At 72.5% G+C, this 57671-nt stretch carries 43 protein-coding genes, 1 tRNA gene, 2 pseudogenes and 1 riboswitch (2 of these 47 only partly in view); of the genes and pseudogenes, 28 read left to right on the top strand and 18 right to left on the bottom strand.

Going from position 1 to position 57671, the window contains the following annotated elements:
* The 8 genes from hpnE to ABD954_RS04195 all read left to right on the top strand — a co-directional run.
* Positions 1-554 carry the 3' end of a hydroxysqualene dehydroxylase HpnE gene (gene hpnE / locus ABD954_RS04230; protein WP_345484393.1) on the top strand. Its footprint begins 925 nt before the window's first position, so the window shows 554 of its 1479 coding nt (coding positions 926-1479); its start codon lies beyond the left edge, outside the window; the stop codon is at positions 552-554.
* Entirely contained in the window at positions 551-1651 is a 1101-nt protein-coding gene (locus ABD954_RS04225) for a polyprenyl synthetase family protein (RefSeq protein ID WP_345484392.1), read from the top strand. Before hpnE ends, ABD954_RS04225 begins: the two co-directional genes overlap by 4 nt.
* Positions 1652-1770: 119 nt before the next feature.
* The gene (shc, locus tag ABD954_RS04220) at positions 1771-3897 is read left to right on the top strand and encodes a squalene--hopene cyclase (RefSeq protein WP_345484391.1); all 2127 of its coding nucleotides are present in this window, start codon (positions 1771-1773) and stop codon (positions 3895-3897) included.
* Positions 3897-4562 (top strand): phosphorylase family protein, encoded by a 666-nt coding sequence (locus ABD954_RS04215; RefSeq protein WP_345484390.1) that lies wholly within the window; start codon positions 3897-3899, stop codon positions 4560-4562. The genes shc and ABD954_RS04215 overlap by 1 nt, the downstream gene beginning before the upstream one ends.
* A gap of 7 nt (positions 4563-4569) precedes the next feature.
* Positions 4570-5589, top strand: coding sequence for an adenosyl-hopene transferase HpnH (gene hpnH, locus ABD954_RS04210; protein ID WP_345484389.1), 1020 nt, complete (start codon positions 4570-4572; stop codon positions 5587-5589).
* A gap of 7 nt (positions 5590-5596) precedes the next feature.
* Entirely contained in the window at positions 5597-6982 is a 1386-nt protein-coding gene (locus tag ABD954_RS04205) for an aspartate aminotransferase family protein (protein WP_345484388.1), read from the top strand.
* 88 nt (positions 6983-7070) lie between these two features.
* The gene (locus tag ABD954_RS04200) at positions 7071-7706 is read left to right on the top strand and encodes a helix-turn-helix domain-containing protein (RefSeq protein ID WP_345484387.1); all 636 of its coding nucleotides are present in this window, start codon (positions 7071-7073) and stop codon (positions 7704-7706) included.
* A gap of 19 nt (positions 7707-7725) precedes the next feature.
* Positions 7726-7881 carry a DUF6126 family protein gene (locus ABD954_RS04195; RefSeq protein WP_345484386.1) on the top strand — a complete coding sequence of 52 codons (156 nt, stop codon included), beginning with the start codon at positions 7726-7728 and terminating at the stop codon, positions 7879-7881.
* Between the two features lie 16 nt (positions 7882-7897).
* Here ABD954_RS04195 and ABD954_RS04190 read toward each other — a convergent pair whose 3' ends face one another.
* A complete protein-coding gene (locus tag ABD954_RS04190) occupies positions 7898-8695 on the bottom strand; it encodes a tyrosine-protein phosphatase (RefSeq protein WP_345484385.1) in 798 nt (265 codons plus the stop codon).
* Positions 8696-9067: 372 nt separating this feature from the next.
* Positions 9068-9222: riboswitch (cyclic di-AMP (ydaO/yuaA leader) on the top strand.
* A gap of 4 nt (positions 9223-9226) precedes the next feature.
* Here ABD954_RS04190 and ABD954_RS04185 point away from each other — a divergent pair.
* From ABD954_RS04185 to ABD954_RS04175, 3 genes are all read left to right on the top strand, one after another.
* Complete coding sequence (locus tag ABD954_RS04185) at positions 9227-10213, top strand: M23 family metallopeptidase (protein WP_345484383.1); 987 nt, start codon at positions 9227-9229, stop codon at positions 10211-10213.
* 188 nt (positions 10214-10401) lie between these two features.
* Positions 10402-11166, top strand: a complete 765-nt coding sequence (locus tag ABD954_RS04180; protein ID WP_345484382.1) for an SGNH/GDSL hydrolase family protein — start codon at positions 10402-10404, stop codon at positions 11164-11166.
* 184 nt (positions 11167-11350) lie between these two features.
* Positions 11351-12127 carry an SIMPL domain-containing protein gene (locus tag ABD954_RS04175; protein WP_345484381.1) on the top strand — a complete coding sequence of 259 codons (777 nt, stop codon included), beginning with the start codon at positions 11351-11353 and terminating at the stop codon, positions 12125-12127.
* Positions 12128-12323: 196 nt separating this feature from the next.
* Here the strand turns inward: ABD954_RS04175 and ABD954_RS04170 are convergent, their stop codons facing one another.
* The gene (locus tag ABD954_RS04170) at positions 12324-12965 is read right to left on the bottom strand and encodes a TetR/AcrR family transcriptional regulator (protein ID WP_345484380.1); all 642 of its coding nucleotides are present in this window, start codon (positions 12963-12965) and stop codon (positions 12324-12326) included.
* Positions 12966-13082: 117 nt separating this feature from the next.
* On the opposite strand from ABD954_RS04170, the gene ABD954_RS04165 reads away from it, so the two are divergent.
* Positions 13083-14282 (top strand): MBL fold metallo-hydrolase, encoded by a 1200-nt coding sequence (locus ABD954_RS04165; RefSeq protein WP_345484379.1) that lies wholly within the window; start codon positions 13083-13085, stop codon positions 14280-14282.
* Between the two features lie 69 nt (positions 14283-14351).
* Here the strand turns inward: ABD954_RS04165 and ABD954_RS04160 are convergent, their stop codons facing one another.
* The gene (locus tag ABD954_RS04160) at positions 14352-17630 is read right to left on the bottom strand and encodes an NACHT domain-containing protein (protein ID WP_345484378.1); all 3279 of its coding nucleotides are present in this window, start codon (positions 17628-17630) and stop codon (positions 14352-14354) included.
* An 83-nt stretch (positions 17631-17713) separates the two neighbouring features.
* Here ABD954_RS04160 and ABD954_RS04155 point away from each other — a divergent pair, with 83 nt between their 5' ends.
* The 6 genes from ABD954_RS04155 (at position 17714) to ABD954_RS04130 (ending at position 22472) form a co-directional block, all read left to right on the top strand.
* The gene (locus ABD954_RS04155; protein WP_345484377.1) at positions 17714-18091 is read left to right on the top strand and encodes a hypothetical protein; all 378 of its coding nucleotides are present in this window, start codon (positions 17714-17716) and stop codon (positions 18089-18091) included.
* 514 nt (positions 18092-18605) lie between these two features.
* Entirely contained in the window at positions 18606-20477 is a 1872-nt protein-coding gene (locus tag ABD954_RS04150; protein ID WP_345484376.1) for a sensor histidine kinase, read from the top strand.
* A 7-nt stretch (positions 20478-20484) separates the two neighbouring features.
* The gene (locus tag ABD954_RS04145) at positions 20485-20919 is read left to right on the top strand and encodes a roadblock/LC7 domain-containing protein (RefSeq protein WP_345484375.1); all 435 of its coding nucleotides are present in this window, start codon (positions 20485-20487) and stop codon (positions 20917-20919) included.
* A 2-nt stretch (positions 20920-20921) separates the two neighbouring features.
* Entirely contained in the window at positions 20922-21293 is a 372-nt protein-coding gene (locus tag ABD954_RS04140) for a DUF742 domain-containing protein (RefSeq protein WP_345484374.1), read from the top strand.
* Positions 21271-21906, top strand: coding sequence for a GTP-binding protein (locus ABD954_RS04135; RefSeq protein WP_345484373.1), 636 nt, complete (start codon positions 21271-21273; stop codon positions 21904-21906). Before ABD954_RS04140 ends, ABD954_RS04135 begins: the two co-directional genes overlap by 23 nt.
* Positions 21903-22472 (top strand): GAF domain-containing protein, encoded by a 570-nt coding sequence (locus tag ABD954_RS04130; RefSeq protein WP_345484372.1) that lies wholly within the window; start codon positions 21903-21905, stop codon positions 22470-22472. Before ABD954_RS04135 ends, ABD954_RS04130 begins: the two co-directional genes overlap by 4 nt.
* Before the next feature lie 96 nt (positions 22473-22568).
* Here ABD954_RS04130 and ABD954_RS04125 read toward each other — a convergent pair whose 3' ends face one another.
* The 3 genes from ABD954_RS04125 to ABD954_RS04115 all read right to left on the bottom strand — a co-directional run bounded on the left by ABD954_RS04125 (position 22569) and on the right by ABD954_RS04115 (position 25930).
* On the bottom strand, positions 22569-23768 hold the full coding sequence (locus tag ABD954_RS04125; protein ID WP_345484371.1) for an acyl-CoA dehydrogenase family protein: 1200 nt from the start codon (positions 23766-23768) through the stop codon (positions 22569-22571).
* A gap of 518 nt (positions 23769-24286) precedes the next feature.
* Positions 24287-25180, bottom strand: a complete 894-nt coding sequence (locus tag ABD954_RS04120; protein ID WP_345484370.1) for a transketolase family protein — start codon at positions 25178-25180, stop codon at positions 24287-24289.
* A gap of 51 nt (positions 25181-25231) precedes the next feature.
* A complete protein-coding gene (locus ABD954_RS04115; RefSeq protein ID WP_345484369.1) occupies positions 25232-25930 on the bottom strand; it encodes a transketolase in 699 nt (232 codons plus the stop codon).
* A gap of 124 nt (positions 25931-26054) precedes the next feature.
* Here ABD954_RS04115 and ABD954_RS04110 point away from each other — a divergent pair.
* Positions 26055-26128, top strand: a tRNA-Pro gene (locus tag ABD954_RS04110).
* A 300-nt stretch (positions 26129-26428) separates the two neighbouring features.
* Here the strand turns inward: ABD954_RS04110 and ABD954_RS04105 are convergent.
* From ABD954_RS04105 to ABD954_RS04065, 9 genes and pseudogenes are all read right to left on the bottom strand, one after another.
* Positions 26429-27658 (bottom strand): IS701 family transposase, encoded by a 1230-nt coding sequence (locus ABD954_RS04105; protein WP_345484368.1) that lies wholly within the window; start codon positions 27656-27658, stop codon positions 26429-26431.
* Between the two features lie 219 nt (positions 27659-27877).
* Positions 27878-28591: pseudogene (locus ABD954_RS04100) on the bottom strand (IS701 family transposase); the annotation flags it as partial.
* Positions 28592-29459: 868 nt separating this feature from the next.
* Positions 29460-29837 (bottom strand): effector-associated constant component EACC1, encoded by a 378-nt coding sequence (locus ABD954_RS04095; RefSeq protein ID WP_345484367.1) that lies wholly within the window; start codon positions 29835-29837, stop codon positions 29460-29462.
* A complete protein-coding gene (locus ABD954_RS04090) occupies positions 29834-30532 on the bottom strand; it encodes a caspase family protein (RefSeq protein WP_345491952.1) in 699 nt (232 codons plus the stop codon). Before ABD954_RS04090 ends, ABD954_RS04095 begins: the two co-directional genes overlap by 4 nt.
* Positions 30533-30676: 144 nt before the next feature.
* A pseudogene (locus ABD954_RS33550) lies at positions 30677-30928 on the bottom strand (helix-turn-helix transcriptional regulator); the annotation flags it as partial.
* A gap of 1154 nt (positions 30929-32082) precedes the next feature.
* A complete protein-coding gene (locus ABD954_RS04080; protein ID WP_345484366.1) occupies positions 32083-33327 on the bottom strand; it encodes a hypothetical protein in 1245 nt (414 codons plus the stop codon).
* A gap of 680 nt (positions 33328-34007) precedes the next feature.
* A complete protein-coding gene (locus ABD954_RS04075) occupies positions 34008-35042 on the bottom strand; it encodes an MASE1 domain-containing protein (RefSeq protein WP_382746007.1) in 1035 nt (344 codons plus the stop codon).
* Between the two features lie 193 nt (positions 35043-35235).
* Complete coding sequence (locus tag ABD954_RS04070; protein WP_345484364.1) at positions 35236-36078, bottom strand: PP2C family protein-serine/threonine phosphatase; 843 nt, start codon at positions 36076-36078, stop codon at positions 35236-35238.
* 384 nt (positions 36079-36462) lie between these two features.
* Positions 36463-37380 carry a LysR family transcriptional regulator gene (locus ABD954_RS04065; RefSeq protein WP_345484363.1) on the bottom strand — a complete coding sequence of 306 codons (918 nt, stop codon included), beginning with the start codon at positions 37378-37380 and terminating at the stop codon, positions 36463-36465.
* 98 nt (positions 37381-37478) lie between these two features.
* On the opposite strand from ABD954_RS04065, the gene ABD954_RS04060 reads away from it, so the two are divergent.
* On the top strand, positions 37479-38690 hold the full coding sequence (locus ABD954_RS04060; RefSeq protein WP_345484361.1) for an MFS transporter: 1212 nt from the start codon (positions 37479-37481) through the stop codon (positions 38688-38690).
* A gap of 260 nt (positions 38691-38950) precedes the next feature.
* Here the strand turns inward: ABD954_RS04060 and ABD954_RS04055 are convergent, their stop codons facing one another.
* Positions 38951-39742, bottom strand: a complete 792-nt coding sequence (locus ABD954_RS04055; RefSeq protein WP_345484360.1) for an alpha/beta fold hydrolase — start codon at positions 39740-39742, stop codon at positions 38951-38953.
* A gap of 217 nt (positions 39743-39959) precedes the next feature.
* On the opposite strand from ABD954_RS04055, the gene ABD954_RS04050 reads away from it, so the two are divergent.
* From ABD954_RS04050 to ABD954_RS04040, 3 genes are read left to right on the top strand one after another with little or no spacing between them, the layout of a single operon-like run.
* Entirely contained in the window at positions 39960-47309 is a 7350-nt protein-coding gene (locus ABD954_RS04050) for an amino acid adenylation domain-containing protein (RefSeq protein WP_345484359.1), read from the top strand.
* Between the two features lie 11 nt (positions 47310-47320).
* Positions 47321-48547: an FAD-dependent monooxygenase gene (locus tag ABD954_RS04045; protein WP_345484358.1), complete on the top strand. Its 1227-nt coding sequence runs from the start codon at positions 47321-47323 to the stop codon at positions 48545-48547.
* Positions 48544-49437, top strand: a complete 894-nt coding sequence (locus tag ABD954_RS04040) for an SDR family NAD(P)-dependent oxidoreductase (protein WP_345484357.1) — start codon at positions 48544-48546, stop codon at positions 49435-49437. The genes ABD954_RS04045 and ABD954_RS04040 overlap by 4 nt, the downstream gene beginning before the upstream one ends.
* Here the strand turns inward: ABD954_RS04040 and ABD954_RS04035 are convergent.
* Positions 49427-49726, bottom strand: coding sequence for a hypothetical protein (locus ABD954_RS04035; RefSeq protein ID WP_345484356.1), 300 nt, complete (start codon positions 49724-49726; stop codon positions 49427-49429). The genes ABD954_RS04040 and ABD954_RS04035 overlap by 11 nt on opposite strands.
* A 243-nt stretch (positions 49727-49969) precedes the next feature.
* On the opposite strand from ABD954_RS04035, the gene paaN reads away from it, so the two are divergent.
* From paaN to ABD954_RS04020, 3 genes are all read left to right on the top strand, one after another.
* Complete coding sequence (gene paaN / locus ABD954_RS04030; RefSeq protein ID WP_345484355.1) at positions 49970-51715, top strand: phenylacetic acid degradation protein PaaN; 1746 nt, start codon at positions 49970-49972, stop codon at positions 51713-51715.
* Positions 51712-52965, top strand: a complete 1254-nt coding sequence (locus ABD954_RS04025) for a helix-turn-helix transcriptional regulator (protein WP_345484354.1) — start codon at positions 51712-51714, stop codon at positions 52963-52965. Before paaN ends, ABD954_RS04025 begins: the two co-directional genes overlap by 4 nt.
* Positions 52966-53028: 63 nt before the next feature.
* Positions 53029-54474, top strand: coding sequence for an NAD(P)/FAD-dependent oxidoreductase (locus ABD954_RS04020; RefSeq protein WP_345484353.1), 1446 nt, complete (start codon positions 53029-53031; stop codon positions 54472-54474).
* A gap of 103 nt (positions 54475-54577) precedes the next feature.
* Here ABD954_RS04020 and ABD954_RS04015 read toward each other — a convergent pair whose 3' ends face one another.
* Entirely contained in the window at positions 54578-55843 is a 1266-nt protein-coding gene (locus ABD954_RS04015; RefSeq protein ID WP_345484352.1) for a hypothetical protein, read from the bottom strand.
* A 307-nt stretch (positions 55844-56150) separates the two neighbouring features.
* On the opposite strand from ABD954_RS04015, the gene ABD954_RS04010 reads away from it, so the two are divergent.
* Together ABD954_RS04010 and ABD954_RS04005 are read left to right on the top strand one after the other, a co-directional pair.
* Positions 56151-57089 (top strand): ABC transporter substrate-binding protein, encoded by a 939-nt coding sequence (locus ABD954_RS04010; RefSeq protein ID WP_345484351.1) that lies wholly within the window; start codon positions 56151-56153, stop codon positions 57087-57089.
* Positions 57090-57091: 2 nt separating this feature from the next.
* Positions 57092-57671: the 5' portion of an amino acid ABC transporter permease gene (locus ABD954_RS04005; RefSeq protein WP_345484350.1), read on the top strand. Its footprint extends 386 nt past the window's final position; only the first 580 of its 966 coding nucleotides appear in the window; its start codon is at positions 57092-57094; its stop codon lies beyond the right edge, outside the window.

The following is a 57671-nucleotide window of genomic DNA, read 5'->3' as shown; positions in this document are numbered from 1 at the left end:
AGACCCGCGAGCTGCTGCCCGACGGCGCCCTCGACGACCCCGACCGGCTCCTTGACATCGGCACCGCCCCCATCCTCAACCTGCACGTCGTCTACGACCGCAAGGTGCTGCGGCAGCCCTTCTTCACCGCGCTCGGCTCCCCGGTCCAGTGGGTCTTCGACCGCACCGAGTCCTCGGGCCTGACCGGAGGCGGCCAGTACCTCGCCGTCTCCCAGTCCGCCGCCCACGACGACATCGACGAGCCCGTCGCCGTCCTGCGCGAGCGCTACCTCCCGGAGCTGGAGCGACTGCTGCCCGCCGCCCGCGGCGCCGGCATCCGGGACTTCTTCGTCACCCGCGAGCGGACCGCCACGTTCGCCCCGACCCCAGGCGTCGGCCGGCTCCGCCCCGGCGCCCGCACCCACGCCCCCGGCCTCCACCTGGCCGGCGCGTGGACCGCCACCGGCTGGCCCGCGACCATGGAGGGTGCCGTCCGCAGCGGCTTCAGCGCCGCCGGCGCGGCGCTCTTCGCCCTCGGCCGCCATTACGACCATCCGCTGCAGGAGGCGGCATGAGTGTGAGTACCGGAACAAGAGGAGAGACCGTGCCGACTGCGCCCCCGGGAAATCCGGCCGTCGACACCGCGGACGTCGCCGCACTGCTGGAACGGGGCCGAGCCCTGTCCACGCCCGTCCTGCGGGCGGCCGTCGACCGCCTCGCGCCGCCCATGAACACCGTGGCCGCCTACCACTTCGGCTGGATCGACGCCCACGGCAGGCCCGCCGACGGCGACGGCGGAAAGGCCGTTCGCCCCGCGCTCGCGCTCATCTCCGCCGAGGCGGCCGGCGCCGCCCCCGAGGTCGGCGTCCCCGGCGCCGTCGCCGTGGAGCTGGTCCACAACTTCTCGCTGCTGCACGACGACCTGATGGACGGCGACGAGCAGCGCCGCCACCGCGACACGGTGTGGAAGGTGCACGGCCCCGCCCAGGCGATCCTGGTCGGCGACGCCCTCTTCGCCCTCGCCAACGAGCTGCTGCTGGAGATCGGCACCGTCGAGGCCGGCCGCGCCACCCGCCGCCTGACCACCGCCACCCGCAAGCTCATCGACGGGCAGGCCCAGGACATCTCCTACGAGCACCGGGAGCGGGTCACCGTCGAGGAGTGCCTGGAGATGGAGGGCAACAAGACCGGCGCCCTCCTCGCCTGCGCCGTCTCCATCGGCGCCGTCCTCGGCGGCGCGGACGACCGCACCGCCGACAAGCTGGAGGAGTACGGCTACCACCTGGGCCTCGCCTTCCAGGCGATCGACGACCTCCTCGGCATCTGGGGCGACCCGGTCGCCACCGGCAAGCAGACCTGGTCCGACCTGCGCCAGCGCAAGAAGTCGCTGCCGGTCGTCGCCGCCCTCGCGGCCGGCGGCCCGGCCTCCGAGCGGCTCGGCGAACTGCTCGCCGCCGACGCCAAGAGCATCGACTTCGACTCGTTCTCCGAGGAGGAGTTCGCCACCCGCGCCGCCCTCATCGAGGAGGCCGGCGGCCGCGAGTGGACCTCCCAGGAGGCCCGCCGCCAGCACGCCGTCGCCATCGAGGCGCTGCACGAGGTGGACCTGCCGGCCCGCGTCCGCGCCCAGCTCACGGCACTGGCCGATTTCGTCGTCGTACGGAAGAGATGATCACCATCACCCTGATATGAGTTCGCAGTCGCCGGCCGGTGCCCTGCGGCACCGGCCGACGGCAGACCCGAAGAAGCAGAACGTACGCGGAAGTACACCGACTGCACGAAGGGGAAGCCATGACAGCGACGACCGACGGAAGCGCCGGGCCCATGGGACCCCGGGCAGCCGCGGCAAGCGAAACGACCACCGACGCCGCCCCGGAGACGGGTGTCCTCGACACGCCCCCGAAGGTCGCGGTCCGCCCGGACGCTCCGGAGGCGACGATCCTCGCGGACCCTCTGAAGGCGACGATCCTCGCGGACCGTCCGGCGACGGGCGTCCTCGAACCCCCCGCGGCGGGCGACCTCGACGAGGCCGCCGCCAGGGCGGCGGAACGCTCCGTCGAACACCTCCTCGGCCGGCAGGACGCCGAGGGCTGGTGGAAGGGCGACCTGGAGACCAACGTCACCATGGACGCCGAGGACCTGCTGCTCCGCCAGTTCCTCGGGATCCTCGACCCGGACACCACCCGCGCCGCCGCCCTCCACATCCGCGGCGAACAGCGCGAGGACGGCACCTGGGCCACCTTCTACGGCGGGCCTGGCGAACTGTCCGCCACCATCGAGGCGTACGTCGCCCTGCGACTGGCCGGCGACCCGCCGGACGCCCCGCACATGGCCCGCGCCTCCGCCTGGATCCGCGCGCGGGGCGGCATGGCCGAGGCCCGGGTCTTCACCCGGATCTGGCTCGCCCTCTTCGGCTGGTGGCGCTGGGAGGACCTGCCCGAGCTGCCGCCCGAGCTGATCTTCCTGCCGAGCTGGTTCCCGCTCAACCTCTACGACTTCGGCTGCTGGGCACGGCAGACGATCGTGCCGCTCACCGTCGTCTCCGCCAAGCGGCCCGTGCGGCCCGCGCCCTTCCCGCTGGACGAGCTGCACACCGACCCGGCCCGCCCGAACCCGCGCAAGCCCCTGGCGGCCGTGGCGAGCTGGGACGGCTTCTTCCAGCGCGTCGACAAGGGCCTGCACCTCTACCGCCGGATCGCCCCGCGCCGACTGCGCAAGATCGCCATGGACGTGGCCGCCCGCTGGATCGTCGAGCGGCAGGAGAACGACGGCTGCTGGGGCGGCATCCAGCCGCCGGCCGTCTACTCCGTGATCGCCCTCCACCTCCTCGGCTACGACCTCCGGCACCCCGTGATGCGCGCGGGCCTGGAGTCCCTCGACCGGTTCGCGGTGTGGCGCGAGGACGGCGCCCGCATGATCGAGGCCTGTCAGTCCCCGGTCTGGGACACCTGCCTGGCCACCATCGCCCTCGCCGACGCCGGCGTCCGCCCCGACCACCCCGCGCTGGTCAAGGCGGCCGACTGGATGCTCGGCGAGGAGGTCGTCCGCAAGGGCGACTGGGCGGTCCGCCGGCCCGGACTGCCGCCGGGCGGCTGGGCGTTCGAGTTCCACAACGACAACTACCCGGACATCGACGACACCGCCGAGGTCGTCCTGGCGCTGCGCCGGGTCCGGCACCCCGACCCGGAGCGGCTGAACGCGGCCGTCGCCCGCGGCACCCGCTGGACCCTCGGCATGCAGTCGAGGAACGGCGCCTGGGGCGCCTTCGACGCCGACAACACCAGCGGCCTCCCCAACAGGCTGCCGTTCTGCGACTTCGGCGAGGTCATCGACCCGCCCTCGGCCGACGTCACCGCCCACGTGGTCGAGATGCTCGCCTACGAGGGCAAGACCGAGGACCCCCGCACCCGCCGCGGCCTGGCCTGGCTGCTCGCCCAACAGGAGCCCTGCGGCGCCTGGTTCGGCCGCTGGGGCGTCAACTACGTCTACGGTACGGGCTCGGTCGTCCCGGCCCTGACCGCCGCCGGCCTGCCCACCGGCCACCCGGCGATCCGGCGGGCCGTCGCCTGGCTGGAGTCGGTGCAGAACGAGGACGGCGGCTGGGGCGAGGACCTGCGCTCGTACCGCGAGGAGCGGTGGATCGGACGGGGCGCCTCCACCGCCTCCCAGACCGCGTGGGCGCTGATCGCCCTGCTCGCGGCCGGCGAGCGGGAGTCCGCCGCGGTCCGGCGGGGCGTCGCCTGGCTGGTCGAGACGCAGAGGGAGGACGGCTCCTGGGACGAGCCGTACTTCACCGGCACCGGCTTCCCCTGGGACTTCTCCATCAACTACCACCTGTACCGGCAGGTCTTCCCGCTCACCGCGCTCGGCCGCTATGTGAACGGCGAGCCCGTGCTGCACGGCCCGGAGGGCGGCTGATGGCCGGGGAGCCGGCCGGGAACCCGGGCGCACCGGCCGCCGTGCCCCCGCTGGTCATCGCCTGCGCCCTCGGCATCGAGAAGCTCGCCCTGCGCAGCGGTGACCGGGGCGGAGCCCCCGCACCCGTCACCGTGGTGCGGAGCGGAATGGGCCCGGAGCACGCGCGCCGGGCCGTCACCCGCGCCCTGGAACGGGAGGCGTGGCGCGACGCGGCCGTCATCGCCTCCGGCTTCTGCGCGGGGCTCGCACCGGGCATGCACCCCGGCGACCTGATCGTCGCCGAGGAGACCCGCGACGTCGACGGCACCACTGTCTGCGCGGGCACCGAGCTCCTGGTGAAGGCGCTCACCCGCGCCGTGCCGGGGCGGACCGTCCACACCGGCCCCCTGACCGGCTCCGACCACGTGGTGCGCGGCCCCGAGCGGGCCGCGCTGCGGGCCGGCGGAGCGATCGCCGTCGACATGGAGTCGGCCGCCACGCTGCGCACCGCGACGGCGGCCGGACCGCGCCCGGTGGCGGCCGTACGGGTGGTCGTGGACGCCCCGGAGCACGAACTGGTCCGGATCGGCACGGTCCGCGGGGGAATATCGGCCTTCCGCGTCCTTCGTGCCGTCCTTCCCGCATTCTTCGAATGGCACCGTTCTTTGCTGCTCCCCAGGAGGTGAGCGAGTTATGGCCATGCCGCTCCGTCAGTCCATCCGGGTCGGGACCTACCTCTTCGAACAGAAGCTCCGCAAGCGGGACAAGTTCCCGCTGATCGTCGAGCTCGAGCCGCTGTACGCGTGCAACCTCAAGTGCGAGGGCTGCGGGAAGATCCAGCATCCCGCGGGCGTCCTCAAGCAGCGCATGCCGGTGGCCCAGGCGGTCGGTGCCGTCCTGGAGTCCGGCGCGCCGATGGTCTCCATCGCCGGTGGAGAACCGTTGATGCACCCGCAGATCGACGAGATCGTGCGCCAGTTGGTGGCCAAGCGGAAATACGTCTTCCTGTGCACCAACGCGATGCTGCTGCGCAAGAAGCTCGACGACTTCGCCCCTTCCCGGTACTTCGCCTTCGCCGTGCACATCGACGGACTGCGCGAACGCCACGACGAGTCCGTCGCCAAGGAAGGCGTCTTCGACGAGGCGGTCGCCGCCATCAAGGAGGCCAAGCGGCGCGGCTTCCGGGTCACCACCAATTCCACGTTCTTCAACACCGACACCCCGCAGACGATCATCGAGGTGCTCAACTTCCTCAACGACGACCTGAAGGTCGACGAAATGATGATCTCGCCCGCCTACGCCTATGAAAAGGCCCCCGACCAGGAGCACTTCCTCGGTGTCGAACAGACCAGGGAGCTCTTCAGGAAGGCCTTCGCGGGCGGAAACCGGCGCCGCTGGCGGCTCAACCACTCGCCGCTCTTCCTCGACTTCCTCGAAGGGAAGGCCGACTTCCCCTGCACCGCGTGGGCGATCCCCAACTACTCCCTCTTCGGGTGGCAGCGCCCCTGCTATCTGATGAGCGACGGCTACGTCCCCACGTACCGCGAGCTCATCGAGGAGACGGACTGGGACAAGTACGGCCGCGGCAAGGACCCGCGCTGCGCCAACTGCATGGCGCACTGCGGCTACGAGCCCACCGCCGTCCTCGCCACCATGGGCTCGCTCAAGGAGTCGCTGCGGGCGATGCGCGAGACCGTCTCCGGGAACGGGTGACCGCGCCATGACGGGCGCTTTCGACCTGAGGGCGCTGCTCGCCGAGCGCGGCGGCGAGCGCTACGAGCTGCACGCCCGGCACCTCAACCACCAGCTGCCGCGCATGCTCCACACCATCGGCTTCGACAAGGTGTACGAGCGGGCCGAGGGCGCGCACTTCTGGGACGCCGACGGCGCCGACTACCTCGACATGCTGGCCGGCTTCGGCGTCATGGGGCTCGGCCGGCACCATCCCGTGGTGCGCAAGGCGCTGCACGACGTCCTCGACGCCCAGCTCGCCGACCTCACCCGCTTCGACTGCCAGCCGCTGCCCGGGCTGCTCGCCGAGAAGCTGCTCGCCCACAGCCCGCACCTCGACCGGGTGTTCTTCGGCAACAGCGGCACCGAGGCCGTGGAGACCGCCCTGAAGTTCGCCCGGTACGCCACCGGCCGCACCAGGATCGTCTACTGCTCCCACGCCTTCCACGGTCTGACGACGGGCTCGCTCTCCGTCAACGGGGAGAAGGGCTTCCGGGAGGGCTTCGCCCCGCTGCTGCCCGACACGGCGATCGGGCTCGGCGACCTCGACGCCCTGGAGCGGGAGCTGCGGCGGGGCGACGTGGCCGCCTTCGTCGTCGAACCCGTCCAGGGCAAGGGCGTCCACGAGGCCCCGCCCGGCTTCCTGCGCGCCGCCCAGGAACTCCTCCACCGGCACGGCGCCCTGCTGATCGCCGACGAGGTGCAGACCGGCCTCGGCCGGACCGGCGACTTCTACGCGTACCAACACGAGGAGGGCGTCGAGCCGGACCTGGTCTGCGTCGCCAAGGCCCTCTCCGGCGGCTACGTGCCGGTCGGCGCCACCCTCGGCAAGGACTGGATCTTCAAGAAGGTCTACTCGTCCATGGACCGGGTGCTCGTCCACTCGGCCAGCTTCGGGTCGAACGCGCAGGCCATGGCGGCGGGCCTGGCCGTGCTCTCGGTGATGGAGACCGAGGGCACGGTGGCGCACGTCCGCCGGATCGGCGACCTGCTCGCCGGCCGGCTGCGCGAGCTCGTGCCGCGCTACGAGCTGCTGCACGAGATCCGCGGTCGCGGCCTGATGATCGGTATCGAGTTCGGCCGTCCGTCCTCGCTGGCGCTGCGCAGCCGCTGGACGATGCTCCAGGCGGCCCGCAAGGGACTCTTCGCCCAGATGGTCGTGGTGCCGCTGCTCCAGCGCCACCGCATCCTGACCCAGGTCTCGGGCGACCACCTGGAGGTCATCAAGCTGATCCCGCCGCTGATCATCGACGCGGCGGACGTGGACCGCTTCGTGACGGCCTTCACGGCGGTGATGGACGACGCCCACGGGGGCGGCGGCCTGATGTGGGACTTCGGGAAGACGCTGGTCAAGCAGGCGGTCGCGCAGCGCTAGCGTCCCGGCCGCCCGGCCGGGGACGTGCAGGGCTTGTCTCTGAGGCAAGAAAGTTGCCTCAGAGGCAGGATCCTGGCGCAATGGACGCATGGACCACGTCCCCGGGGACAGTGCCCCCCACGTCGCCCGTCCCGCTCCCGACGCGCTGCCCGACGTCGCCCCGCGGCTGCGGGAGCTGCGCCGGCGCCGGGGGCTGACCCTGGAGGCCGCCGCCCGGCGGGCCGGCCTCTCGCCCGCCCACCTGTCCCGGCTCGAGACGGGCCACCGCCAGCCCTCGCTGCCGATGCTGCTCGCCCTGGCCCGCATCTACGGTACGACGGTGTCCGAGCTCCTCGGCGAGGTGCCGCCCGAGCGCGATCCCGTCGTCCGCGGCGGGCGCTCGGAACCGGTCGAGGCCGACGGCTGGATCTACCGCCAGGCGGGCGGAGCCGGGCGCGCGCTGCAGTGCCTGCGGGTGCACGTGCCGTACGCCACGCGCGAGGACATCGTGCGGGTCCATCCCGGCGAGGAGTGGATCCACGTCCTGGAGGGCCGGGTGCGGCTCGCGCTCGGCGAGGCGGTCCACGTCCTCGACCCCGGGGACAGCGCGCACTTCGACTCGCTCACCCCGCACCGGATCGGCGCCGCCACCCGCGCGGGGGCGGAGCTGCTGTTCGTCCACACCCTGATGCAGAGCCCCGCCGCCGAGCTGTGCCTCGGTGACGGGACCCCGCACCGCCGCTGACATCCCGAAAGGTACCGTCATGTCCGAGAAGTCCGTACCGGTCACCGGCGAGGAGCGCGGCGCCGGCAAGTTCCCCAAGGGGCTGGTGCTCCGCCTCTTCGCCTACCTGGTCGCCGGGCACCTCTTCGCCGGCTTCCTCTATCTGCTCTTCATGCTGGGCGGCCAGAACCAGTAGGCCCGGCAGCCCGTCCTCACGCCTGGTCGAGCAGCCGCTCGCGCAGCAGTTCCCGGGTCTCCGGGGAGAGCCGCAGCCCCTGGGTGAGGTAGGCGTCCACCGAGCCCCAGGTCGCGTCGATCGTCTCGAAGGCCGCCCGCAGGTACTCCGCCCGCGCGTCGAACAGCGGGCTCAGCAGCTCCATCACCTCCGGCGACATGGCGTCCGGGGCGGTGGAGCTGCGCTGCACCTTGTAGCGGCGGTGCGGCGCGTTCGACTTCAGGTAGTCCTCCTCGATCGCGTCCCGCTCGACGCCCACGGCCAGCAGCGAGACCGCGATCGACAGGCCGGCCCGGTCCTTGCCGGCGGCACAGTGCATCAGCGCGGGGACGCTGTCCTCCGCCATCGCGTGCAGGATCCGGCTGTGCTCGGCGGTCCGCTCGACCATGATCTTCCGGTACGAACCGGACATCCGGGCGGCGGCCTTGCCGTCGCCGAGCAGCTCGCGCAGCTGACCGAGGTCGCCCGAGCGGACGAGCGCCCAGAACTCCTTGCCGTCGGCGGGGTCGCTCAGCGGTATGTTCACGTTCCGCACGCCCGGGAGCTCCACGTCGGGCCCCTCCACGCGCCGGTCCGCCTCGTTGCGGAAGTCGAAGACCGTGTGCAGCCCCAGGCCCGCGAGGAAGGCGGCGTCCTCGGCGGTGGCGTGCGCCAGGTGTCCGCTGCGGAAGAGCCTTCCGTGGCGCACGGTCCGGCCGTCCACGGTCGGCAGTCCGCCCACATCGCGGAAGTTGCGTACGCCGGTGAGCTCGGGCTCGGTCGTCGCTTGCGTCACGGTTGCTCCTGGTCTCGAGATCGGTTCTCGGGGCAATCATCCAGGTGGGAGACCTCGCACGCACCCCCTCGGGCAGGAATGGGTGTTCTGTCCGAATTGAGGGTTTAGGTATAACGCGCCCTGGTTGCAGGGGAGATGGGGAAGCGGGCGTGAGCAGCGTCATAAACGTGACGGACCGTGCCTGATCGTCTTTTCCAAATTCCCTTGTGGAAAGGGAAATCGAGGGGCCGTCATCGACGGAGGGTGACCGGAATTCCGGTCGGATTTCCCGGGATCACGACTCCGGCGAAAACAGTGGCTTGTTCCCGTCGGCTCCCCTCGTCTAGCGTCGCGCTCAATCCGGACGGACCGCCGAATCCTGCCGCCGACCGGAATCCGCACCCACCCGTACCAGGCAGGAGCGGGGGACCCAGGTAGTACGCCGATCCCTCGATGAAGGACGGCTCGGGGTGAAGCCGCGCGACCGCGCGGCCGGACATCTCCAGTCCGAACCCGACAGCTCACCTCGCAGGCGACGGAGAGGAATTCGCCATGCCCGCGAAGGGTAAGCACCGCCGTCCCAAGGCCAACCCGATCACCCGTGGATTCGTGGCCGCCGGCGCCGGAGGCGCCGTCGTCGCCCTCCCGCTCATCGGCGCCACCGGCGCGCACGCCGCCGAGCAGGCCGCCCCGGCCGCCGCTCCGCAGCAGGCCGTCGCCGCCGCGGCCCCCGCCAAGGCCCCGGCCGCGGCGACCGCCGGCAAGAAGGCCGCCCCCACGACGTACACCGTCGTGCGCGGCGACTACCTGTCCAAGATCGCCGACGAGCACGACCTCGCCGGCGGCTGGCAGAAGCTCTACCGCGACAACCGTCAGGTGATCGGCCAGAACCCCTCGCTGATCCTGCCCGGCATGGAGCTCACCCTCGGCGGCACGTCCACCGCCAAGGCCCCGGCCGCCGCGCCCAAGGCCCCCGCCAAGGCCGCGCCCAAGGCCAAGAGCGCCGCCAAGTCCTCCGGCGACCAGCAGCGCGCCTCCCGTGCCGCCGAGCGCTCCTCGGACGCGGGCTCCTCCGCGTCCACGGCCGCCTCGTCGTCGTCCTCCTCCTCCTCGTCGTCGGGTGCGGCCTCCTCCTCCGGCTGGGTCGCCCCCGTCGGCGGCGGCGTCTCCACCCCGTACCGCGCCTCCGGCTCGATGTGGTCCTCCGGCTACCACACCGGTGTCGACTTCATCGCCTCCTCCGGCACCAGCGTCCGCGCGGTCGGCGCCGGCACCGTCCACTCGGCCGGCTGGAGCGGCGCCTACGGCAACGAGGTCGTCATCCGGCACGCCGACGGCACCTACTCGCAGTACGCCCACCTCTCCTCGCTGTCCGTCTCCGCCGGCCAGTCCGTGAGCGGCGGCCAGCAGATCGGCCTGTCCGGCTCGACCGGCAACTCCTCCGGCCCGCACCTGCACTTCGAGATCCGCACGGGTCCGGGCTACGGCTCCGACATCGACCCGCTGGCCTACCTCCGCCAGCACGGCGTGGGCATCTGACACACCGTCCGACAGCGCGTCCGCCCGGGGCCCGGCACACCACGTGCCGGGCCCCGGCGTATTCCGGCTTGGGACAATCTTTATCGGTGGCATATGTCACCCACCGTCAACCCCTCCTTACGGTCGCGTAGGTCACAACCGGAGGGGAATGATGTGCTCCCGTGGCAGACGATTCGACATCAAGAGACATGAACGCATTCGGGTCGTACGCGGCGATCGGTGACAGCTTCACCGAGGGCGTCGGAGACCCCGGGCCCGACGGGACCTTCGTCGGCTGGGCGGACCGGTTCGCGGTCCTCCTCGCCGACCAGCTGCCGGAGCACGACTTCCGCTACGCCAACCTGGCGGTACGGGGACGCCTCCTCGACCAGATCGTCGTCGAACAGGTCCCGCGGGCCAAGGAACTCGCCCCCGACCTCGTGACCTTCTGCGCCGGCGGCAACGACATCATCCGCCCCGGCACCGACCCCGACGACGTCGCCGAGCGCTTCGAGCGGGCCGTCGCCGACCTGACGTCCGCCGTCGGCACGGTCATGGTGACGACCGGCTTCGACACCCGCGACGTGCCCCTGCTCAAGCACCTGCGCGGCAAGATCGCCACGTACAACGGGCACGTCCGGGCCATCGCCGACCGCTACGGCTGCCCCGTCCTCGACCTGTGGTCGCTCCGGTCCGTCCAGGACCGCCGCGCCTGGGACGAGGACCGGCTCCACCTGTCACCCGAGGGCCACACCCGCGTCGCGATGCGCGCCGCCCAGGTCCTCGGCCTGCCCGTACCGGCCGACCCGGAGCAGCCCTGGCCGCCCCTGCCCGCGCGCGGCACCCTGGAGGTCCGCAAGGACGACATCCACTGGGCGCGGGAGTACCTCGTCCCCTGGATCGGGCGCCGCCTGCGCGGCGAGAGCTCCGGCGACCACGTCGCGGCCAAGCGTCCGGACCTGATGCCCCTGTAGGCCACCGGCGCTCGCCAGGCGGTGGGGGCGCGGCCCCGGGCCGCGCCACGGCGCCGGTGGTACGGAGAGGTGAAGGATCGGGCCCGCCCAGGAGTGGCGCGGGGGCGCCGCCGGGAGCGGCTGGTGGGATGTGCGCGCCGCACCACGGCAGCCGCCGCGGCAACCACTGCCGAAAGGACCGCCCATGACGTCCCGTCACCCCACCGGAGCCCGTACCCCGGCCCTCGCCCTCGCCGTGGGCGCCGCGCTCGGGGGGCTGCTGCTCGCCGGCGCCGCGCCCGCGCTCGCCGCCGCCCCCGGTACCGTCGCGGCGGCCGCCGCCGTACGGCCCGCCACGCAGGCGACCGTGACGGTCAGCGGCAGCGGCCGGGCCGCCGCCGCGCCCGACGTGGCCGTGGTCTCGGTCGGCGTCGAGGCGACCCGCAAGACCGCCAAGGAGGCGATGGCCGCCCAGAGCGCGGCGGCCAAGGCGCTCCTCGCCGCGCTGCGCGAGCAGGGCGTCGCCGACCGGGACATCCGCACCGAGAGCCTGTCCCTGTCGCCGGTGTACGCGCAGTCCGGCGGGGGCGAGAGCAAGGTGACCGGCTACCAGGCCGGACAGAGCTTCTCCGTGAAGGTCCGCGACATCGACAGGACCGGGCAGATCGTCAGCGCCGTCAGCGACGCCACGGGGGACGCCGGCCGCGTCAACGGCGTCGTGTTCGACGTCGCCGACCCCACCGGCCTGCGCGCCAGGGCCCGCGAGGCGGCCCACCGCGACGCCCACGACAAGGCCGCGCAGCACGCCCGGCTCAGCGGGCACCGGCTCGGGCGCCTGGTCTCCCTCACCGAGGGCGAGAGCGTCCGCCCCGCTCCGGGAGCCGTTCCCAGCGCCCCGGCCGACGGCGGCGAGGGCGTCCCGCTGGCCCCCGGCGAGATCGAGGAACACGTCTCGGTCACGGCGGTCTACGAACTGGTGTGACCGCCGGGCGTTCGGAGGCGCGGGAGCGGAGCGGCCCCCGGTGCTCGTGGGGCGGGATCGGCTGCCTGGACCCGCGCGTCGCCGGCCGCTCCGTCGTCGCCCGGTCCGCGCGGTCCGTCGCTCCGGTCCGCGGGCGCAGTGCGTCCGTGCCGCCCTCCGGCCCGGGTGCGGTCGGGGCCCGGTGCGGTCGGAGCCCCTACGTACCCGCACCGCCCTCCGGCCCCCGTGTCCGGCCGTCGGCGACCGACGGCAGGCCCAGTTCGCGGGCGAGGGCCGCGTCCGCCCATTGGAGCATCGTGGCGCGGGGGAGGGCGCCGGGGTAGGAGGTCATCTGGACGGCGAGGCCGTCGAGGAAGGCGGTGAGGCGCCAGGCCGCGGCGGTCGGATCGGGGCAGGTGAACTCGCCGGCCGCCGCGCCCTCGGCGATCACCGAGGCGAGCTCGGTCTTCCACGCCTGGTCCAGGGAGCCGGCGACCTCACGCAGTGCCGGTTCGCGCAGGGCGGCCGCCCAGCTCTCGATCCACAGGCGCCAGCCCTTGGCCTGCCCGGTCGGGGCGTACCAGCGGACCGCCGCCCGCAAGCGCCGTACCGCGCTGGTCCGCCGGCCGAGCAGGGTGCGCAGCCGGGCCAGGTCCTCCTCGGCCGCGTGCGCGAAGGCCGCCGCGACCAGCTGTTCCTTCGTCTCGAAGTGGTACAGGACCAGGGCGTTGCTCACCCCGAGCTCGGCGGCCACGTCGGCGATCCGCACGGCCGTGGCGCCCCGGGCCTCGATCTGGACGACGGCAGCCCGCAGCAGTGCTTCCCGCCGCTCCGTCACGCTCAACCGCTTTCTCGCCACGCTCCGACCCTACACAGCACATGACAAGGGCATGACCAGTCAGGCCGGTCCGGCCCGGGCCGCCGACGACGCGCCGGGCCGCACATAATGAAGGGACCCTCGACTTCAGGAGGTCCTGTGACCGGCACTGGCTCCGACCACACGCTGCGGGCACGGCTGCGCGCGCTGCGCCCCGCGGCCTTCGGCGCCGACCCAGCGGGGGAGCGCCTGGAGCGCATCCGCCGTTCCCCGAACTTCGCCGACGGCGTCTTCCGGAACCCGCAGGAGGCCCGGCACCGGCCCTCCGGTTCGAGCATCGAGTTCGCCAAGGTCTACTTCGCGAAGGAGGCGCGGGCGCGCCGGGCCCCCAGCGGCACGATCCCCGTGCACCCGACCACCCTCGCCGACCTGGCCCGGCCGCCGGCCGACGGTCTGCGGATCACCTGGATGGGGCACTCCAGCGTCCTCGCCGAGATCGACGGGCACCGGGTGCTCTTCGACCCGGTCTGGGGCGAGCGCTGCTCGCCCTTCGCCTTCGCGGGTCCCAGGCGCCTGCACCCCGCCCCCGTACCGCTCGCCTCGCTCGGCCCGGTCGACGTCGTGGTGATCTCGCACGACCACTACGACCACCTCGACCTGCCCACGATCAAGGCGCTCGTCCGCACCGGCACCCTCTTCGCCGTCCCGCTCGGCGTCGGCGCCCACCTGGAGCGCTGGGGCGTGCCCGCCTCCCGGCTGCGCGAGCTCGACTGGAACGAGTCGGCCGAGGTCGGCGACCTGCGGCTGACCGCGACGCCCGCGCGCCACTTCTGCGGCCGGGGCCTGCGCAACCAGCAGCACACCCTGTGGGCCTCCTGGGTCGTCGCGGGGCCCGAGCACCGGATCTACCACAGCGGCGACACCGGCTACTTCTCCGGCTTCCGGGAGATCGGCGCCGCCCACGGCCCCTTCGACGTCACCATGATCCAGATCGGGGCGTACTCCGAGTACTGGCCCGACATCCACATGACCCCCGCCGAGGGGCTGCGCGCCCACCTCGACCTCCAGGGCGGCGGTCCGCACGGGGTGCTGCTGCCGATCCACTGGGGCACCTTCAACCTGGCGCCGCACGCGTGGGCCGAGCCGGGGGAGTGGACGAGGGACGCGGCCGAGGAGGCCGGCCAGGCGGCGGCGTTCCCGCGACCCGGTGAGCCGTTCGAGCCCGCCGGGGAGCTGCCCGCGGACGCCTGGTGGCGCACGATCTCCCGGCCCCTCGCCCGCCCCTGGCGCCGGTCGCAGCCGGCCCAGGCTCCCGCCGACGCGCCGGAGCGCGATCTCGACCTGGCCGGTGAACGCTGACGTCGGCCGGGGACGGGACCGGACGAGCCGGGCAGGGGCGTGCCCGCCGGCACGCCCCTCGTACGAGGGTCAGGGCCCGCAGCCGAGGAGCATGCCGGTCGGAGGCTCGCCGTGGGCGACGCCCGACAGGTCGTGCACCTCGGACGCGGGCTCCTGGCACCACACAGTGTTGCGCCTGCCGGTGAGCCGGACGGTGTCGGCCTTGCGCACCCAGACCGCGTTCCCCTCCCCGTAGACGTACACCCCGTCGCAGGACCCGGTCAGGGTCAGACTGACCTCGTCGGCATGGATCTCGACCGCCCCTCCGCGGCAGTGGTGACTCCGCCGGCCACCGTCGGTGTCGATCCGCAGCTCCGTCGGAACCGGTGACGCCTCGGGCGGTCCGGACGGGGCCGGGGCCGGGCTGGGCGTGGGCGCCGGGGGCGGGGCGGCCTGATCGTCCGCGTCGAGGGACGCCTCGCACCAGGGCGTCGACGAGACGCCGGCCGGCGGTGCCCCGTCGGAGATCCCCAGGTGGCGCAGGGCCGCCGCCGCCTGGGCGAGGGCGACGTCGTCGGTCGTGTCGATGCAGGCCCGCCGTGAGTCCCCGGTCTGCGCCACGACGATGACGTTCTCGACCCGGACGAGGGCGTACGACGGAGTGCCGGGGCCGGAGACGGCGGCCTCCTGGCCGGGACCGCGGACCCTGTGCGCCCCCCACCGGTCGCTCATGACGGCGAACAGCTCGGCGGCCACCTCCACGGCGCTGCGTGACGTCTTGGGGCGCACGACCTCCACGAAGAGGTTGAGGAAGGAGGAGCCCACGTAGCGGCTGTCGGGGACGGGGAGCGGGCCCGACCGGTCCAGCGGGGCCGACGCCGTGTCCGTCCGGCTCTCCCAGGAACAGGAGTACCGGTCCGGGCTCGACCGCTCGGCCGACCTCTGGACGTAGCCCGTCGGCACGTCCAGGCGCGGGCAGCCCAGCTCCTCGCTCGTGTACGGCCCCGGCGCGCCCGGCGTGAGACTCGTGCCCATCAGGACCGCCAGGGCGGCGGGCACCGCGGCCAGGTTGACCCACGAGGGCGGGAGCGGGACGCGGCCGGGCTCGGCGGGTTCCGTGGCGGGGCGGCCGGCGAGGCGCTCCTGGAGCCGCGCGTGCCGGAACTCGTAGACACCGCCGGCCTGGCGCAGGACGCCCCGGTCGTGCGCGTCCTCCAGGAACGCGCCGAGCGCCCACGGCAGCCGGCCGGTGGTCGCGAGGGCGACGCGGGTGGCCGTGAAGGCCCACCAGGCCGACGCGGCGACGCCGAGCAGGGCGAGCGACACCAGTGAGCCGGCCGCGGCGACCGCCCAGATCAGCGGGCCGACCGTGTCGTGACCACCCGTGCGGTGCCAGGCCGTCACGACGACCAGCGGGCCGAGGGCCGTCCAGGCGAGGAGCCAGGAGCGGACCGCGGCGGGCCCCTCGCCGTGCAACGCGTGGACCGGGGCCAGGAGCAGCACCGAGAGACGGTCGGAGCGCAGCAGCTGCCAGGGACTCCCGGCCCGCGTGACGTCCACGGCGTGGTCCACGAAGACGCGCAGCGCGAACAGCAGCGGCAGGCCGGCCAGGACGACGGGCGTGACGTGCAGGGACCATCCGATCGGCAGCACCACGACCGCGGCGATCGCGCCCTGTACGGCGAAGTCCCGCCCTCGCCCGCGAACGGTGATCCGGCGCGGCGCGATCCCGCTGTCCGGGGTCCCGAACGGCCGGGTCAGCAGCGCGGCCAGACACGCCACGGCCTGGCAGCCGAGCACGTACGGCGGGGGAGGACGCTCCGGCCGGGGCGGCTGTCCGAGGACCAGCCAGCCGGTGACGGCGAGCGCGAGGGCCAGGGCGAGGACCTCCAGCGCCGCGCGGGCGGCCTCCGGGACGCCGGGGGTCAGCCGCCACCAGGTGATCTCACGCAGCCCGAGGCGACGCAGGCGCCGGGCCAGGGTGGTCAGCCACGCCCGGGCCTGGACGGCGGTCCACTGCGGGCCGGGCCGTCCCGTGGCCGGGTCGGGGCCCGGGCCCCGGCGGTAGACGGCGGTGACGAACTGGTCGAGGAGGTGGTGCTCGACGGCGTCGCGGTCCGGGAACACGTCCTCCCGCAACAGTTCGGACGGGGAGGCGCCGGTCTCGCCGTAGGCGGCGCGCGCCAGGGCGACCATCAGCGGCGTGGACAGGACCTCGCCGAGGAGCGCGCCCCGCTCTCCGGGGGCGTCCAGGACCGTCCGCCAGGCCGAGCCGCCCTCTGCGCCGTCGCGGACCGGATCGACGGTGCGGGGCAGGAACTCCCGCAGGTCCGCCGCCGCGAGCGGCGCCAGCTCGATCACGCCGGAGGGGCGCAGGGAGCCCGCGTGCGCGCGGGTCGCCTCCCGGTACTCCGTGGGACGGCTGGTCAGCAGGACGGGGCCGGTGGTCGCGCCCTGCCGTTGGTTGAGGGCGGCGATGACCTCGGGGCGGGCGCCCTCGGGCAGTTCGTCGAGACCGTCGAGGACCAGCAGGAGCCTGCCCGTGCGGTACAGCTTGACCGCCGTGTCGGGATCGCCCGGATCGGCGAGCGGGGGACACGTCTGGACGACCCGGGCGGCGACCCACCTCTCGAACGGCGTCGTCGCCGGATTCCAGGAGGACAACGGCAGGAGGACGGCGACCGGTTCCCCCGGATCGTGAGCCCTGCGGTACCGGAGGTGGTCGAGCACGAAGCGCGCCGCCAGTACGGACTTGCCGGCCCCGGCACCGCCCAGCACGACCAGACGGTTCGAGGCCGTCCTGAAGGCGTGCCGGATGTCGTCGAGACCTCCGCCCGCCGCCGGGGGCTCGGCACGCGCGTCCGGGGCGTGCTCCGTCAGGGGGCGGTCGACCCAGTGCCAGCGCACCGGCAGCGGAGCGGGGTCGTACAACTGCCGGGCCTGCTCCTCGCGTTCCCAGGTGGCCTTCGTGGTGGCGGCGAGCAGCGCGGCGGCCGAGTTCAGCCGGTACTCCTCGTCCAGGGCGCGATAGCCCCGCCACCTGCGCCGGGCCCTGCGCAGCTGCAGGGCGGTGCCGGCGAGGCCGAGCACGGCTCCCGCGGCCAGCAGCCAGGTGAGCGCCGGCGGCTTCTGGGAGCCCAGGCGGTCCAGGGCCTGCCAGCCGAGCAGCCCCGTCACGACGGACAGGGCGAGGGCGACGGCGTGGGCGGCGACCGCCGGCCAGGCGTCGACGCCGCTGCCGTGGAAGGCCAGCTGGCCGATGATCGTGCGCGCCTGTACGACGACCTGGGCGTTGCCGCTGAAGACGCTCGTCCAGCCCGGCTGCCGGTTCACCGACCCGTCCGGGTCCTCGCTCGGTTCAGTCGCCATGCGCACCCCGTAAGCAGACCATCGTGCGGCACCATACCCATACGTCCGCACGTCCACGTTTGACGAACGACTGGAGGACCCGCGTGGAACCCATCACGGCAGGACTGCTCGTGGCTCTCGCCTCGGGGACGGCCGGTGCGGCCGGGCAGCAGATCTGGGCGTCCCTGCACGATCTGGTCACCCGAAGGGGGCCCCGTCCCGGCGAGGACGAACCGGCGCTGACGGCCGAACCCCCGCGCACCGAGGAACGGGCCGCCCGGCTCGCCGAGCTGCTCAACGAACGCGCCCGGCAGGATCCGGACTTCGCCACCGCGCTGGAGACCTGGCGGCGGCAGGCCAACGCGGAGGTCGCCGCGCGGGGCGGGGACGTCACGAGCCAGATCACGGGCGGCACGCAAGGGACGGTGATCCAGGGCCGGGACTTCCACGGAGACATCACCTTCGGCGGCCGTTCCTCCTGAGGGGGAGCACCGGCGGGCCCAGGCCGTCGGCCGCCCCGCCGGCCGCCCCGGCGGCCGTCTTCCGGGGCGCCGTCGATCCGCCTCCCGTACGCCTGCGCGAACGCGAATCCGGACGGGCCGGGTCCGGGGGCGAAGGGCGGCGCGAAGGAGGTGGGTGGCGTGCGCCGGGGCGGAGGCGCGCTTCCCGGCGTGCGCCCCTGCAACGGATTCCGGTCAGGGGCGGAGCCTGCGGAGGGATGCGGCCCCCGCCCGCGTACGCCGTCTTCCGCTCCGCTTCCGCACCCTCGCGCCCGACGACTTTCGGCCAAACCTTCTCGGCCTGTCGTACGAAGGGCGATACCAGACCGGGGCGCTCTACGGGTAAGTTTGCCAACTGCGCACCGCACATGAACGGTTGACGACTACAGTGGCTGCTTGGTGATCATCGGTAGGCTCATCACACCCACGTAGGACACCTCCCCCTGTAGTGCACCCCCGTAGTACGCCGAATCCTGGGCACGTACCAAGGACACTCATGTCTCAACTTCGCGCACCCGCCGCGCGGTCCGAACGCCGCGAGGGCGGGCGGCACGGCCGGCCAGGCGCCCGCACCGCCGCCGGCGCGACCGGCGCCGGCTCCGCCCCGTCCACCGCGCCGCTTCCCCCCGAGGCCCGCATACGCCCCCAACTCCTGCGTACCTCCGTCCTTCCCGCGGTCGCCGTGGCGCTCGGCGGCGCCGCCGCCGTGCTGTTCACGATCCGTTCCACCGGCGCCTCCCTCACGCCCGGCCTGTGGGCCGCGCTCACCGGCGCCGCGGCGCTCACGGTGGCCTCGGTGACCGCCGCCGCGCTCGGCGCCGACCGGGCCGCCAAGGCGGTCCTCGACCGCGCCAACGCCCTGCGCCGCTCCAGCGCCCGCAGCCAGAGCGAACTGCGTACGGTCCTCGAACAGCTGCGCAGGGGCGAGAGCCCGGCGCCCCGGCCCGCGCTGCCCGCCGGCTCCCCCTCCGGCGACGAGTTCGACCTGCTGGCCCAGGAGCTGACCCGCTCCCACGAGGCCGCCGTCACCGCCGTGGTCCAGGCGTCCAAGCTGTCCAGCAGCGTCGGCAACGAACAGAAGGTCGAGGTCTTCGTCAACCTCGCCCGCCGGCTCCAGTCCCTCGTCCACCGCGAGATCCAGCTCCTCGACGAGCTGGAGAACGAGGTCGAGGACCCCGAGCTGCTCAAGGGCCTGTTCCACGTCGACCACCTGGCCACCCGCATCCGCCGGCACGCGGAGAACCTTGCCGTCCTCGGCGGCGCCATCTCCCGCCGCCAGTGGTCCAACCCGGTCACCATGACCGAGGTGCTGCGCTCCTCCATCGCCGAGGTCGAGCAGTACCCGCGGGTGAAGCTCGTCCCGCCGATCGACGGTACGCTCCGGGGCCATGCCGTGGCCGACGTCATCCACCTCCTCGCCGAACTGGTCGAGAACGCGACGCTGTTCTCCGCGCCGCACACCACCGTGCTGCTGCGCGCCCAGTACGTGACGGCCGGCCTGGCCATCGAGGTCGAGGACCGCGGACTCGGCATGCCCGTCGCCGAGCAGAACAAGATGAACGCGCTGCTCTCCGACCCCGACCAGGTCAACGTGGCGCACCTGCTCCAGGACGGCCGCATCGGACTCTTCGTGGTCTCGGCCCTCGCCCGGCGCCACGGCATCGCCGTACGGCTCCAGTCGAACATCTACGGAGGCGTGCAGGCCGTCCTCGTCCTGCCGCAGGGCCTGCTCGGCGCGGACCCCGAGGGCCTCGCCCGGGGCGAGGGACAGGCCGCCCAGGCCCAGGCCCAGGTCGCCGCGCAGGCACAGGCGCACTCCCGGCAGCTCGACGGCCAGGTCCAGATGCCGCAGCCGGCCCCCGCGGCCCCGGAGCGGACCGGTCAGTCCGCCGCTCCGGCCACCGCCCCGATGCCGCACGCCCCCGCCGCGCAGCCCCCCGCGCCCGCCCCCGTACCGGCGCAGGCCCACCAGCCGGCTCCGCAGGCCCCCGCCGGCCCGGTCGCGCCCCCCGTACAGCGGCCCGCGGCCCCCACCGGCGCGATGACCGGCGCTCCCCCGACCGCCGGGATCCCGTCACCGTCCCACCACGCCGGAAGCCACGGCTCCGGCACCGCCCACCCCGCCCCGGCGACCGAGGTCCCCCCGGCCCCGGTCTCCGGAGCACCGGGCAGGCCCGTGCTCCCCAAGCGGCGCGCCCAGGAGCATCTCGTCCCGCAGCTGCGCGACGAGCCCGCGGCCCGCAGGCCCGAGGAGCACGCCCTGCACGACCCGGGCCTCATGGCCGCGTTCCAGCGCGGCATCGGCCTCGCAGAATCCCAGCCCGCCCCCCGTGAACCGCTGCGTCCCGGTGACGCGCACAAGGAGTAGATGCACCATGGCGAGCAATGCGCCGAACGGCCATTCCTCGGATCTCGACTGGCTGCTCAGCGGCCTGGTCCAGCGGGTCCCGTACACCCGTAACGCCGTACTGCTCTCCTCCGACGGCCTCGTGAAGTCCGTCCACGGCCTCGACCCCGACGCGGCCGACCACATGGCCGCGCTGGCCTCCGGCCTGTACTCGCTCGGCCGCAGTGCCGGTGCGCGCTTCGGCGACGGCGGAGAGGTCCGGCAGGTCGTGGTCGAACTGGACTCCACGCTGCTGTTCGTCTCCACCGCCGGGTCCGGCACCTGTCTCGCGGTCCTCGCGGGCCGGGAGGCCGACGCCGCCGTCCTCGGGTACGAGATGGCCATGCTCGTCAAGAGCGTGCGGCCCTATCTGGTCACGCCGGCCAGACAGGCCGCCGGCGCGGCGGGCAGTGCGGGGCAGTGAACATGGGGTCCCCACAGGAAGGGCCCTGGCTCGACGACGCGGCCGGCCGGCTGATCCGCCCGTACACCGTCAGCGGCGGGCGGACCCAGCCCACGGCGGCGCTCGACCTGCTCTCGATGGTGATGGCGACCGGCACGGCCCCCCAGCCGCACATGGGTCCCGAGCACAGCCTGGCCCTCGGGCTGTGCGACGGACCCACCTCGGTGGCGGAGATCGCGGCGCACTTACGGCTCCCGGCCGTCGTCACCAAGGTCCTGCTCTCCGACCTCGTGGACTGCGGGGCGCTCACCGCCCGCGCCCCCCGCTTCCACGCCAATCCAACCGACCGTTCCTTGCTGGAGGCAGTGCTCGATGGCCTACGACAACGGCTCTGAGCGCCACGAACGTGGTCCCGAAGGCTTCGCCGCCGACCCGTTTCCCACCGCGCTGAAGATTCTGGTGGCGGGCGGGTTCGGCGTGGGCAAGACCACGTTCGTGGGCGCCGTCAGCGAGATCGAACCACTGAGCACCGAAGAGCTGCTGACCTCGGTCAGCGCGGCCACCGACAGCCTGGAGGGCGTGGAGTCCAAGACCACGACCACGGTCGCGATGGACTTCGGGCGCATCACCCTCGACGACAAGAACGTCCTCTACCTCTTCGGCACACCGGGCCAGGAGCGCTTCTGGTTCATGTGGGACGAGCTCTCCGAGGGTGCGCTCGGGGCGGTCGTCCTCGCCGACACCCGACGCCTCCAGGACTGCTTCTCCGCCGTCGACTTCTTCGAGCGGAGGGGCATCCAATTCGTGGTCGCGGTCAACGAGTTCGACGGCGCCTACCGCTACGACCCGGACGAGGTGCGGGCGGCCCTCGACCTCAAGCCCACGGTCCCGGTGGTGCTCTGCGACGCCCGGATCTCCAGCTCCGGCATCCGCACCCTGCTGACCCTCGTCCAGCATCTGCTCACCACCATCCCGGCCGCCGTGCCGAGCTACGGAGCCACGCCATGACCTACGATCCGACCGGTCACCTGCTGCTGACCCCCGTCGACCAGGAGGCGCCCGCCCGGGTCCGCCGTCTGCGCGAACTGGGGCTCGGCGAGCAGCCCGACCCGGCCTTCGACGAATTCGCCCACCGTCTCGCGGAGGTGACCGGCGCCCCCTTCTCGATGGTCAACTTCATCGACGAGAACCGGCAGTTCTTCGCCGGCCTGCACACCCCTGCCGGCACCCACTCCGGCACGGACCTCGGGGCGACCGCCGCCGGCGGCGGGGTCGGCCGCTTCATGGCCCGCGACCACGGCTACTGCCCGCACGTGGTGGTGCGCCGCAAGGCCCTGGTCCTGGAGGACGTCTGCGACTACCCGCGGTTCGCGGGCAACCCGGTCGTGGACGAGATCGGCATCCGCTCGTACATGGGTGCTCCGCTGATCGACCGTACGGGCGTGGCCCTGGGCACGATCTGCGTGGTCGACACGGACGTGCGGCCCTGGGGGCGCGCCGGTCTGGAGACGATCAAGGCGATGGCGGCGGAGCTGGTGGAGCAGATCCACCGCCGCGAGGACGGCAGGATCTGACACGTCCCCGGCTCCTTCGCGGGCGGGCGCGTACCGGTGCCCCGGTGTTCGGCTCCTTTGCCGGACTCCGGGGCACGTTTCTTCCGTCCACGTGCGTCAGATGTGCGCGGGTTCCATGCGGACGAGATCGGAGAGCCGCTCCGACCAGCTGCCCTTGTCCTGGCCGAGGGCGACCTCGGCCAGGCGCAGGAGCTGGATGTCGGAGGTGCCCGCGGGGGCGAAGATGTGGTGCGCGTCGCGGAGGTACCGCTCGATGGGCCGGTCGGTGAAGAGGCCGGCCGCGGCGTGGATCTCCATGGCGTTGCGCCCGGAGTCGATGGCCGACTCGACGTTGACCAGCTTGGCGTTCATGAGCTCGGTGTCGCAGGACATGCCCTGGTCGAGGAGATGGACGGCGTGGTAGGCGGCGAGCCGGGCCGTCATCAGACGCGACTGCATCTGCCCCAGCTTGAGCTTCACCGTGGGCAGGTCGGCGAGCGGCTTTCCGTAGCGGATGCGCTCGGTGGCGAAGCGGGTGGTCTCCTCCAGGATCGCCCGGTGGATGCCGAGGGACACGGCGGTGAGATTGGCGCGGCCGTACAGGACGCTGGAGGAGTACGCGACGGCCAGGCCGTCGCCCTCGTCGCCGAGCCGGTTGGAGGCCGGTACCCGGCAGTTCTCGAAGATGAGCTCGCCGAAGCTGAAGCCGTGGAGCCCCATGGCCGCCTGTTGCGGACCGGTCCGGAACCCCGGGCGATCGGATTCGACCAGGAAGGCGGTAAGTCCCTTCGAACCGGGACCGGTTCGGACCACGACGCCGTGAAGGTCGCCGACATGGCTGTTGCCGACGTACACCTTGCTGCCGTTGAGGATGTAGTCGTCGCCGTCACGCACCGCGCTCGCGGACATGCCGAGGACATGGCCGCCGGACTCGGGTTCGGTGACCGCGATGGTCGGCAGGCAGTCGCCGGCCGCGATGGCCGGAAGCCAGGTCTTGCGCTGTTCGTCGCTGCCGAAGTGCACGATCTTGGCGGTGCCGAGCTGCGAGGCCTGGACCATGGCGCCCATCGCGCCGCTGACCCGCGACAGCTCCTCGATGATGATCGTCTTGGCCAGATGGCCGGCGCCCATGCCGCCGTACTCGTGGCCGATAGTCGCGCCCAGCCAGCCCTGTCGGGCGATCAGCCGCGACAGTTCGTGGTGGACCGTGCGCGACGCCTCCATCTCCGGTATCCGTGGCCGAACCTCACTCTCAGCAAAGTCCCGGACCTCCTCCCGGAGCTGGTGATGCAGCCGACTGCTGAAGTAGCCGTCCATTCGAGTCCTCCCCTGCGAAACGCCTGCTCGTCGAGTGGTCCGAGCAGGTGGTGCATCGGCAGTGGTCCCGTCCCGAACAGGCCGACCACTTCATGGTGTTGATCTTTCTTGAGCGGAGCAATATCGCCACCAAATTTGTCCGAAACCGGAACGGTTGACGTTTGTTTCCGACTGTGTTTCGCGTGGTCTTGGCCTGCTCAGTCCGGTCCGGAGGACATTCCCCGGGGGCATCTTTCTGCCACATGCCAACGGCAACGAGTTCACGGGCATATGGCGTCGAGAGGGGCCGGGTCGCCCCATACGTCACTTCATCACCGAAGAGACGGCATTCCGGAACCGCCCCCGGTGGCCTGGAGACCAGGAACCACCGGGGGCGGGGGCCGGCGAACCGCTCGTGGAGTCACCCACGGGGGCGCGTGGAGGCAACCCCCGGCGCAGGAGCGTGGTGAACAGAGCGGGCAGCGCGCGTCACGGAGCGTGCGCGGTCCCGTGCGCGTGAGCCCGCGCCTGGGCGCTGCTCACGACAGGAAGGCGGCGATCCGCGCCCGCAGTGACGCGGGGTCGAGACCCTGACCGGCGAGGTGCTCCTCGACGGAGCCGTAACGACGCAGCTCGCGCCGCCCGATGCCGAGCCCCAGGACCCGGTGCGGCACCTCCGCCAGGGCGTCGTTCGCCACGGCCGTCGACGTCCCGGCGAGGTAGGGCTCCACCAGCACCACGTCCGGGCGGGCGCCGGCGACGGCCCGGCGCAGACCCTCGCCGTCGAAGGGCCGGACGGTCGTGGCGTACAGCACGGTCACGTCCAGGCCCTCGGTCGCGGCCAGCGTGTGGTCGAGCATCGGACCCACCGCGACGACGACCCCCCGAGAGCCCTCGCGCAGCGGGGTGAAGCCGCCCCCGCCGATCGGCTGCGGCGAGGAGTTGGCGTGCACCGACAGGCGCAGATAGACCGACCCGTCCCCGGCGGCCGCCTCCCGCAGCAGTGCCTCGGCCTCGTCCGGATGCCCCGGCACGTGCACGGTCCAGCCGTCCAGGGTGTCCATCAGTGCCACGTCACCCGGCGACATGTGGGTGAAGCCGCTGGCCGGCCAGTCGTACGAACCGCCGGCGCTGACCAGGATCCCGTGCACACCCTGGTGCCCGAAGTCCAGCTTGACCTGCTCGAAGGGGCGCTCGACCAGGAAACTGGCGAAGGTGTGCATGATCGGCCGCATTCCGGTGAGCGCCATTCCGCCGCCGGCCCCGATGAGCAGCTGCTCGCGGATGCCGACGTTGATCACCCGCTCGGGATGGCGCAGGAGGGCCTGCTGGAAGCCGTCCTTGCTGATCTCGGCGAGCAGGAGCGCGAGGCGGGGGTCGTCGTCGAGCAGGCGGGTGGTGGTGGCGATGAAACGGTCACGCATGGTGTCCACGGGGATCTTCTCCAGGGCTGAGAGAGGGGAGAGGGGAACGGCCGCGCGTGGTCAGCTCTTGGGCTCGACGCGGGCGACGACCGCACGGGGCCGGCCGGGGTGCGGGGCGGTGTACGCGGCGTACAGCGCCTGGTGGTCGCGTCCGTCCACGGTCTCGGCCGACCAGCCGGCCGCCGAGAACCGCGAGGCGATCCCGCCCGGCCAGCCGTAGCTGGCGGAGCTGTTGTCGATCACCAGCGTGTGCAGCTGTTCGAGCCCGGCGGGCCCGGCGTAGGCGAGTGCTTCGTGGTTGCTGCCCTCGTCCAGCTCGGCGTCCCCGATCAGCACCCAGACCCGCGGCTCGGTGAGCCCCTGGGCCCGCAGTCCGAGGACGCTCCCCACGGCCAGCGGCAGCCCGTGCCCGAGCGACCCGCTGCCGATCTCCACGCCGGGCACGAGCGTGCGGTCCGGATGGTGCCCGAGCGGCGAGTCGTACCCGCCGAACCCGCTCAGCGCCTCCTCCTCGACGAACCCCTTCTCGGCGAGGACGGCGTAGTACGCCATCGGCCCGTGCCCCTTCGACAGCAGGAACCGGTCCCGCCCCGGATCCCGCGCGGTCGCGGGCGACACCCGCAGAACCCGGTCGTAGAGCACCCACAGCGCGTCGAGAGTGGAGGTGGCGGCGGGCGAGTGCTTCTCGTCCCCGGTCATCAGCGCCATCAGCCGGTGCAGTCGCCGGATGTCGTCCTGTGCGTACGTCGTGTTCGTCATGGCACCCACCGTGCTACCTCAAGCGCGCTTGAGGTCAACTGCAAACCGGTTCGTGACCACGCGCGGAAGTGCGGTATTGTTCTCATGCGCGTTCGGCCGGGGAAACCCCAGGTCAGACGGGCACCGGGACGTGGCGCAGCTTGGTAGCGCACTTGACTGGGGGTCAAGGGGTCGCAGGTTCAAATCCTGTCGTCCCGACTCGAAAGAGTCGCAGGTCAGGGGCCGTTTCAGAGAGATCTGAAACGGCCCCTGACTCGTTTATGGGGACCACTTGGGGACCAACCCGCCTTGACCGCGTCAGCGGGCCACAACGATCGGGCTCGGCAGGGACCGGGGTGCGGGGAGCACGCTGAGGTGGGCGGTCAGTGCGGCGCCTAGTAGTGCTTCGTTAGGTTCTCAGTCTGGTTCTGTTGCGGGGCAGGCGTCGGCCGCAGGTGGTGCAGGTGCCGGTCCAGCACTGCAGCAGGTCCTGGAGGGTGTCGAGGATCTGATAGAGGGTCAGGCCGGCGTGTGAGCTTTTGGGTCGAGCCGCCGCAGGGTGAGGAGGGCCTGGGCGGCGGTGACGAGAGTGACGTGGTGGTGCCAGCCGCGCCAGGTGCGGCCCTCGAAGTGATCCAGGCCCAGGCCGTGCTTGAGCTCGCGGTAGTCGTGCTCGATCCGCCAGCGCATCTTCGCCCACCGGACCAGGTCGGTGATCGGGGTGGTGGCGGGCAGGTTGGTCATCCAATAGCCGGTCGGCCCGTCGGTGTCTTCGGGCTGCTCGACCAGCAGGGTCCGCAGAGGCAGAACACCGTCCCAGCTGCTGCGGCCTCCGGCTTGTTCCTGGGCGGTGCGGCAGGCTTCTTTGCCCGACGGCCGGACCTCGATCACGGCAAAACGCGAGGTCATCCGTCCCTTGCTGCCCTGCCGCCAGACGACTTCTTCGAACGAGGTGTCCGATGTGATGAACGAGGTCAGGGGCCGGGCCGGCTCGCGATAGCGGGGCAGCGTGGGCGGCCCCAGACCGCCGTAGGCCGGCTGGAACGGCTCAGCCGCGACCGGACGGGCGATCTCCTTCGGGTCGACCGCCATCACATAGGACCAGCCGCGTTCCTCCAGCTCCAGCCGGAAGGACACGCTGCGGCCGTAACCGGCGTCCGCCACGATCACCGGCACCACCAGACCCTGCGCGGCCAGTCGGTCCAGCAGCCCCAGAGCCAACCGACCCTTGGAGACATACCGAACCTCGTCAGGGACCCCGGCCCGTCGGCGCCGCCGGTCATCGTCGGCCCATTCCTCGGGCAGGAAAAGCTCCCACTCCAGCGGGCACGACGCGGTGTCGGTGGCCGCGTGGACGCTGACCGCGACCTGGCAGTTCGCCCGCTTGCCCAGCGCTCCGCAGTACTGCCGGGCCACCCCCACCGAAGCAGTGCCGCACTTGGGGAACGACACGTCGTCGATCACCCACACCTCAGGCGCGATTACCTCGCTCAGCCGTTCGGCGATCCGGCGCCGCACCGGCAGTGGATCCCACGGCGACTGGTTCAGGAACTGTTGCAGGGCCTGCATGTTCCCGTCCGGCAGCCGTTCGGCCATCGGCTGGATCGACTTCCGCCGGCCGTCCAGCATCAGACCCCGCAGATAACACCCGCCCCACCGCCGCTGATCCCGCCGCGGGAGCGAGGCGAACACATCGGCAACGAACCCCGCTAACTCGCCCCGGAGCCGTTCCACCTCCCCAAGCCTCATAGCCGACAGATGCCCACCACCAGGCGAGATCACTCGACGTAACGAAGCACTACTAGTACTGCAACGGTTTTTGCCCTGATGGTTGGGCAGTTTCCGGTGGTGTGTGGCCGCGATGTTTGTAGTGGCTGGTGCGGGCTTGGTGCTGTCGTCGGCGTCGCCAGGTCGACCAGTGCAGGACGTGGTCGACCGAGACCGGCCGGCGGTGGGTGAGCCGGTGGATCAGCCGTCTGAACTCGGGAAGGCTGAGGGGGACGAGGCCGGAGGATCCGTTTCTGCTTTCCCGGCGTCGAGCTCGCGGGCCCGCAGGATCGTGAGGCAGGCGTGGGCGGCCATGGCCAGGGTCATGTGGCGGTGCCAGCCGGGGTAACGGCGGACCTGGTAGTCGTCCAGGCCGCACTCCTGCTTCGCGCTCTGGAAGCACTCCTCAACGGCCCACCGGCTGCCCGCGACGTGAATGAGCTGGTCCAGTGTGGTGCCGGCGGGGCAGTAGGCGATGTAGTAGCAGATCTCCTCGGGCCGGCTCACGCTGCGGCGGGCGATCACCCAGTGGCGGCGGTCCTCGCGGTGCCAGGGCCGGACCTCCACTCTCGCCCAGTCGAAGACCCGTGGCCCGTGGGCTCCGTTCCCGCAGGACCGGCGCTTCCACTTCTGCCGGGGCAGGTCGTGGACGGGGTGGTCGATCGCCCAGCGGGTGACGACGGTGTCGTGCCGGGTGGTGGCCATGACATGGAAGACGTCCGCTCGTTCCAGCTCACTCCGCCAGCTTTTCGAGTAGCCGTAGCCGGCGTCCGCGGTGACCCAGCCGAGCGGGATCTTTTCCTCGATCGCCCGGCGGACCATCGCCCTGGCCATCGCCACCTTGGTCTCGAAGGCGACCGTGTCGTCGATGCCGGCCCGTCGGCAGCGTTCGCGGTCGTCGGTCCAGGATGCCGGCCGCAACGGTGCTTCACGAGCCGGCCCCCGCCCTCGAGCGGGCGGACCACCTCGATGTCCTCGTCGTCACTGCACATTGGACACATGGCCAGGGCCATGGCTACCCCGCTTTGTCAGTGCCGGAGCGCCAGCTTCGAGCCGTGGCACATACTGGCCATGAGCTGCGTTCTCGCATTTAGTCATGCACGCGGCACGCGATTCCCAGCACGCCGACGGATCTCGGCTTGACTGTCCTGGACGGAAACGTCGTGCCTCAACGCCCCGGTGCTCGAATCGTGCGACGAGGTGTCGACGCGTAGCGTCTGGCCTCCACAGGGACACGTAGGCGGTGGAGCCGAAATCGACGCAGTACTCGGAACAGGTCAGTCGGTCAGCTGGCGCACACGGTTGTCGTCTGTCACCTCGTACAAGTCGTTACGCAGAAGCTGGCGACCGTGGGCACGAACCGTTCCGGGTTTGGTGGAGACTCGATCATTTGCGGGGATCGAGGCCCAACCAACTGGGACGGTTCAATCTGACGTCTCTACTGAATCTGGAACGGTTCACTTCGTGTGTCCGGGAGTGTGATGGCCGCGGGCCCTGAGCCGGGGCTGGTTCGCCGCGGCACCGGTGGCGGGTGGTGCGGGGGAGCGGAGCCTGTGGAGGAGGCGGGGGATGTGGTCGCAGCCATGCCGGCCGGGACTGGTGGGCAGCGGTTCGTACAGCCGTGGTGAGGGGTGGTTGATGGTCGAAGCGGGGTGTCCCACCCGGCCAGGCCGGTAGCCCGACACCACCATCAACGGCCTGAGGGCCAGGTCCATTGACCTGGCCCTCAGGCCGATTCGGTTGGTCAACCGGATCCGGCTACCCCACTCACCAGGTGGGTTTCCTACTCCCCGCTCCTCGATGTGCTCTCGGGGTACGCCGCCTTCAACAGGTCCGCCAGGCGCCGGATTTCTGCAGGGTCCTCCGTCCCGGTAACGGTGATCCTCTGGGATCCCAGGCGAATGTCGACACCTTCCGTGGTACCACGGGATCCGCACCATCGTCTGACCGCCTCGATCGCCGACGGCAGGGCGAGCGTGCTGCTCACCACCAGTGTCAGAACGTCGAGGGCGTCCCCGAGCGTGTCTTCCTTCGGTGCCTCCGAGATCCACCGGGCCCGACCGACGCCGCGCAGTTCGGCGTCCCGGGCGAGGAAGGTCCGGAGTCCGTCCGGAACCTTCGCACCGGTCTCCGTGACGATGCGGAGTTGGACTTCGGTCATGACTGCCCCCATCTGTTGACCATGAGTTCCATGTGGTCTCCGTCCCGCCCGACTTGTCGTGACGGCACGGGCCAGCCCCGCTGCTGGCAACTGGCCCGCACATGACGGAAAAGTACATCCGCGGTGATTACCGGCGGACCGCCCTGGATTCCGTCGGTCAGTGAGCGGATGATCTCGCCGGAAAAACTGGTGAAGTGGTCGCCGCGTGGAGCGCGTGACGCGTTGGTGGCGTCGGAGGACGTCATAACGTACGTGCCCTCGATCCGTGAGGCACTGCTTAGGCCTGCGGACAGGGTGTCGAGCGCCGCCCCGCTGTAGCAACTGTCGAGAACCAGCAGCCGCGAGCCGACCGGGGAGTCCGCCACCTGCTCGCGGATCCGGTCGAACTCCATAGCGGTCCATGCTTTGTGCTGGTTCGAGTCGACCAGACCGAGCAAGAGGCGTCCGTTCCGGGGATCGGTCCAGCCATGCCCCGCGTAGTAGATGAACAGCCCGCCGGAAAGAGGATCGGCGGCGTCCATGGCGAGGTCGATCTCCTCGTGCACCTGTGCCGCCGACTTGGGATTCTCCACGATGTACACGTTGCCCTGCGGGATCCCGAGCCCCGTCAACGCCACCTCGGTGAGCGCCGACAGATTGTTCTTGATGGAGGGTACGGAGGGCAGGTGCGTGTAGTCGGACACACCGATCAGCACCGCGGCTCCGGTCCTCCACCGCTCTAGAGGGCCCAATTGCCGTATCTCCGCCGCAGCGGTACGCCCTTCCGCGAAGGCCGGTGCCGGGTCCTGAGGCGTCATCCCTTCGAGGAACTTGACGATGTGTCGACGGGTGTCGCTTCGTGGCTCGGCGCGACCAGTGATCCATGCGCTGACTGCGGCTCTGGTTATGCCCAGTTCCGTAGCCAGCTCTGATTGAGTCAGACCGGCCCGTCGCAACTGCCTGGCCAGCCAAGTGCCGAAGGGGTCGTTTGGTTCCGTTGACGGGCGGGGTGGAGGAACCGAGACGTCGCGCCTGGACGCCCGCGGCGGGGGCGCGGGTGCTATGCGCCTGGACGCTGGCGGTGGCGGCGGGGGAGTGCTGAATCTGGACACCGGCGGCGTGGCGGTGTGCTCAACCGCCCTGACAGTGGCGTCTTCCTCGGTGCTCTCGCGCTGTGCTCGGTCCAGGAGACCGAGCCACTCCGCCTCGTTCAGCTCTTCGCCCGCCCATGCCTTCCATACGGTAACCACGGCGAGCGCCTCGCGCGTACGGTTTCGTGGGGGAACGCGGCAGTCGGAATACCGGGGAGGCGCCCAGTCGCGTATGCGGTGCGCCTTGAGGTCCCGTGCGCCGGGCAGGCTTCGGGCCACGGCCTCGAAGACCAGAGAGTCGACGCCGACCAGTTCGCCGTGATCGCGCCGAGCGCGTTCTGCCCGTTCCCGGAGTCCCCGCAATTCCGTGTACAGGTCAGCCCGTGCCGACACCCTCCACCCCCGTACCCTCGTGGCGTCCTGATCTTCATTCTGCCACCGGGCGCGGACCTGCCCACGCAGCCCGTCGGCCGGGTCAATTGGGGCCGACGGTCGATTGGCCACACCTGCGTCCAGCCTGCTGTCGATTGGCCACACCTGCGTCCAGCCTGCTGCTGGCGTCCAAATCGGCAACGCGGCTGTCTACCGCTACCTACTTGGTCGTCGGCATCGTCAAGGCATTCCCCATCCTTCACCACGCCTCAACCAGATTCTGGGAAGAGCTCGGTGTGCACGGATCGCCAGCGTGGATTGCGGAGCTTCTTCAGCAGATCGGCGCAGTGGTTGGGCCATCATGATGCCTGAGGGCTGCCACGGCAGGGCACGAGAGGCGAGGAGCGTTCCGACGGTCTCTGGTTCCAACCGACCCGACCGCGAGACGCCTTTTCATAAGCAGCCCCCCTCGCCGTGCGTCACGCGCCTTCGCCGGATGCTGGGGGCAAGGTCGCAGGTTCAAATCCTGTCCTCCCCACTGTGCGGAAACTGCAGGTCGGAGGCCGTTCTCTCATCCATGCGAGAGTGGCCTTCGTGCGTCTGGAGGCGTGGTGGTTGCGGTGTGGCCGCACGCGAGGGCCGGGGCTCGTACGCCGTGGTGCTGATGGCGGATGGTGCGGGGGAGCGCGGCTTGCGGAGGGCTTCGTGGAGGCGGTGGATGTGGTGGCGGGATGGTCGCGGCCATGCGGGTCGGCCCGTACGGCTGGCTGTCTGCCCGGCTCGACTGAGTACGGGAAAGGCGGTCATGAGAGGGTGATCCCCGCGTGGTCCCACTGCTCGAGCAGCACCTCTGCGGGCAGTGCGCTGCCGTCGGGAGCCAGGCGCAGGACCGGCATGTCGTCGGAGGCGCATGCGAGCAGTTGCTCAGCGATTAGGTGGGGAACGAGTAGGGCTGTGGTGCCGGCCTTTCGGTTGAAGGCCACCTGGTAGGTGGCGATGACCGCGGCTTCCCACAAGGTCAGGGGGTCACGTTCCGGCTCGCTGTGATGGGTCCGGACGAGGGCGGGCGCCTTCACCGCCACCAGCTGCCATGCCGTACTGGCAGGGCGGCCGGCCTCTTCGCGTGCCTGGCGGATCCAGTCGGCGGTGAACCGGCTGAAGGCGGCGTGGGCCTCGGGCTTCCCTTTACGGCGACGCCCGAAGGCGTCGCTGACGACGGTGTAGACCGCGAAGTCCTGATCTTCCAGGCGGCGCCATGACCAGATGGCTCGCTGACTCCACTCGTACCACGCTCGCCGGAAGGTCTTCTCCGCCTCCGCTCCCAACCCGGCAAAGCCGGGATCTGTGGAGAACTGCGGCTTGGGCAGGACACGTACGGCAGCCGCCTCCAGCAGGCGGATCGGCTGCACGAGGGCCGCGAAGGCCCGACGTTCCTCATCGAGGACCGTGGCGAGGCGACTCTGCAGACCATCGGCCCAGGGGGCGAGGAAGGGGTACTCGGACACGGCCTCGTTGCTCCGTGTCAGGTAGGAGTGCAGCCGCCGCCAGTGCTCGTGACGTCGGGAGCGGAAGTTGCGGGCGCGCTCGTATCGCTCCCATTCCTCGTCGCGCCCGGCCTCGTCGTCTTCCTCCTCCTCGTCGCCGGATTCGGTGGCGCGGGGCGGGTACTCGCCGGCGGCGAGGGCGATGGCGGCGTCACGCTCGGCCTCGAGGTCCTCCTCGTCCTTGGACTCCCGATCGAGCCAGATGGCGAGCGAGTCCACCTCGCTCACAGCGGCGCCGAGCGGCAGGATGAGGCTGTCTGTGGGCAGAGGCCACCGACAGCTCGCGCAGAGCCGTTCCACAGCTTCGCCGAATGGGACGTCGATCTGGTCCACAGAGGCGGCTGACCGCAGCGTGCGGCACTCGGGGCTTCCGTGGAGCTTGCCCTTGCCTGTTGCCGAGACGTGGCAGGCAATGAGTATGTCCCGGGTCGGTCCCAGCGGAACCTCAGGCGTGAAGAGGGAACCGAGCATGACGTGGCGAAGCTCATCGGGAGTCGAGGGCATGTCGGCAGGCTATGCGCAGGCACTGACAGTCCGCTGGTCAATCCGCCCTATCCACCCTGCAGTGACCAGAGATGCCAGAGGGTGCCTCGCCGCCAGGGCGGTGATCCTGGGGACCAGTTGGGGACCACACGCTACGCGCGGTGGTGCACGATGCATGCTTCCACACACAACTCGTGCCCGGATTAAGTCCTCTATATCCGGAAAATCCCCTTGACCCTCACTCCTGGGGGTCAAGGGGTCGCAGGTTCAAATCCTGTCGTCCCGACCACGCGGAAACGCGGGTCGGAGGCCGTTCTCTCATCCATGAGAGGGCGGCCTTTCGTGCGTTCGGGGGAGTGGTGGTCGCGCTGTGGCGGCGGCCACGGGGCGGTCCGTACGGGGTGGTCGCGGTAGCGGGCCGTCGTCGTCGGCTTCAGCACCAGCGGCTTCGCCGCCAGCCGCATCTCCGTGTAGGCGGCAGCAGTCTTGGTGCGGGTCCGCGTCGCATCCGCCGGCCTGACCCTCGTGGAACCGCCGCAGTGCCTCTTCGGCTGCCTCCCGGCTGGTGGAGCCGTTCCGGCGCACCGTCGACCGAGGGTGGTCCGCGGCGGGGGCGTCGGGGGCGAAGCCCCAGGTCCTGTGGGGGCGGTCGGTGAGCAGGTGAGACAGCGGGCACCGATCCGGTGACGGCGGTGTCGGGGTCATGGATCCCGGCGGCCGCCGGGTGGGGCCGGCCGGCTCTCGGAGGGCTCGGGCGGGGACCCGGCCGGCGGACCCGGCGAGGGTTCGCCCGCCGCGAGGTGCTCCAGGACCTCCGCCAGTTCCTCGCAGGCGTGGCGCACCGAACGGCGGGTCGCCCGCTGCTCGGTGATGACCGAGGCGAGGAGCAGGGCGGTCAGGGCGGCGGAACCGTTGAACGTCTGGAGCTTGACCATGATCTCGACGTCCGACAGCTGGAAGAACGAGCCCTGGTCGGAAGTCGCCACGAAGGTGGCGAATACGGACGCGAAGAGCGCGCACAGCACGCTTCCGGCGAGCTGGAAGCGGAGCGCCGCCCAGACCAGCAGGGGGAAGACGAGGAAGAGCAGGCCCATCGGGCTGAGCACGGCCACGGGGACGAGAACCAGGGTCGTCAGCCCCAGAAAGGCCGCCTCCTTCCAGCGCCGTGCCCGGAACCGCCCGGCCGGCCCCGCGAGGACGAGCAGGAGCGGAGCGACGAGCAGAACCCCCATCGTGTCGCCCGCCCACCAGGCCAGCCACACGGCCCAGAACTCGCTCCTGTCCAGGGACCCTGTCACCACCTGTAGTCCGACCCCCGCGGTCGCGCTGATCAGCATGGCGCTGAAGCCCCCGAGGAAGATCAGTGACAGTCCGTCCCGCAGCCGCGCCATGTCGAGCCGGAAGCCGACCCGTCTCAGCAGCAGGAAGGCGCAGAGCGGCGCGACGGTGTTGCTCACCACGGTGACCGTCGTGGTGGGCCCAGGGGTGGTGAGGGAGGCGATGACGAGGAAGGAGCCGAGGGCGATCCCGGGCCAGACCCGCGCGCCGAACAGCAGCAGGGCGGCGACGGCGACGCCGGTGGGCGGCCAGATGGGGGTGGCCACCACGCCGTCGACGACGAGGCGGCCCAGCAGGCCGAGCCGTCCGGCCGAGTAGTAGCAGATCGCCACGGCCAGCGAAATCAGCGCCGCCTCGATGAAGGGCCGGAATTGCCGAATAACGAACACGCCAGCCATGAGACACCGGCCGGGCCGCCACGACCGGGCAAGGACCCCTGCGTGTCGGGCGCCGCCGTACGGCACGAGTCCGGGACCGGCCGGAGGAGTCAGGACCGGCCCGAGGTCTGGCCCGAACCGGGGCGGACAAAACCGGGCCGCGTGGAACCTGGACGGGCGGGACCGGGGCGGGCCGAACCGGGGCGGGCCCCCTTCACCCCTCGGCCGTCGACCGGGCGGGACCGCCGTCATGGCCGACGACCAGGACGGCTGCGTCGTCCTCGTGCCCCACCGTGGCCGCCAGCTTCATGACGGCGGTGGCGAGCGCGTCGACGTCCAGCCCGGCGACGGCGGTGATCCCGGCGAGCCTCGTCACCCGGTCCAGACCCTCGTCGACGTGGAGCGAGGGCCCCTCCACCACCCCGTCGGTCAGGAGGACGAAGACACCGTCGGCGGTGAGCCGGTGGCGCGTGGCCGGGTAGTCGACGTCGCGGAGCACACCGAGCGGAGGCCCGCCCTCGCTGTCGTCGATGCCGGAGCGGCCGTCGCTGGTGGCCCAGATGTGGGGGATGTGACCGGCCCGGGCGCACTCCAGGGTGCCGGCAGCGGGGTCGAGCCGCAGGAAGGTGCAGGTGGCGAAGAGGTCGGCGCCCAGAGAGATCAACAGGTCGTTGGTGCGGCCGAGCAGCTCTCCCGGGTCTCCGCTGACGGAGGCCAGCGCGCGAAGCGCCACGCGGACCTGACCCATGAAGGCGGCAGCCTCGATGTTGTGCCCCTGGACGTCACCGATGGACATGCCGATCTGCCCGCCGGGCAGGGCGAAGGCGTCGTACCAGTCACCGCCGACATTGAGCCCGTGGTTGGCGGGCTCGTAGCGGACGGCGAGCCGGGCGCCCGGAAAACTGGGCAGGTCCGAGGGCAGCATGCCGCGCTGCAGGGCCACGGCGAGCTCGACACGGGAACGCTGGGTCTCGGCCAGCTCCCGAGCCTTGGCGGTCAGCGACCCGAGCCGGACCAGAAGATCCTCGCTGTTGTCGGCCGGCCGTCTGCGGAACATCGATCACTCCGACGTCACGACAATCCTCGTATCACTCCGTCCCGTCTCCAGCACGCGGGACCCCCGGGGACCACCTCGGTACGAACAGGTCCTTCCCCACTCTGCCCGGAGGGCACGACGCCCGCATCTCATCGACCCCACACCCCGGCCCGAAGGCGCCACCAGGAGACCGGGGCCGCCCAACACGGGCGCCCGGCGGCGGGACCCCCGCAAGGCCGGGGCTTCGCGCCCCGGCGCAGCTTGCCGTGCCCGCGACGCCCCGAGGAAGTGGCCGGCCGCGTACTGGGCGTGCCGGCCCTCATCACGCCTGCGCGGCTGAGGGGCACCGCCCGCACGCCCTTGTGCACGCCACCGTCCTCCGTGTCGAGGTGCCGGACACCAGGGTCACCGCGCCGGCGTGACGCCCTTCACCGCACGTGCGAAGGCGAGCGTGGTCGGGGAGGCGTGGGAGCGGTGCCAGATCAGTCCCAGTTCGGACGGGGGCAGGCCGTCGACCGGGACGAAGGCGATGGAGCTGCGTCGCCCGTGGTAGTCGGCCGTGGAGCGGCACAGCAGCATCGCGCCCCGGTCCGCCGCCGTCAGGCTCAGACCCTCCTGGAGGGTGTTGACGACCGGGCCCGCCGGGATCGGCCGCAGTTGCGGGGTGCGGTCCGGGGCCTGCGCCAGGCGCCAGTACGCGGGCGCCGGACCGGGCGCCCCTCCCGCGCCCACGCCGATGAGCCGGCAGTCGGCCAGCTCCTCCGCCGACAGCGACTCCCGGGCCGCGAACGGGTGCCGGACGGAGACGGCGAGGGTCTGCGGCTGCCGGGAGAAGACCGGTCCGAGCACCAGGTCCTCCTCCCGTACCGGCAGGAGGACCACCGCGCAGTCCACCTCCTGGCGGCGCACCGGTCCGAACGGGTCCGACAGCGGTATCTCCGTCAGCTCCAGGACGCACCCCGGGCACTCCTCCTCGAACAGCGCCATCGCCTGGGCGAGGTAGTCGTCGACGGTGCCCTGGAAGCCGACCCGCAGCACCCCGCCCACCTCCGCCCGGGCGGCGGCCCGCGCCTCGTCCAGGGTGGCCCGCAGTCCCTCGTACGCCGGCCGCAGGCTGCCGACGAACGACTCCCCGAGCGGGGTCAGCCGCACCCGGCGGCTGGTGCGCTCGACCAGCGGGGCGCCGATCCGCCCCTCCAGGGCGCGCAGCAGCTGGCTCACCCTGCTCTGAGAGACGTACAGTCGCTCGCCCGCCCTGCCGAAGTGCAGCTCCTCGGCGAGGACGAGGAACGCCTCCAGCTCGCGGATCTCGATACCGCCCACGGACTCCCGGCCTCCTCCACCTGATCAAGTAATCCCGCTCATAGAAGGATGAGGGATTGGCCGTTGTTCCCCAACGCCCCTGCCGGTTGGCTGGTTGTATGGCACAGACAGAGGAAATCGCAGGCAAGGCGCCCGGAGAGGGGCAGTCCGTACGACGCGGGGGCTGGCCCGCCGTCGCCGCGGTCGCCGGGGCGACGTTCACGGTGGTCACGTCCGAGATGCTGCCGGTGGGGCTGCTCACCCCCATCGGCGACGCGCTCCATGTGAGCGAGGGGACCGCCGGGCTCACCCTCACCATCACGGGGCTGGTCGGCGCGGTCTCCGCGCCGCTGCTGACCCCGCTGCTCGGCAAGCTCGACCGCCGGGTGCTGCTGTGCTCCCTGATGGCGGTGCTCGCGCTGGGCAACCTGCTCGCGGCGTGGGCCCCCGGCTTCGGCGTGATGGTGGTCGCCCGCGTCCTCGTCGGCATCGGCATGGGCGTGGTCTGGGCGGTCGCCGCCGGTCTCGCCGTACGGCTCGTGTCCGGCACCGCCGTCGGCCCGGCCACCTCGCTCATCTTCAGCGGCATCGCGGTGGCCTCGGTGCTGGGCGTCCCGGCCGGCACGTACATCGGCGAACTCGCCGACTGGCGGACGGCGTTCGTCGTCATCGCCGCCCTGGCCGTGGTCGTCCTGATCGCACTCGCGGCCCTGCTGCCGCCGCTCCCGGCCGAGCAGGACATCCGGCTCGGTGGCGTGCTGAAGCTGTTCGGCAACCCGCGGGTGGCGACCGGGCTCGCCGTGGTGGCGTTCCTGGTCACCGGGCACTTCGCCGCCTACACCTACGTACGGCCCGCGCTGGAGGAGATCTCCGGGGTCAGCCCCACGATGATCGGCACCCTGCTCCTCGTCTACGGCGTCGCCGGCGTCCTCGGGAACTTCGCGGCCGGCGCCGGGGCGGGCCGCTCCCCGCGCGGCACGCTCCTGGTGATCGCCGTCGTCCTGGCGGCCACGGTGGGGCTGCTGCCGCTGCTCGGCGGCTCGGTGCTGACGGCCGGCGTGATGCTCGCGGTGTGGGGCATCTCGTACGGCGGCGTGTCGGTGAGCACCCAGACCTGGCTGCTGGCCGCCGCGCCGCAGGCCCGCGAGGCGGCGTCCTCGCTCTTCGTGGGTGTCTTCAACGGGGCGATCGCGCTGGGCGCCCTGGTCGGCGGTCTCACCGCGGACGGCGCCGGGATCGAGGCCGTGATGTGGCTGGGCGGCGGCCTGGCGCTCGCCGCCCTGCTGGTGGCCGCCCTGGGCCGGGCCCCGGAGAGCGGTCGGCTCGGCTAGGCCGACGGGCGGCGCCGCTCGGCCCTGTCGGCCCTGTCGGCCCTGTCGGGCCTGTCGGGCCTGGAACGGTCCGCCCGGGCCGAGCCGCTCGGGCACTTCCGGCCCGGGACGGTCCGCCGGACCAGGTCGACTCGGGCCTGTCGACTCGGGCCTGTCGGCCCGGGACGGTCCGCCGGGCCCGGTCGACTCGGGCCCCCGGACCCGCCCCGGTCCGCCGCCGGGCCGCCCGGGCGGCCCGGCCTCGAACCCCCCGGGGCGCGTCACCCCCGTACGCGTCCCGGGGGCTCCTCCACCGACGTCAGGAAGTCCTGGATCAACGCCGCCCAGGCGGCCGGCTCCTCGGCCGCGATGGCGTGACCGCAGTCCAGGGTCGCCAGCCGGGCGCCGGGGATGCCGTCCGCGAGTTCCCGGGAGTGAAGGGGAGTGATGAGCAGGTCCCGCAGCGGGGAGACCACCAGGGTCGGCACCGCGATCCGGGCCAGGTCCGGCCGTACGTCGATGTGCTCGAACAGCGCGAGTTGGGCGTCGGTGCCGGGCGGCAGTCCGCCGGCGAAGAGGGTGAGCTGCTCCTCGATCTCGTCCGCGGTGCGCTCGTCGAGCCACTCCGGTCCGCCCACCATCAGGGAGAGATAGGCGGCCAGTTCGCGGCTCTCCGGAAGGTGCCTGCCGAGCGCGCGCCAGGTGCCCACGGCGAGCCGGAGACGCGGATTCGGATGGGCGAAGCCGGCCGAGAGAATGAGCGCGGTAACCCGTTCGGGATGGCGGACCGCGGTCCGTACGGCGACCGAGCAGCCCATCGAGAACCCGGAAATCGCGAAAGTCTCGGCGCCGTGCCGCACGGCGCTTTCCACAATGTGGTCGGACAGCTCGTCAAGACTGAGCGGCCGGCCCGGAAGTGAGGTGTTTCCGGACCCCGGATAATCCGGGCCGATGACCGTCCGGTATTCCGCCAGGTCGTCGATCAGCGGGCCGTAACTGTCCTGCACATCACTGCCCGCACCGTGCGCGAGCAGCAGAGCGGGGCCGGATCCCCGCAGTAGAGGGGCATTCATGGAAGGGATTGGCGAGGTCATGTCCAGATACTAGCCAGGGGCGCCCCGGAATTCCCCGGGATATCTCGCGGATTTCTGCTTATTCCACACGCGGACTACTTGAACGGGTGGTGTGCGGCTACTCAATCGAGTAGTGGTGACGCAGATCCGGGGGCACGTAGGATCACGAGCATCGGGCAGCAACACTTCCGTGGCCCTAAAGACCGAAGGAAAACCGATGCTCGCATTACGTCAGTTCCCGCTGTCTGCATATCAGCGTGACATCTGGGCTGCCGAATCCGCCGTCTCTTCTCCCGACCCGCAGTTCAACGTCGTCCTGCAGGAGCGTCTCACCGGGCAGGTGGACGCGGCGGCGCTCACCGCGTCCCTGGACCATGTCCTGCGGCACACCGACGCCTTCGCGCTGCGCTTCGACGACCACGACGGAGTGCCCCACCAGTGGTGCGCCGCCGAGGAGTCCGGTCCCTGGGCCACGTACGTGGACCACTCCGGCGCGGCAGCCCCCGCTGCGGCCTGCGCGGAGTGGCAGGAACGCTCCTTCAACAGGCCCTTCACGCTGCGCCGTTCGCGTCTGTTCACGGCGGCGGTGCTCCGCGAGAGCGCCACGGTGGTGCATCTGCACCTCAACGCCCACCACCTGCTCGCCGACGCCTACGCGCTGAACGAGGTCAGCCGCCGCGTCTGGGCCGAGTACGCCCGCCGGACCGGCGCCGAGACCGCCGCCGCTGCCGTCGAGACCGACACCGCAGCCGGCTCGGTCACCACGCTCCTGGAGGCCGCGGCCGCCTACGAAGGCTCGCCCGCCCAGGAGCGGGACCGCGCCCACCACCGTGAGGCCCTGGCCGGGGTCGAGCCCGCCCTGTTCACCGCCGCCCCGGCCCCCGCCGACGGCCACCGCCGCCGCGCCCGGCACAGCTTCACCCTCGAGGCCGACCTGGTGCGCCGGATCCGCCAGGGCGGCAGCTCCCCCTTCGCCTTCCTCACCGCCGCCTTCGCCGCCTACCTCGCCCGGATCCACCGCAGCGACGAGGCCGTGGTCGGCGTGCCCTTCCTCAACCGGCGCGGCGCGGCCGAGCTTTCGGCGGTCGGCCAGGTCGCCAACAGCCTGCCGGTCCGGGTCCCGGTGGCCGCCGACGCCACCCTCCACCAGCTCGCCGCGCAGGTCCGCACCACCACCGACGCCCTGCGCCCGCACGAGCGCCTCGCCCTCGGCGACCTGCTGCGCGAGCTGCCCGCCGGCCCGGCCGGAAACCGCCGACTGTTCGACGTCACCGTCTCCTACCTGCGCTTCCCCCGCCCCGCCGCGCTGCCCGGCCTCGCGCGGGAGATCACCGTCAAGGCGCCCGTGCACGCCCAGGACGCCCTCTCCGTGATGGTCCACGCCTTCGAGGACGACGCCGACATCCGCGTCGACCTCGACGGCTCCCTCGACGTCTTCGACGAGGACTTCCCCCTCGCCTCGGTGGCCGGCCACCTGCTCTCCCTCGTCCGGGCCGGCGCCGAGCGGCCCGAGCGGGCCGCCGTCACGCTGCCCCTCCTCGACCAGGCCGAGTACAAGAACCTCACCCAGGCGTGGCAGGGAGAGGACGTCCCGTATGCCGACGGGCGGACCGTCCACGGGCTCATCGCCGAACAGGCCGCCCGCACCCCCGGCCGGACCGCCGTCGCCGCCACCGCGGGAGCCGAGCCGCTCAGCTACGCCGAGCTCGACGCCCGCGCCAACCAGGTGGCCCGCGCCCTCGCCGCGCGGGGCGTGGGGACCGGTGACCGGGTGGCAGTGCTCATGGACCGCTCGCCGCTCCTGATCGTGGCCCTGCTCGGCGTCCTCAAGGCCGGCGGCGCGTACGTTCCCGTGGACCCCGGCTACCCGGCCGAACGGATCCGGTTCCTCCTGGAGGACAGCCGCGCGGCGGTGGTCCTCACCGGCGGCGACACGGTCCCGGCCGGTCCAGGGGCACCGGCGTCCACCGGTCCGGGGGCACCAGCGGCCACCGGAGCCGAGGCGCCCGGCGCCACCGTGCCCGTGCTGCCCGTGGAGACCCTGCTCACCGGGCCCGACGACCCCTTCGACTCGCCGGCCGGCCCGCACGACCTCGCGTACGTCATCTACACCTCCGGCTCCACCGGCCGTCCCAAGGGGGTCATGGTCGAGCACCACTCGGTGATCAACCGGCTGGCCTGGATGCAGAAGCGCTACCCGGTCGGCGCCGAGGACGTCGTCCTCCAGAAGACGCCCATCTCCTTCGACGTCTCCGTCTGGGAGCTGTTCTGGTGGGCCGTCGAGGGCGCCGGTCTCGCCCTGCTGCCCGTGGGCGGCCAGAAGGACCCCCGGCAGATCCTGGACACCATCGCCGAACAGCGGGTCACCACCCTGCACTTCGTCCCCTCGATGCTCGGCCCCTTCCTCGACCTCCTGGAGATCTCCCCCGAGCTGCGCGCGCGGGCCGAGTCCCTGCGGACCGTGTTCTGCAGCGGCGAGGCCCTGCCGCCCGCCCGCGTCGAGCAGTTCCACCGCGTCTTCGACGGCCCCGGCGCCCCGCTCCTGGTCAACCTCTACGGACCCACCGAGGCCACCGTCGACGTGTCGTACCACGACTGCGTCGCCGAACCCGGCAAGCCCGTGCGCCGCGTCCCGATCGGCCGGCCCGTCGACAACACGCGGCTGTACGTCCTCGACGCGTACGGCGGTCTCCAGCCGGCCGGTGTCCCCGGCGAACTGTGCATCGGCGGCGTCCAGGTGGCCCGCGGCTATCTGGACCGGCCCGAGCTGACCGCCGAGAAGTTCGTGGAGGACCCCTTCACGCCCGGTGGCAGGCTCTACCGCACCGGCGACCTGGCACGCTGGCTGGCCGACGGCACCCTGGAGTACCTCGGCCGGATCGACGGCCAGGTGAAGATCCGCGGCAACCGGGTGGAGCTCGGCGAGGTGCAGAACCGGCTCGCCTCCCTGCCCGGCGTGCGCGACGCCCTGGTCGTCGACCACACCACCCCCGCCCGGGGCACCGTCCTCGCGGCCTACTACGTCGCGGACACCGCTCTCTCCGCAACCGCCCTGCGCACCGAACTCGCCGCGCAACTGCCGGAGTTCATGGTCCCGGCGCACTTCACGCGGATCGAGCGGATCCCGCTCACGCCCAACGGCAAGGCCGACCGCCGCGCCCTGCCCGCCCCCACCGCCGGCGGCGCGTCGGGCCCCGCGGGCGAGCCGCCGCGCCGTCCGGTCGAGGCGGAACTCATACGGATCTGGTCGGAGGTCCTGGAGGTCGAGAACATCGGCGTCCACGACGACTACTACGCCCTCGGCGGCGACTCGATCACCGTCCTGCGCATCCACGCCCTCGCCGAGAAGGCCGGCATACGCTTCTCCGTGACCGACCTGATGCGGCACCCGACCGTCGCCGGGCTCGCCGCGCACGCCACCGCCGACGCCACCACCGGGCCCCACCCGCAGGAGGCGCCGCTGGAGCCGTTCGCGCTCGTGTCCCAGGTGGACCGGGCCCGGCTCGAAGGCCGCGCCGACGCCTACCCGCTCACCCGCCTCCAGCTCGGCCTGCTCTACCACAGCCGGGCCGAGGAGAACTCGGCCGTCTACCACGACGTCTTCCGGTACTCCCTGGTCCTGCCCTGGGACGAGGACCGCTTCCGGGCCGCCTTCGACGCGCTCGTCGCCCGCCACCCCGTCCTGCGGTCCTCCTTCGACCTCGGCACCTTCTCCGAGCCGCTCCAGATCATCGACCGCGAGGCGCCCGACGCCCTGGACGTCGCCGACCTGCGGGGCCGTCCCGAGGACGAGGCCCGCGCCGAGATCCTGGCCCATGTTGAGGAACGCCGGCACCACCGCTACGTGTTCGAGCGGGCGCCGCTCTACTTCCTGCGGGCGCACGTCCTGGACGAGAGCGTGGAACTGGTCCTCAGCTTCCACCACGCCATCCTCGACGGCGGCAGCGTGGCCACCCTGCTCACCGAAGTGCTCCAGGACTATCTGCACGCCCTCGGCCACCCGGTGGACGCGGTCGACGGCGCCGGCCCGCTGCCGTCCGCCGCGCACCACGTGGTGGCGGAGCGCCGAGCCCTGGACTCCGCCGACACCCGCCGCTTCTGGCAGGAGTACCTGGCCGAGGCCCCGCTGGTCTCGCTGGAGGCGTTCCGTCCGCACGAGGCGCCCGGCCACGACGGCCAGATCACCAAGGTCGTCGACCTCGACCGGGAGCTCGGCGAGGCCGCCCGGGCGCTCGCCGCCGAGCGGTCCCTGCCGGTGAAGTCGGTTCTCTTCGCCGCGCACGTCCTGACCCTGCGGCTCTTCTCCGGCACCGAGGACGTCACCACCGGCCTGGTCACCCACGGCCGGCCGGAGCTGGCCGGGGCGGAACGCACCACCGGCCTCTTCCTCAACACCGCGCCGGTCCGCCTCGACACCTCGGCCGCCCGCGACTGGGCGGAGGTGGCCGTCGAGGCCTTCCGCCAGGAGCGGCTCGCCCACCCGCACCGGCGCTACCCGCTCAGCGCGATCCAGGAGGACCGGGGCTCCACCGTCCTGGAGACCGCGTTCAACTACATCCACTTCCGGCAGCTCGCCGAGGTCCTCGCCCTGCCCGGTGTCCGGCTCCAGGAGTTCGTCACCTGGGAGGAGACCAACTTCCAGCTGCTGGTCAACGCCATGACCGACCCGGTGGACCGCTCGGTGCGGCTGCGGATGGACTTCCACGGGCAGACCTTCACCGAGGCCCAGGCCACCCTGTACGCGGAGGCGTTCACCGCGATCCTGGAGCGGATCGTCTCCCACCCGGACGAGGCCCCCGACCTGTCCTTCCTCGCCCCGGCCCCGGCGGTCACGGACACGTCCACGCCCCCGGCGGGCACGGACACGTCCGCGCCCCCTACGGCCACCGCCACGGCGGCCACCCCGCCGGACGTCGTGCGCGCCCTGGCCGAGCAGACCGCCCGCACCCCCGGGGCCGTCGCCCTCGCCTTCGGCGAGCGGGAGTGGACGTACGCCGAACTTGACCGCGTCTCCGCCCGAGTGGCCCGCACCCTGGTCGGCCTCGGTGCCCGGCCCGGCGCCCGCGTCGGCATCGCCATGGACCGCTCTCCGGAGACCGTCGCCGTCATCACCGGCGTCCTGCGGGCCGGCGCCGCGGCCGTGCCGCTCGACGTGAGCTACCCGGCGGAGCGGCTGACCTCGATGGTCGAGCAGGCCGAACCCCTCCGGGTGATCGCCCACCGCCGGCACGCCGCCGTCTTCCAGGGGATCGCCCCCGTCCTGCCGGTCGAGGAGATCCTCGACGCGCCCCGCGCGGGCGCCGCCGAGGACGGACCGGAGCTGCCCGCGATCGACCCGGCCGGCACCGCGTACATCCTCTTCACCTCCGGCTCCACCGGCGCCCCCAAGGGCGTCGCCATGCCGCACCGCTCCCTGGCCCAGCTGGTGGCCTGGCAGAACAGCATCCCGAGCGGGGTCGTGGGCGGCCGGACCGCCCAGTTCGCCCCGCTCAGCTTCGACGTCTCCTTCCAGGAGATCTTCTCCACGCTGTGCGGCGGCGGCACGCTGGTGGTGCTGACCGAGGAGCAGCGCCGTGACATGCCGCAGCTGCTGCGGCTCCTCGACCGTGAGCGGGTCGAGCGGATCTGTCTGCCGTACGTCGCCCTCCAGCAGTTCGCCGAGGCCGCCGACGCGCTGGACCTGGTGCCGCGCGCCCTCAAGGCCCTGCTCTCCTCCGGCGAGCAGCTGCGGGTGACGGACGAGATCCGCCGGCTGTGCGCCGCGCTGCCGGGCGTGGTCCTGGAGAACCAGTACGGCCCCACCGAGTCGCACGTGGTGACGGCGTACGCGATGACGGGCGACCCGGCCGCCTTCCCGGCCCTGCCGCCGATCGGCACCCCGATCATCGGCTCCCGGGTGTACGTGCTCGACTCCGCGCTGCGGCCCGTGGCCCCGGGCACCAAGGGCGAGTTGTACCTGGCCGGAACGTGTCTGGCCGACGGTTACCTCGGCCGGCCGGAGCTGACGGAGGAACGTTTCCTCCCCGACCCGTTCGTCCCCGCCGCTGCCACCGGCTCCCCGGCCGCCCGTATGTACCGCACCGGCGACCTGGGCATCGTGCTCCCCGACGGCGCCATCGTCTGCCTGGGCCGGGCCGACTCGCAGGTCAAGGTGCGCGGCTACCGGGTGGAGCCGGCCGAGGTGGAGCTGGCCATCACCCGCTTCGCCGCCGGGCACCCCGGGCTCGCGGAGGCCGCCGTGGTCGCCCGCCGCCGCGACGGCGGCGACTCCTTCCTCGCCGCGTTCCTGGTGGGCGAGGAGGACCGGGTCGACGAGAACCTGCTGCGCAAGCAGCTGCGCACGGTCCTGCCCGAGTACCTGATGCCCTCCCACTTCGAGTGGATCGACGCCCTGCCCCTGACCCCCAGCGGCAAGCGGGACGACGGCGCGCTGCGCCGCCGGCCGCTGACCACGGCCGGCCCGGCGGAGGGCGGCGGCGCCGAGCCGCGCGACGCGTACGAGCGCACCCTCACCGAGATCCTCGCCGAGCTGCTCCAACTGCCGTCCGTCGGCGTCCACGACAACCTCTTCGCCCTGGGCGGCACCTCGCTCACGGCGATGCGGCTCGTCGTCCTGATCGAGCAGCGCTTCGGCATCAACGTGCCGCTGTCGGAGTTCGTCTCGGCACCGACCGCGGCCGAGCTCGCGGTCCGGCTGCGGGACGGCGGAGCCCGTACCGCCTTCGACCCGCTGGTGCCCATCCGGACCGGCGGCAACCGGCGGCCGGTCTTCTTCGTCCACCCGATGGGCGGCAACGTCCTCTGCTACGTGCGCTTCGCCTCGTACCTCCGCGAGGACCAGCCGTTCTACGCCCTCCAGGCGGCCGGCGCCGATCCGGGCACCGAGCCCCTGCGGAGCGTCGAGGAGATCGCCGCGAGCTACGTCGAGGCGATCCGGCGGGTGCAGCCGTCCGGGCCGTACGTGATCGGCGGCTGGTCGTTCGGCGGCTTCGTGGCCTTCGAGATGGCCCGCCAGCTGCGGGCCGCGGGCGAGGAGATCGCCCGGCTGGTGCTCCTGGACACCACCGCCCTCAACCCGGGCCGCCGGCTCAACACCGGCGACGAGGCCCTGCTCGGCTGGTTCTTCTGGGAGCTGCTGTGGCTGCGGCGCGGCGGCGACTCGCCGCTGGAGCTGATCCCGGCCGAACTGACCACGCTGGACGAGAAGTTCGACTTCATCGCCCAGCTCGCCATCGACGAGGGGGTCCTCCCGGCGGGCAGCACCGGCGCCGTGGTGCGGCGGCTGTTCCACGTGTACGAGGCCAACTGGAAGGCGGCGTTCGCCTACCGGCCGGACCCGGTCGACCAGGACATGGTCCTCATCCACGCCTCGGAGCCGCTGCCCGAGGTCCTGAACTCCATGCACACCGCCATCGAGTCGATGCACCGCGACCCGTCCAACGGCTGGCGCGAGCGCACCACCGGCGACCTGGCCGTCGTGGACGTGCCCGGCGACCACCTGACCCTCATGGAGGAGCCCCACGTGGCCACCACCGTCCGGGTCGTCAGCGATCTCATCGAGCAGTGAGGACGACGAGGATGAGCACCGAGTCGAGGACGAGCACGAAGAAGAACGGCCGCCGGCCCAAGGCCCTGGTCATCGGCGCGGGCATCGGCGGGCTCACGGCCGCCGTCGCCCTGCGCGAGGCCGGTCTGGACGTCGAGATCCACGAGCGGGCGGGCCGACTGCGCGCGGCCGGCTCGGGCCTGTCGGTCATGAGCAACGCGGTCGGCGCCCTGCGGTCCCTGGGGGTCGGCATCGACCTGGAGTCCCGGGGCACCACCCTGGATTCGTACCACGTCAGGACCGCCCGGGGGCGGCTGATCCGGGAGTTCCCCTTCCCCGAGATCATCGAACGGCTCGGCGTGCCGAGCGTCCTGATCACCCGGTCGGACCTCCAGCAGGCCCTCCTGGAGGCGGCCGAGGGCATCCCCCTCACCCTCGGCTCCGCCGCCTCCGCCTTCGAGACCGACCCCACGGGCGGGGTCCGGGTCACCTTCGAGGACGGGCGGGTGGAGCACGGGGACCTGCTGATCGGCGCGGACGGCTTCCACTCGGTGGTCCGCCGGCAGCTGGCCGGCCCGGAGCCCTCGCAGGACAGCGGCTACATCTGCTGGCTGGCGGTCGTACCGTACGCCCACCCCCGGTTCGCCCCCGGCTCGGTCGTCCACTACTGGGGCAGCGGCCGCCGCTTCGGCCTGGTCGACGTGGGCGGCGGGCGGCTCTACTGGTGGGGCACGAAGAACATGCCCGCCGAGCGCTCGCACGACTGGAAGGGCACCAAGGAGGAGATCCTTGGCACCTACGCCGGCTGGGCCGACGAGGTGGTGCACGCCATCGAGGTCACCCCGGAGGAGTCCGTGATCGCGGTGCCCTCCCGGGACCGGCCCTTCCTGGAGCGCTGGGGCAGCGGCCCGGTCACCCTGCTCGGCGACGCCGCCCACCCGATGCTCACCAGCCTCGGCCAGGGCTCGGGCATGGCGATCGAGGACGCCGTCGTCCTCGGCCGGGCCCTGCGCGGAGCCGAGGACCTGCCGCGAGCGCTGCGCCGGTACGAGGACGAGCGCCGCGAGCGGACCCGCGCCCTGGTCGCCGCCTCGCGCGGCATCAGCGACTTCGAGCAGTCGGAAGGACTGCGCCGGCCGGTCCGGGACGCGTACTTCCGCTTCATGCCACGCGCCAAGCTGGTACGCACCCTGGAGGGCTCGTTGACCTTCACCCCGCCCTCGTTCCGGACGGCCCCGGCCACGGGAGCCGCCGCATGAGCGCCGCCGACCTGATCAGCGGGCGTGGGGCGCTCGCCCCGCGCGGGAAGTCGGTCCTGGTCACCGGCGCCTCCTCCGGCCTCGGCCGGGTCTGCGCCGAGCGCCTGGCCGCGTCCGGCTTCCGCGTCTTCGCCGCCGTACGCAAGGAGGCGGACGGCGCGGCGCTCGCCTCGGCCGGCGAGGCGGGCCGCATCGTCCCGGTCCGCCTCGACGTCACCGAGGACAAGACGATCGCCGCCGCGGCCGAGGAGATCGCCGAGACGGTGGGCGACGCGGGGCTGTGGGGGCTGGTGAACAACGCCGGCATCTGCGTCTCGGCCCCCCTGGAATGCGTCTCGCCCGACCAGCTCCGGCGCCAGCTCGACACCAACGTGGTCGGCCAGCTCGCCGTCACCCAGGCCCTGCTGCCGCTGCTCCGGCGCAGCCGGGGCCGGGTGGTGAACGTGACCTCCGGGCTCGGCAGCGTGGCCATCCCCTTCCTCGGCGCCTACGCCTCGGCGCAGTTCGCCAAGGAAGCGCTCACCGACGTCCTGCGGCGGGAGCTGCGCCCGCTGGGGGTGGACGTGAGCGTGGTGCAGCCGGGGGCGATCATGACGCCGATCTGGGGGAAGGTCTCCGAGGTGGCCCGGGACGCCATGGACGGCGTGCCGGAGCACATCGCGGAGCTGTACCGGATCCCGTTCGGCCGCTTCCTCGCGGCGAACGAGCAGCAGGCGCGGGAGAGCCGGACCACCCCGGAGGACTTCGCCCGCACCGTCGGGCAGGCCCTCACCGCCCGCCGGCCCCGGACCCGCTACCGGGTCGGCCAGGACGCCCGCCGGGTGAGCGTGCTGGCCCGGGTCCTGCCGGACAGCGCCCTGGACCGGTACCTGCGCCCGATCACCGAGTGAGGGGGAGGCCACGGTGGCCGAGCGCGCCGGTGAGCACGCGGACCGGTGGGCCGAGCGCGCCGGTGAGCACGCGGACCGGTGGGCCGAGCGCGCCGGTGAGCACCCGGACCGGTCGTCCGATCGCGCCGGTGGGCCGCACCGCCCGGCGCGCGAATGAGCCGGTGAACCGCCCGAACCGGTCGGCCACGTCGGCCGCCTGACCGGGAAAACCGGTGGACTGCGGCCCACCGATCGCATGAAAACAGCCATTCCCCACCGCCCTCCCCGTCCGAACGGACGGCGGATTCACGCCACCGAGGCGACCACGGACCGGCGGCGGGCGGAGAGCCACCCCCTGCTCTCCGCCCGCCGCCCCGGGGTGTCGGACTCCCGAGCGACCTTGATTCCCAAGGGCTCGCCGCCGTTTCGCCGTCACTCCGCGCGCGCCGCCGCCCTCCAGCCGGCGGCGCCCGGGGTGACGGACATCGCGCCGCGTCGTCACTGTCCGAGTCTCCTGTGGCTCCGGCGATCCCCCACAACAAGGATGAGATGCATGGCTCGAACCCCGCAGTCCGTATCCGCCACCCCCACCGACGGCGGCGACCTGACCCGGCTCGTCACCCGCCACCAGCCCCTCCTGGAACGGGCCCGGACCGCCCTCCGCACTCGGGAACACTGGTCGCCGTACCCGGAGGACCCGAGAGCCTACGGCCCGGAGGCCGAGGCCGCCGGCGAGGCCGCCTTCCGGGCCCTCCTCGGCCGCCCCTTCGAACTGGGCCAGCCGGGCCGGGACGGCACCGTCGGACCGGCACCGGCCGAGGGCGGCGAGCGTTCCCCGTACGGCTTCGAACTCGGCATCTCCTACCCGCACACGGACCCCGACACCCTGCTGCCCGCGATGGCGGCCGCGCTGCCCGCCTGGCGGGACGCGGGCCCCGAGGTCCGGGCGGCGGTCTGCGCGGAGATCCTCCACCGGATCAACGCCCGCAGCGTGGAGTTCGCCCTGGCCGCCACGCACACCAGCGGCCACAACCCCGTGATGGCCTTCCACGCGGGGGCCGTGCACGCCCAGGACCGGGGCCTGGAGGCCGTCGCCATGGCCCTGGCCGAGCAGACCCGGCTGCCCGCCCGGGCCCGCTGGCGCAAGCCGCAGGGCGACCACGTCGTCGACATCGGCAAGACGTTCACGCCCGTGCCGCTCGGGATCTCCCTGGTGGTCGCCAACAGCGTCTTCCCGACGTGGAACGGCTACCCCGGCCTGTTCGCCTCGCTGGCCACCGGAAACCCCGTCCTCGTCAAACCCCATCCGGCCGCCGTCCTGCCGCTCGCGCTCACCGTCCGGATCGCCCGCGAGACGCTCGCCGACACCGGTTTCTCCCCGGACCTGGTGTGCCTCGCCGTCGAACGGCCCGGCGAGGAGGCGGCCCGCACCCTGGCCGTCCGCCCCGAGATCCGCCTCGTCGACCACTCCGGCACCACCGCGTTCGGCGCGTGGCTGGTCGAACACGCCCGCCAGGCCCGTGTCTTCACCTCCGGGTCCGCCGTCAACACCCTGGTCGTCCACTCCACCGGCGACTACCGGGACATGCTCGCCAACCTCGCCTTCTCCGTCTCCCTCTACAGCGGGCAGCTCTGCACCAGCCCGCAGAACCTCCTGATCCCCCGCGCCGGCATCTCCACCGACGAGGGCCACAAGAGCTTCGAACAGGTCGTCGCCGACCTCGGCGAGGCCCTCGGCACCCTCCTCTCCGACGACAACGACGCCGCCGCCGTGCTCGGCGCGCTCCTCGGCCCCGCCGTCAGCGAGCGGGTGGACCTCGCCCAGGCCGGAAAGCTCGGCCACGTCGCCGTACCCTCCCGCGCTGTACACCACCCCGACCACCCCGAGGCCGACATCCGCACGCCGGTGGTCGTCGCACTCGACGCCGCCCGCGAAGCCGACCGGGCCACCCTGCTCACCGAGTGGCTCGGCCCCGTCTGCTTCGCCGTCGCCGTGGACTCGGTGGACGAGGCGCTCGCGCTGCTCGCCCGCACCACCCGGGAGTGCGGCGCCCTCTCCGCCGGCCTGTACTCCACCGACCGCGAGGTGGAGCGGGCCATGGTGGCGGTCTGCGCCGACGTGGGCGTGATGCTCTCGGTCAACCTGATGGGCGACTGGTACATCTCCCAGTCGGCCGTCTACTCCGACCTGCACGCCACCGGCCTCAACCCGGCCGGCAACGCGGTCTACTGCGACACCGACTTCGTGGCCGGACGGTTCCGGACCGTGGGAGTGCGCCGGTACGGCGGTGCGGTGTGAGTACGGCACTCGCCCAGGGCACCCCGCTGCGCGGACGGGACCCCGAACTGGAACGAATACGGGAGATCCTGGAACACGGCCGGGGCACCGGCAGCGCCCTGCTCGCCATCGAGGGCATGCCCGGCATCGGCAAGACCCGGCTCCTCCAGGAGGCCGCCCTCCTCGCCGAGCGGCTCGGCTACGACGTCAACCCCGGTCGCCACACGGGCGGTTACGCCCGCTGCCCGCGCCCCTCGGGCCCGCGCCTGGTGATCCTGGACGGCACCGGGCCGCTCCCGCGGCAACGCCGGCACCCCGCCGCCGGACCGACGGGCACCCCCGGGGGCCGCCGGCCCGGCCTTCACGGCGGCCCCGCCCGTACCGCGGTGCCGGCCGGCCGGCACGGCGACCGCGCCCGCACGGTGTGGCTGCTCGCCCACCGGCCCGGAGAGGGCATGGCCGCACCCGCCGCCGCCCTCCTCGGGGGCGAGCCGCGCGGGCGCAGCGAACGGCTGACCCTGGGCCCCCTGGGCGCCTCGGACGCGCTGCGGCTCGCCCAGGACGTGCTCGGCGCCGACCCCTCGCCCGCCCTGGCGCGGCTCGTGGACCAGGCCGGCGGGCATCCGCGCCTGCTCATCGACCTGCTGACCGGGCTGCGGGAGGAGGGCGGCGTACGGATCGCGGCCGGTGAGGCGGAGCTGCTGAGCCGGCGGCTGCCGGAACGGGTGGCGCTGCGGGTGCGGTCCACCCTGGAGCGGTACTCCGGCTCCTGCCGTCAGCTCCTGTGCGTGGCGGCCGTCCTCGGCGACGAGGTCGTCTACGAGGAACTCGCGCTGATGATGCGGACCTCGGTCTCCGCCCTGCTGCCGGTCCTGGAGGAGGTGCGGGCCACCGGCGTCGTCCGCGACCGGGGCGGCCGGGCCGTCTTCCACAGCCCGCTGCTGCGCCGGCTCCTCGCCGACTCCTTGCCGGACACGGTGCGCGCGGCCCTGGAGCGGGAGGCGCAGTCCCTGCGCACGGCGCGGGCCGCGAAGCGCCGGCCGGAGGCGGTCCCGGCTCAGCCGGCCCCGCACGCGCCGGAGCGCACCGGGCTCACCGAGACCCAGCGGGCCCTGGTCGGGCTGGTCGCCGACGGCCTGACCAACCAGCAGATCGGACGGCGGCTCGCGCTGTCCCCGCACACCGTCAACTACCACCTCAGGAAGCTGTTCAAGCGGTACGGGGTGAGCTCGCGGATCGACCTGCTCCAGGCCGTCTCGGGCACCCGCTGACCACCACCGCCTCCTGACTCCGCCTTCTGTTCCGTCACCGCTTCTCCTGGGAGACCCCTTCCTGTGAACGACATCGTCCTGTCCTCGGCCTGGCCCCGGTACGGCGTCCCCGCCCCCGAACGGCGCACCCCCTGGCTGCGCGACGCGCTCGCCGCCGAACCCGACGACGGCCGCACCCCGCCGCTCGCGGGCGAGCTCGACTGCGACGTCTGCGTCGTGGGCGGCGGTTTCACCGGCCTGTGGACCGCCCTGGAGATCCTGCGCCGCGCGCCCGGCACCGACGTCGTCCTCATCGAGGCCGACATCTGCGGCGGCGGGGCCAGCGGCGCCAACGCGGGCTACCTGATGCCGATGTGGGCCCGGTTCAGCAGCCTGCTCGCCCTCGGCGGCCCCGAGGAGGCCCGCCGGATCGGCGAGGCGTCCGCCCAGGCCGTGGAGGACATCCTGGCCTTCGCGGACGAGCACGGCATCGACATCGAGTACCGCCGGGGTCCGTGGATGTGGGCCGCCTCCTCACCGGCGCAGCGCGGCTCCTGGCAGTCGACCCTGGAGGACCTGCACCGGGCCGGGATCGAACCGCTGCGGCAGATCAGCGCGGCCGAGGCCCGCTCAGCCATCGGCACCCGCAGCCACTACGGTGCGGTGCTCGACCCGGGCTGCGCCACGCTCCAGCCGGCCAAGCTGGCCCGGGGGCTGCGCCGGGTGGCCCTGGACGCCGGGATCCGCATCCACGAGCGGACCCCGCTGACCGCCCTGCGCACCGAGCCGGGTGGCCGCACCCGCGCGTACACGACGTACGGCAGTGTCCGCGCCGATCAGGTGGTCCTCGCCATCAACGCCTGGGCCGGGCAGCTGGAGGACCTGGGGCGCCGCATGGTCACCGTCGCCAGCGACACCGTCCTCACCCGGCCCGTGCCCGAGGCACTCGCCGAGCTCGGCTGGACCGACGCGACCTCGGTCTGCGACTCCCGGCGCCGGCTGAACTACTACCGCACCACGCCCGACGGACGCCTGCTGTTCGGCAAGGGCGGCGCCGGTGTGGCGTACGGGCACCACGGCCCGTCGACGCTGTGGGGGCAGCCGCTGCGGCCGGGCGAGCTGCGCGGGCAGCTGACCCGCATCCTGCCGGGCCTCGCCTCGGCCCCCGTCGACGCGGCCTGGACGGCCCCGGTCGAGTACTCGGTGACCTCACTGCCCTTCGCGGGCCGGCTGAAGTCCGTCCCCGGGGCCAGTTACGCCACCGGCTACTCCGGCGACGGCGTCGGCCCCTCGCGCCTGATGGCGAAGGTCCTCGCCTCCATGGTCCTGGGCGTCGACGACGAGTGGTCCCGGTCGGCCTTCACCCGGCACCTCTCGGCGTGGATCCCGAGCGAGCCCCTCCGCTACCCCGGCTCGCTCCTCGCCCTGCCGGCACTGCGAGCGGTGGAGCGCCGCGAGGACTCCGGCCGGACGGTACCGCCGCTGCTGAAGCGGCTGGTGTCGGTGGACCCGTCGATGTTCCGCCGCTGAACGAACGGGCCGCCCAGGCCGTCCGCCGCCCCCGCGACGCCGGTGTCGACGACGCGGGGATCGACGACGCGGGGATCGACGACGCGGGGACCGTCCACGGTGATCAGGGCGTGGCGCGGTCCGAGGCACGCCGCCCCGCGGCCGGTCCGACGCTCGAAGAGGACGTACGGGGCTCGCGCGTTCTCCGCTCGTCGGTACGGGCTCTCAGCCTGCGGACGCACGTCGGGTGGTCGCTCGCCGGGCGGGTTGTCGCCGGGCCCTTCGGTGTCCTCGGCCTCGGGGACCACTCGGTCTGCGCGAGCGGGGAGACGGGGGCCTGGCCCGCGCAGTCCGTCAGGGGCGTTCCGTTGTAGAGGCCGGCGTCGGCCACGCCGTTAGTGACGCTGCGCAGGTAGTAGCCGCAGGTGGGGCGGTTCTTGAAGTCGAAGGTGGTGCCGGGCCTCAGCCGCCAGATCTTGAAGCCGGTGTACGTCAGCGGCTTTCGTTCGACGGTCTGCTCCGGCTGGTGGTCGGCGAGCACGACGTAGGCGTCCTTGCCGTACTGCGTCGCCATGCCGTTGCGGTCGAGGTACAGCGAGCCGCCGCCCTCCTCCACCCCGACGCCCCAGGCGGCGCCACCCGGTGCCAGGCCGTCCTTCACGGCGCGGGCGAGGAAGGACATGGTGCGGCCCATGCGGTCGCGCGACACGAAGTGGGAGTCGTTGACGACCGCTCCGTAGTGCGCCCATGCGAACATGCCGGTCGTGAAGCTGACGTACCGGTGGTAGGGGTTGGCGAGCGCCTCGGCGCTGGTGACGCTGCCGGCGCAGGCGTCGTAGACGATCGGGCTGTTGATGTGGTGGCCCGCGCTGCCGCCGCCGGAACCTCCGCCCTTGGCGACGACCGCCTCGACGGAAGCCTCCAGTGCGGTGCCCTTCCAGGCGGCGTACCGGCACTGGTCGCCGCCGGCGAAGTAGACGAACTCGGCGTTGCGGACGTCGGCGTTCATCCGGCTGTTGTTGCCGTCGCTCGCTGACGTCAGCGTCCACGTCGTGCACGAGTTGATCCCGGCCAGGCCCGTGATCGTGTCGCACTCCGGGGTCCTGCTGCCCGAAGTCGGCGCCGACCCGGCCAGGACGACCACGTCGAGCGTTCCGGTGCCGCCGCGTATCTCGTCGACGGCCCTGCTCATCGAGGCCGTCACGACACCGCCCGCGCCGTTCATCGTGAACGCCGGACCGTTCCACGTGCCGCGGCTGACGTCGGACGCGCTGCCGAGGCGGATCCGGTCGGCCGCCGCCTGCGCCGGCTGATGCGCCATCAGCACCGAGGCGAGCGCGGCGAGGACGACGGCGGCTGCCGAGGAGACCTTGAGGGAACGGTGTGTCATCTGCACTCCAGGAGGGGTGGACGCGGTGCCGCGGGCCGAGGAAGCGTCGCCCACGGGGTTGGTAGCGGAACATACAAGTAACGGCCCCGGTGGGGAAGATGTAAGGCCGACAGGGCTCCCCTCCTGGCCCCAGGGCGCCGTTGAGGCGTGAGAAAACGCCCGAAGTGGTCGATCTGCAGACCGCAGTACCTCGTTACGTGAACGTAATGAGTCTTACATCTAGCCACCTGAAGGGTTTATCTGTAATTTCGCTGCCGTGTCTGACGGTCAGATGACGTCGGCAGAGACCACCGAGAGGTTCCAGGCGATGAACGCTCCCATCCCGCGCCCCGCGGCAGCCGCCGTCGCGGCGGTCATGCTCCTGTCCCTGTCCGCCTGCGGCGACGACGAGCCCCCAGCCCCCGCGGGGAAGGTCGTCATCAGCGGCGCGGAGGTCGTGAAGGACCAGAAGCTGCACGACCTGCTCCCCGACGAGATCAAGAAGGCCGGTCGGGTGCGCGTCGCGACGGACGTCCCGTACCCGCCCTTCGAGATGTACGTGAAGGAGGGGGAGACCGAGCTGACCGGCCTGGACTACGACCTCGGCCAGGCCCTCGGCGCCAAGCTCGGCGTCACCTTCGCCTTCTCGCCGCAGAAGTTCGACGGCATCGTCCCGGCCCTCCAGGCGGGCAAGTTCGACGTGGCCATGTCGGCCATCACGGACAACAAGGAGCGGCAGAAGGTCGTCGACTTCGTCGACTACTCCCGGTCCGGGTCCGGCATCCTCGTCGGCGACGGCAACCCGGCGAAGGTGACCACCCTCGACGACCTGTGCGGACGGAAGGTCGCCGTCCAGGCCGCGACCAACCAGCTCGACCTGCTGAAGTCCCACCAGGCCGCCTGCTCCGGCGCGGGCAAGGGAAAGATCGACATCCAGACCTTCCCCAAGGACTCCGACGCACAGCTCGCCCTGCGCTCCGGGAAGGTCGTCGCCCAGGTGCTGACCAAGCCGGCGGCCGGGTGGGTGGCCAAGACGGCCGACGGCGGCACCGCCTTCGACCTCGTCGAGGACCCCGCCGCACCGGGCGGCTACAACGCCTCGCCCAACGGCATCGCGGTCAGCAAGCGGCTGCCCGAGCTGACGGACGCGATCCAGAAGGCGCTGCAGTCCCTCATCGACGACGGCACCCTGCTCAAGATCTACGACAAGTACGGCGTCCCGTCGATCGCCGTGAAGGAAGCCACCAGGAACGCGGCGGTGGACTAGAGATGCCCAGCACCCTCAAGGTTCCGCGGAACACCACCGCCCCCGACCCGTCGCTCATGGGGCAGCTCGAGATCGTCCCCGTCCGCAACTACGGGCGCTGGATCGCGGCCGTCGCCTCGGTCCTCGCCCTCGTCGGCCTGACCGGCTCCCTCGCCAAGAACGACAACCTGCGCTGGGACGTCGTCGGTGACCACCTCTTCGCCGACCTGATCTTCGACGGTCTCGCGACCACCCTCTGGCTGACCGCCGCCGCCATGCTGCTCGGTCTGGCGCTCGGCACGCTGATCGCCGTCATGCGGCTCTCGTCGAGCCCTGTGCTGTACGGGCTCGCCACCGCCTTCGTCTGGGTCTTCCGCGGCACCCCGCTGCTCGTACAGATCATCTTCTGGGGCTACGCCGCCGCGCTCTACGCGTACGTCAAGATCGGCATCCCCTTCACCGACATCACCTTCTTCCAGGCCGAGACGAACGCCCTGCTGACCCCGGCCGTCGCCGCCCTCCTCGCCCTCGGCCTGAACGAGGCGGCCTACGCCTCCGAGATCGTCCGCGCCGGCATCCAGTCCGTCGACCCCGGCCAGACCG

Origin of the sequence: Streptomyces roseoviridis, from assembly GCF_039535235.1 — a bacterium.
GTDB classification, from domain to species: domain Bacteria; phylum Actinomycetota; class Actinomycetes; order Streptomycetales; family Streptomycetaceae; genus Streptomyces; species Streptomyces roseoviridis.
This window is presented reverse-complemented; position numbering and strand designations above follow the sequence as displayed.

What these genes read in the sequence shown, in the direction of transcription:
- ABD954_RS04225 (WP_345484392.1), top strand. Translation starts at nt 551, where the DNA reads ATGAGTGTGAGTACCGGAACAAGAGGAGAGACCGTGCCGACTGCGCCC.
- shc (WP_345484391.1), top strand. Translation starts at nt 1,771, where the DNA reads ATGACAGCGACGACCGACGGAAGCGCCGGGCCCATGGGACCCCGGGCA.
- ABD954_RS04215 (WP_345484390.1), top strand. Translation starts at nt 3,897, where the DNA reads ATGGCCGGGGAGCCGGCCGGGAACCCGGGCGCACCGGCCGCCGTGCCC.
- hpnH (WP_345484389.1), top strand. Translation starts at nt 4,570, where the DNA reads ATGGCCATGCCGCTCCGTCAGTCCATCCGGGTCGGGACCTACCTCTTC.
- ABD954_RS04205 (WP_345484388.1), top strand. Translation starts at nt 5,597, where the DNA reads ATGACGGGCGCTTTCGACCTGAGGGCGCTGCTCGCCGAGCGCGGCGGC.
- ABD954_RS04200 (WP_345484387.1), top strand. Translation starts at nt 7,071, where the DNA reads ATGGACCACGTCCCCGGGGACAGTGCCCCCCACGTCGCCCGTCCCGCT.
- ABD954_RS04195 (WP_345484386.1), top strand. Translation starts at nt 7,726, where the DNA reads ATGTCCGAGAAGTCCGTACCGGTCACCGGCGAGGAGCGCGGCGCCGGC.
- ABD954_RS04185 (WP_345484383.1), top strand. Translation starts at nt 9,227, where the DNA reads ATGCCCGCGAAGGGTAAGCACCGCCGTCCCAAGGCCAACCCGATCACC.
- ABD954_RS04180 (WP_345484382.1), top strand. Translation starts at nt 10,402, where the DNA reads ATGAACGCATTCGGGTCGTACGCGGCGATCGGTGACAGCTTCACCGAG.
- ABD954_RS04175 (WP_345484381.1), top strand. Translation starts at nt 11,351, where the DNA reads ATGACGTCCCGTCACCCCACCGGAGCCCGTACCCCGGCCCTCGCCCTC.
- ABD954_RS04160 (WP_345484378.1), bottom strand. Translation starts at nt 17,630, where the DNA reads ATGGCGACTGAACCGAGCGAGGACCCGGACGGGTCGGTGAACCGGCAG.
- ABD954_RS04150 (WP_345484376.1), top strand. Translation starts at nt 18,606, where the DNA reads ATGTCTCAACTTCGCGCACCCGCCGCGCGGTCCGAACGCCGCGAGGGC.
- ABD954_RS04145 (WP_345484375.1), top strand. Translation starts at nt 20,485, where the DNA reads ATGGCGAGCAATGCGCCGAACGGCCATTCCTCGGATCTCGACTGGCTG.
- ABD954_RS04140 (WP_345484374.1), top strand. Translation starts at nt 20,922, where the DNA reads ATGGGGTCCCCACAGGAAGGGCCCTGGCTCGACGACGCGGCCGGCCGG.
- ABD954_RS04135 (WP_345484373.1), top strand. Translation starts at nt 21,271, where the DNA reads ATGGCCTACGACAACGGCTCTGAGCGCCACGAACGTGGTCCCGAAGGC.
- ABD954_RS04130 (WP_345484372.1), top strand. Translation starts at nt 21,903, where the DNA reads ATGACCTACGATCCGACCGGTCACCTGCTGCTGACCCCCGTCGACCAG.
- ABD954_RS04125 (WP_345484371.1), bottom strand. Translation starts at nt 23,768, where the DNA reads ATGGACGGCTACTTCAGCAGTCGGCTGCATCACCAGCTCCGGGAGGAG.
- ABD954_RS04115 (WP_345484369.1), bottom strand. Translation starts at nt 25,930, where the DNA reads ATGACGAACACGACGTACGCACAGGACGACATCCGGCGACTGCACCGG.
- ABD954_RS04105 (WP_345484368.1), bottom strand. Translation starts at nt 27,658, where the DNA reads ATGAGGCTTGGGGAGGTGGAACGGCTCCGGGGCGAGTTAGCGGGGTTC.
- ABD954_RS04095 (WP_345484367.1), bottom strand. Translation starts at nt 29,837, where the DNA reads ATGACCGAAGTCCAACTCCGCATCGTCACGGAGACCGGTGCGAAGGTT.
- ABD954_RS04080 (WP_345484366.1), bottom strand. Translation starts at nt 33,327, where the DNA reads ATGCCCTCGACTCCCGATGAGCTTCGCCACGTCATGCTCGGTTCCCTC.
- ABD954_RS04075 (WP_382746007.1), bottom strand. Translation starts at nt 35,042, where the DNA reads ATGGCTGGCGTGTTCGTTATTCGGCAATTCCGGCCCTTCATCGAGGCG.
- ABD954_RS04070 (WP_345484364.1), bottom strand. Translation starts at nt 36,078, where the DNA reads ATGTTCCGCAGACGGCCGGCCGACAACAGCGAGGATCTTCTGGTCCGG.
- ABD954_RS04060 (WP_345484361.1), top strand. Translation starts at nt 37,479, where the DNA reads ATGGCACAGACAGAGGAAATCGCAGGCAAGGCGCCCGGAGAGGGGCAG.
- ABD954_RS04055 (WP_345484360.1), bottom strand. Translation starts at nt 39,742, where the DNA reads ATGAATGCCCCTCTACTGCGGGGATCCGGCCCCGCTCTGCTGCTCGCG.
- ABD954_RS04050 (WP_345484359.1), top strand. Translation starts at nt 39,960, where the DNA reads ATGCTCGCATTACGTCAGTTCCCGCTGTCTGCATATCAGCGTGACATC.
- ABD954_RS04045 (WP_345484358.1), top strand. Translation starts at nt 47,321, where the DNA reads ATGAGCACCGAGTCGAGGACGAGCACGAAGAAGAACGGCCGCCGGCCC.
- ABD954_RS04040 (WP_345484357.1), top strand. Translation starts at nt 48,544, where the DNA reads ATGAGCGCCGCCGACCTGATCAGCGGGCGTGGGGCGCTCGCCCCGCGC.
- paaN (WP_345484355.1), top strand. Translation starts at nt 49,970, where the DNA reads ATGGCTCGAACCCCGCAGTCCGTATCCGCCACCCCCACCGACGGCGGC.
- ABD954_RS04015 (WP_345484352.1), bottom strand. Translation starts at nt 55,843, where the DNA reads ATGACACACCGTTCCCTCAAGGTCTCCTCGGCAGCCGCCGTCGTCCTC.
- ABD954_RS04010 (WP_345484351.1), top strand. Translation starts at nt 56,151, where the DNA reads ATGAACGCTCCCATCCCGCGCCCCGCGGCAGCCGCCGTCGCGGCGGTC.